Origin of the sequence: Sphingomonas radicis (assembly GCF_051400635.1) — a bacterium.
GTDB lineage: Bacteria > Pseudomonadota > Alphaproteobacteria > Sphingomonadales > Sphingomonadaceae > Sphingomonas.
In genome coordinates this window covers 729,243-784,697 of record NZ_JBLFFG010000001.1, presented here as the reverse complement: position 1 = coordinate 784,697, position 55,455 = coordinate 729,243, and the positions used below count along the sequence as shown (strand labels likewise).

General features: G+C 68.6%; 53 protein-coding genes (1 of these 53 cut by a window edge). 27 read left to right on the top strand and 26 right to left on the bottom strand.

Translation table 11 applies throughout. The annotated features are described in order from the left end of the window. The first annotated feature begins 57 nt into the window (after positions 1-57). The 7 genes from pyrE to ACMGDH_RS03575 all read left to right on the top strand — a co-directional run bounded on the left by pyrE (position 58) and on the right by ACMGDH_RS03575 (position 6,670). Positions 58-639, top strand: coding sequence for an orotate phosphoribosyltransferase (gene pyrE, locus ACMGDH_RS03605; RefSeq protein WP_436826545.1), 582 nt, complete (start codon positions 58-60; stop codon positions 637-639). After that, positions 636-1,364, top strand: coding sequence for a pyridoxine 5'-phosphate synthase (locus ACMGDH_RS03600; RefSeq protein ID WP_436826544.1), 729 nt, complete (start codon positions 636-638; stop codon positions 1,362-1,364). The genes pyrE and ACMGDH_RS03600 overlap by 4 nt, the downstream gene beginning before the upstream one ends. Before the next feature lie 148 nt (positions 1,365-1,512). Further along, the gene (gene acpS / locus ACMGDH_RS03595) at positions 1,513-1,926 is read left to right on the top strand and encodes a holo-ACP synthase (RefSeq protein WP_436826543.1); all 414 of its coding nucleotides are present in this window, start codon (positions 1,513-1,515) and stop codon (positions 1,924-1,926) included. After that, the gene (gene lepB, locus ACMGDH_RS03590) at positions 1,926-2,807 is read left to right on the top strand and encodes a signal peptidase I (protein ID WP_436826542.1); all 882 of its coding nucleotides are present in this window, start codon (positions 1,926-1,928) and stop codon (positions 2,805-2,807) included. The genes acpS and lepB overlap by 1 nt, the downstream gene beginning before the upstream one ends. Beyond that, on the top strand, positions 2,804-3,979 hold the full coding sequence (locus tag ACMGDH_RS03585) for an AI-2E family transporter (RefSeq protein WP_436826541.1): 1,176 nt from the start codon (positions 2,804-2,806) through the stop codon (positions 3,977-3,979). The genes lepB and ACMGDH_RS03585 overlap by 4 nt, the downstream gene beginning before the upstream one ends. 22 nt (positions 3,980-4,001) lie before the next feature. Beyond that, positions 4,002-4,625, top strand: coding sequence for a maleylacetoacetate isomerase (maiA, locus tag ACMGDH_RS03580; RefSeq protein ID WP_436826540.1), 624 nt, complete (start codon positions 4,002-4,004; stop codon positions 4,623-4,625). Then, a complete protein-coding gene (locus ACMGDH_RS03575) occupies positions 4,622-6,670 on the top strand; it encodes a TonB-dependent receptor (protein ID WP_436826539.1) in 2,049 nt (682 codons plus the stop codon). Before maiA ends, ACMGDH_RS03575 begins: the two co-directional genes overlap by 4 nt. On the opposite strand, the gene ACMGDH_RS03570 is transcribed toward ACMGDH_RS03575, so the two are convergent. Then, positions 6,655-7,749 (bottom strand): glycosyltransferase, encoded by a 1,095-nt coding sequence (locus tag ACMGDH_RS03570; protein WP_436826538.1) that lies wholly within the window; start codon positions 7,747-7,749, stop codon positions 6,655-6,657. The genes ACMGDH_RS03575 and ACMGDH_RS03570 overlap by 16 nt on opposite strands. A gap of 187 nt (positions 7,750-7,936) precedes the next feature. On the opposite strand from ACMGDH_RS03570, the gene ACMGDH_RS03565 reads away from it, so the two are divergent. From ACMGDH_RS03565 to ACMGDH_RS03555, 3 genes are all read left to right on the top strand, one after another. Further along, positions 7,937-8,869: a hypothetical protein gene (locus tag ACMGDH_RS03565; RefSeq protein WP_436826537.1), complete on the top strand. Its 933-nt coding sequence runs from the start codon at positions 7,937-7,939 to the stop codon at positions 8,867-8,869. Then, positions 8,866-9,390, top strand: coding sequence for a DUF2141 domain-containing protein (locus ACMGDH_RS03560; protein ID WP_436826536.1), 525 nt, complete (start codon positions 8,866-8,868; stop codon positions 9,388-9,390). Before ACMGDH_RS03565 ends, ACMGDH_RS03560 begins: the two co-directional genes overlap by 4 nt. 280 nt (positions 9,391-9,670) lie before the next feature. Continuing rightward, complete coding sequence (locus ACMGDH_RS03555) at positions 9,671-10,849, top strand: glycosyltransferase (protein ID WP_436826535.1); 1,179 nt, start codon at positions 9,671-9,673, stop codon at positions 10,847-10,849. Here the strand turns inward: ACMGDH_RS03555 and ACMGDH_RS03550 are convergent. Further along, complete coding sequence (locus tag ACMGDH_RS03550) at positions 10,807-12,333, bottom strand: ArnT family glycosyltransferase (protein ID WP_436826534.1); 1,527 nt, start codon at positions 12,331-12,333, stop codon at positions 10,807-10,809. The two genes, ACMGDH_RS03555 and ACMGDH_RS03550, sit on opposite strands and share 43 nt — an antisense overlap. A gap of 136 nt (positions 12,334-12,469) precedes the next feature. Between ACMGDH_RS03550 and ACMGDH_RS03545 the strand changes: the two genes are divergently transcribed. Then, entirely contained in the window at positions 12,470-14,089 is a 1,620-nt protein-coding gene (locus ACMGDH_RS03545) for an alkaline phosphatase D family protein (protein WP_436826533.1), read from the top strand. A gap of 278 nt (positions 14,090-14,367) precedes the next feature. Here the strand turns inward: ACMGDH_RS03545 and ACMGDH_RS03540 are convergent, their stop codons facing one another. Next, the gene (locus ACMGDH_RS03540; protein WP_436826532.1) at positions 14,368-14,850 is read right to left on the bottom strand and encodes a methylated-DNA--[protein]-cysteine S-methyltransferase; all 483 of its coding nucleotides are present in this window, start codon (positions 14,848-14,850) and stop codon (positions 14,368-14,370) included. 82 nt (positions 14,851-14,932) lie between these two features. Then, positions 14,933-17,521 carry an aminopeptidase N gene (gene pepN, locus ACMGDH_RS03535; RefSeq protein WP_436826531.1) on the bottom strand — a complete coding sequence of 863 codons (2,589 nt, stop codon included), beginning with the start codon at positions 17,519-17,521 and terminating at the stop codon, positions 14,933-14,935. Positions 17,522-17,646: 125 nt separating this feature from the next. Between pepN and ACMGDH_RS03530 the strand changes: the two genes are divergently transcribed. The 4 genes from ACMGDH_RS03530 to ACMGDH_RS03515 all read left to right on the top strand — a co-directional run bounded on the left by ACMGDH_RS03530 (position 17,647) and on the right by ACMGDH_RS03515 (position 23,545). Then, positions 17,647-19,338, top strand: coding sequence for a M28 family metallopeptidase (locus tag ACMGDH_RS03530; protein WP_436826530.1), 1,692 nt, complete (start codon positions 17,647-17,649; stop codon positions 19,336-19,338). Beyond that, positions 19,338-20,945, top strand: coding sequence for a M28 family metallopeptidase (locus ACMGDH_RS03525; RefSeq protein ID WP_436826529.1), 1,608 nt, complete (start codon positions 19,338-19,340; stop codon positions 20,943-20,945). The genes ACMGDH_RS03530 and ACMGDH_RS03525 overlap by 1 nt, the downstream gene beginning before the upstream one ends. A 22-nt stretch (positions 20,946-20,967) precedes the next feature. Beyond that, positions 20,968-22,581 (top strand): M28 family peptidase, encoded by a 1,614-nt coding sequence (locus ACMGDH_RS03520; RefSeq protein WP_436826528.1) that lies wholly within the window; start codon positions 20,968-20,970, stop codon positions 22,579-22,581. 142 nt (positions 22,582-22,723) lie between these two features. After that, positions 22,724-23,545 carry a Rossmann-fold NAD(P)-binding domain-containing protein gene (locus tag ACMGDH_RS03515; protein ID WP_436826527.1) on the top strand — a complete coding sequence of 274 codons (822 nt, stop codon included), beginning with the start codon at positions 22,724-22,726 and terminating at the stop codon, positions 23,543-23,545. Here ACMGDH_RS03515 and ACMGDH_RS03510 read toward each other — a convergent pair. The 4 genes from ACMGDH_RS03510 to ACMGDH_RS03495 all read right to left on the bottom strand — a co-directional run bounded on the left by ACMGDH_RS03510 (position 23,455) and on the right by ACMGDH_RS03495 (position 28,451). Then, positions 23,455-24,369 (bottom strand): DMT family transporter, encoded by a 915-nt coding sequence (locus ACMGDH_RS03510; protein ID WP_436826526.1) that lies wholly within the window; start codon positions 24,367-24,369, stop codon positions 23,455-23,457. The two genes, ACMGDH_RS03515 and ACMGDH_RS03510, sit on opposite strands and share 91 nt — an antisense overlap. Positions 24,370-24,410: 41 nt before the next feature. Next, positions 24,411-25,412 (bottom strand): threonine aldolase family protein, encoded by a 1,002-nt coding sequence (locus ACMGDH_RS03505; protein WP_436826525.1) that lies wholly within the window; start codon positions 25,410-25,412, stop codon positions 24,411-24,413. A 116-nt stretch (positions 25,413-25,528) separates the two neighbouring features. Further along, positions 25,529-27,604: a transglycosylase domain-containing protein gene (locus tag ACMGDH_RS03500; RefSeq protein ID WP_436826524.1), complete on the bottom strand. Its 2,076-nt coding sequence runs from the start codon at positions 27,602-27,604 to the stop codon at positions 25,529-25,531. A 280-nt stretch (positions 27,605-27,884) separates the two neighbouring features. Next, the gene (locus ACMGDH_RS03495) at positions 27,885-28,451 is read right to left on the bottom strand and encodes an HNH endonuclease (RefSeq protein ID WP_436826523.1); all 567 of its coding nucleotides are present in this window, start codon (positions 28,449-28,451) and stop codon (positions 27,885-27,887) included. Positions 28,452-28,549: 98 nt separating this feature from the next. Here ACMGDH_RS03495 and ACMGDH_RS03490 point away from each other — a divergent pair, with 98 nt between their 5' ends. The 6 genes from ACMGDH_RS03490 to ACMGDH_RS03465 all read left to right on the top strand — a co-directional run bounded on the left by ACMGDH_RS03490 (position 28,550) and on the right by ACMGDH_RS03465 (position 33,763). Next, positions 28,550-29,518, top strand: a complete 969-nt coding sequence (locus ACMGDH_RS03490; protein WP_436826522.1) for a glutamyl-Q tRNA(Asp) synthetase — start codon at positions 28,550-28,552, stop codon at positions 29,516-29,518. A gap of 10 nt (positions 29,519-29,528) precedes the next feature. After that, positions 29,529-29,759: a twin transmembrane helix small protein gene (locus ACMGDH_RS03485; protein WP_436826521.1), complete on the top strand. Its 231-nt coding sequence runs from the start codon at positions 29,529-29,531 to the stop codon at positions 29,757-29,759. 58 nt (positions 29,760-29,817) lie between these two features. Further along, the gene (locus ACMGDH_RS03480; RefSeq protein ID WP_436826520.1) at positions 29,818-30,363 is read left to right on the top strand and encodes a cob(I)yrinic acid a,c-diamide adenosyltransferase; all 546 of its coding nucleotides are present in this window, start codon (positions 29,818-29,820) and stop codon (positions 30,361-30,363) included. Positions 30,364-30,413: 50 nt separating this feature from the next. Next, complete coding sequence (egtB, locus tag ACMGDH_RS03475) at positions 30,414-31,739, top strand: ergothioneine biosynthesis protein EgtB (RefSeq protein ID WP_436826519.1); 1,326 nt, start codon at positions 30,414-30,416, stop codon at positions 31,737-31,739. 118 nt (positions 31,740-31,857) lie between these two features. After that, positions 31,858-32,835 carry an L-histidine N(alpha)-methyltransferase gene (gene egtD / locus ACMGDH_RS03470; RefSeq protein WP_436826518.1) on the top strand — a complete coding sequence of 326 codons (978 nt, stop codon included), beginning with the start codon at positions 31,858-31,860 and terminating at the stop codon, positions 32,833-32,835. Positions 32,836-32,893: 58 nt separating this feature from the next. Then, a complete protein-coding gene (locus ACMGDH_RS03465) occupies positions 32,894-33,763 on the top strand; it encodes a 3-hydroxyacyl-CoA dehydrogenase NAD-binding domain-containing protein (protein ID WP_436826517.1) in 870 nt (289 codons plus the stop codon). Here ACMGDH_RS03465 and ACMGDH_RS03460 read toward each other — a convergent pair. Both ACMGDH_RS03460 and ACMGDH_RS03455 read right to left on the bottom strand, forming a co-directional pair. Next, positions 33,730-34,488, bottom strand: coding sequence for a class I SAM-dependent methyltransferase (locus ACMGDH_RS03460; RefSeq protein WP_436826516.1), 759 nt, complete (start codon positions 34,486-34,488; stop codon positions 33,730-33,732). The genes ACMGDH_RS03465 and ACMGDH_RS03460 overlap by 34 nt on opposite strands. Further along, entirely contained in the window at positions 34,488-34,916 is a 429-nt protein-coding gene (locus tag ACMGDH_RS03455) for a GtrA family protein (RefSeq protein WP_436826515.1), read from the bottom strand. Before ACMGDH_RS03455 ends, ACMGDH_RS03460 begins: the two co-directional genes overlap by 1 nt. Before the next feature lie 127 nt (positions 34,917-35,043). Here ACMGDH_RS03455 and ACMGDH_RS03450 point away from each other — a divergent pair, with 127 nt between their 5' ends. After that, positions 35,044-36,834 carry a DUF2339 domain-containing protein gene (locus ACMGDH_RS03450; protein WP_436827215.1) on the top strand — a complete coding sequence of 597 codons (1,791 nt, stop codon included), beginning with the start codon at positions 35,044-35,046 and terminating at the stop codon, positions 36,832-36,834. Here the strand turns inward: ACMGDH_RS03450 and ACMGDH_RS03445 are convergent. The 6 genes from ACMGDH_RS03445 to ACMGDH_RS03420 all read right to left on the bottom strand — a co-directional run bounded on the left by ACMGDH_RS03445 (position 36,791) and on the right by ACMGDH_RS03420 (position 40,682). Continuing rightward, positions 36,791-37,432, bottom strand: a complete 642-nt coding sequence (locus ACMGDH_RS03445) for a MarC family protein (RefSeq protein ID WP_436826514.1) — start codon at positions 37,430-37,432, stop codon at positions 36,791-36,793. The two genes, ACMGDH_RS03450 and ACMGDH_RS03445, sit on opposite strands and share 44 nt — an antisense overlap. A 79-nt stretch (positions 37,433-37,511) precedes the next feature. Continuing rightward, positions 37,512-38,387 (bottom strand): bifunctional methylenetetrahydrofolate dehydrogenase/methenyltetrahydrofolate cyclohydrolase FolD, encoded by an 876-nt coding sequence (folD, locus tag ACMGDH_RS03440; RefSeq protein ID WP_436826513.1) that lies wholly within the window; start codon positions 38,385-38,387, stop codon positions 37,512-37,514. After that, positions 38,384-38,656, bottom strand: a complete 273-nt coding sequence (locus ACMGDH_RS03435; RefSeq protein ID WP_436827214.1) for a DUF167 domain-containing protein — start codon at positions 38,654-38,656, stop codon at positions 38,384-38,386. Before ACMGDH_RS03435 ends, folD begins: the two co-directional genes overlap by 4 nt. A 38-nt stretch (positions 38,657-38,694) precedes the next feature. Further along, positions 38,695-38,997 carry a YggT family protein gene (locus tag ACMGDH_RS03430; RefSeq protein WP_436826512.1) on the bottom strand — a complete coding sequence of 101 codons (303 nt, stop codon included), beginning with the start codon at positions 38,995-38,997 and terminating at the stop codon, positions 38,695-38,697. A 46-nt stretch (positions 38,998-39,043) separates the two neighbouring features. Further along, positions 39,044-39,943, bottom strand: a complete 900-nt coding sequence (gene argB, locus ACMGDH_RS03425) for an acetylglutamate kinase (RefSeq protein ID WP_436826511.1) — start codon at positions 39,941-39,943, stop codon at positions 39,044-39,046. Between the two features lie 61 nt (positions 39,944-40,004). Continuing rightward, a complete protein-coding gene (locus tag ACMGDH_RS03420; protein ID WP_436826510.1) occupies positions 40,005-40,682 on the bottom strand; it encodes a queuosine precursor transporter in 678 nt (225 codons plus the stop codon). A 142-nt stretch (positions 40,683-40,824) separates the two neighbouring features. Between ACMGDH_RS03420 and ACMGDH_RS03415 the strand changes: the two genes are divergently transcribed. After that, entirely contained in the window at positions 40,825-42,123 is a 1,299-nt protein-coding gene (locus tag ACMGDH_RS03415) for a NupC/NupG family nucleoside CNT transporter (RefSeq protein ID WP_436826509.1), read from the top strand. A 56-nt stretch (positions 42,124-42,179) separates the two neighbouring features. Here the strand turns inward: ACMGDH_RS03415 and ACMGDH_RS03410 are convergent, their stop codons facing one another. Next, positions 42,180-43,208, bottom strand: a complete 1,029-nt coding sequence (locus ACMGDH_RS03410) for a glycosyltransferase family 2 protein (RefSeq protein ID WP_436826508.1) — start codon at positions 43,206-43,208, stop codon at positions 42,180-42,182. A gap of 142 nt (positions 43,209-43,350) precedes the next feature. Next, positions 43,351-44,811: a helicase HerA domain-containing protein gene (locus ACMGDH_RS03405; protein ID WP_436826507.1), complete on the bottom strand. Its 1,461-nt coding sequence runs from the start codon at positions 44,809-44,811 to the stop codon at positions 43,351-43,353. A gap of 113 nt (positions 44,812-44,924) precedes the next feature. Between ACMGDH_RS03405 and recQ the strand changes: the two genes are divergently transcribed. Next, a complete protein-coding gene (recQ, locus tag ACMGDH_RS03400; protein ID WP_436826506.1) occupies positions 44,925-46,703 on the top strand; it encodes a DNA helicase RecQ in 1,779 nt (592 codons plus the stop codon). A 16-nt stretch (positions 46,704-46,719) separates the two neighbouring features. Here the strand turns inward: recQ and ACMGDH_RS03395 are convergent, their stop codons facing one another. From ACMGDH_RS03395 to ung, 3 genes are all read right to left on the bottom strand, one after another. Then, a complete protein-coding gene (locus tag ACMGDH_RS03395) occupies positions 46,720-46,998 on the bottom strand; it encodes a hypothetical protein (RefSeq protein ID WP_436826505.1) in 279 nt (92 codons plus the stop codon). 84 nt (positions 46,999-47,082) lie between these two features. Then, entirely contained in the window at positions 47,083-48,543 is a 1,461-nt protein-coding gene (locus ACMGDH_RS03390) for a S41 family peptidase (protein WP_436826504.1), read from the bottom strand. A gap of 29 nt (positions 48,544-48,572) precedes the next feature. Beyond that, entirely contained in the window at positions 48,573-49,310 is a 738-nt protein-coding gene (gene ung, locus ACMGDH_RS03385) for a uracil-DNA glycosylase (RefSeq protein ID WP_436826503.1), read from the bottom strand. An 87-nt stretch (positions 49,311-49,397) separates the two neighbouring features. Between ung and ACMGDH_RS03380 the strand changes: the two genes are divergently transcribed. Both ACMGDH_RS03380 and ACMGDH_RS03375 read left to right on the top strand, forming a co-directional pair. Next, complete coding sequence (locus ACMGDH_RS03380) at positions 49,398-49,748, top strand: GFA family protein (protein WP_436826502.1); 351 nt, start codon at positions 49,398-49,400, stop codon at positions 49,746-49,748. Next, positions 49,745-50,770, top strand: a complete 1,026-nt coding sequence (locus tag ACMGDH_RS03375; RefSeq protein ID WP_436826501.1) for an ATP-dependent DNA ligase — start codon at positions 49,745-49,747, stop codon at positions 50,768-50,770. Before ACMGDH_RS03380 ends, ACMGDH_RS03375 begins: the two co-directional genes overlap by 4 nt. 4 nt (positions 50,771-50,774) lie before the next feature. Here the strand turns inward: ACMGDH_RS03375 and ACMGDH_RS03370 are convergent, their stop codons facing one another. Both ACMGDH_RS03370 and htpX read right to left on the bottom strand, forming a co-directional pair. After that, the gene (locus ACMGDH_RS03370; protein ID WP_436826500.1) at positions 50,775-52,055 is read right to left on the bottom strand and encodes an RsmB/NOP family class I SAM-dependent RNA methyltransferase; all 1,281 of its coding nucleotides are present in this window, start codon (positions 52,053-52,055) and stop codon (positions 50,775-50,777) included. A 40-nt stretch (positions 52,056-52,095) separates the two neighbouring features. Beyond that, positions 52,096-53,046, bottom strand: a complete 951-nt coding sequence (gene htpX / locus ACMGDH_RS03365) for a zinc metalloprotease HtpX (RefSeq protein WP_436826499.1) — start codon at positions 53,044-53,046, stop codon at positions 52,096-52,098. Between the two features lie 56 nt (positions 53,047-53,102). Between htpX and ACMGDH_RS03360 the strand changes: the two genes are divergently transcribed. Continuing rightward, a complete protein-coding gene (locus ACMGDH_RS03360) occupies positions 53,103-53,261 on the top strand; it encodes a DUF1674 domain-containing protein (RefSeq protein WP_436826498.1) in 159 nt (52 codons plus the stop codon). On the opposite strand, the gene ACMGDH_RS03355 is transcribed toward ACMGDH_RS03360, so the two are convergent. The 3 genes in view from ACMGDH_RS03355 to tsaD are tightly spaced (at most 1 nt apart) and all read right to left on the bottom strand, a layout consistent with a single transcriptional unit that may run on beyond the window. Beyond that, on the bottom strand, positions 53,258-53,788 hold the full coding sequence (locus ACMGDH_RS03355) for a DUF1697 domain-containing protein (RefSeq protein WP_436826497.1): 531 nt from the start codon (positions 53,786-53,788) through the stop codon (positions 53,258-53,260). The genes ACMGDH_RS03360 and ACMGDH_RS03355 overlap by 4 nt on opposite strands. A gap of 1 nt (position 53,789) precedes the next feature. Further along, positions 53,790-54,776 carry an NAD(P)H-dependent glycerol-3-phosphate dehydrogenase gene (locus tag ACMGDH_RS03350; protein WP_436826496.1) on the bottom strand — a complete coding sequence of 329 codons (987 nt, stop codon included), beginning with the start codon at positions 54,774-54,776 and terminating at the stop codon, positions 53,790-53,792. Beyond that, a protein-coding gene (gene tsaD, locus ACMGDH_RS03345; protein ID WP_436827213.1) for a tRNA (adenosine(37)-N6)-threonylcarbamoyltransferase complex transferase subunit TsaD crosses the window boundary here: on the bottom strand, positions 54,773-55,455 show its 3' portion. 343 nt of this gene lie beyond the right edge of the window; only the last 683 of its 1,026 coding nucleotides appear in the window; its start codon lies off the right edge, out of view; the stop codon is at positions 54,773-54,775. The genes ACMGDH_RS03350 and tsaD overlap by 4 nt, the downstream gene beginning before the upstream one ends.

Sequence of the window (55,455 nt, the reverse complement as noted above, 5' to 3'; positions counted from 1 at the left end):
GGCGGATCGGCACCGCGCTTAAGAGCGGTTTCCGCCTCATCACACAGGAGCGAAGCGTTGACCGGCGACGAGATTCTGGACGAGTTCCGCGACGCGGGCGCGCTGCTCGAGGGGCATTTCATCCTCTCGTCCGGGCTTCGCTCGCCGCTGTTCCTCCAGAAGATGCGGATCTTCGAGGATCCAGCGCGCACTGCGCGCGTCTGCGGCGCGCTGGGCGCGCTGATCCGCGAGCGCTTCGGGCCGATCGACATCGTCGTCTCGCCGGCGATCGGTGGAATCATCCCCGGCTATGAGACGGCGCGCGCGCTGGGCTGCAAGGCGATGTTCGTCGAGCGCGAGGATGGCGAGTTCCAGCTGCGCCGCAGCTTCGAAATTCCGGCAGGCGCGCGCGTGGTGATGGTGGAGGACATCGTCACCACCGGGCTCTCCTCGCGCGAGTGCATCGCCGCGATCCGCAAGCACCCGGGCGAACTCGTCGGCGCTGCTTGCATCGTCGATCGTTCGAATGGCACTGCCGATGTCGGCGTGCCGCTGATCTCGCTGCTCCAGATGGACATCCCCGCCTATCGCGCCGACCAGCTCCCGCCCGAGCTGGCGGCGATCCCGGCGATCAAGCCGGGGAGCCGGACGCTCGCATGAGCGGAAAGCTCCGCCTGGGGGTGAACATCGACCATGTCGCCACGGTGCGCAACGCGCGCGGATCGGGCTATCCCGACCCGGTGCGCGCCGCGCTGCTCGCGGCAGAAGCTGGGGCCGACGGTATCACCGCGCATCTGCGCGAGGACCGGCGCCACATCACCGACGACGACATCGCCCGGCTTGTCGCCGAGCTGACCGTGCCGCTCAACCTCGAGATGGCGGCGACCGAGGAGATGCTGGCGATCGCGCTCCGCCATCGTCCGCACGCCGTGTGCATCGTCCCCGAGAAGCGCGAGGAGCGCACCACCGAGGGCGGGCTCGACGCTGCGGGGCAGCACAACCATCTCGCGCCGATCGTCGCCCGGCTGCGCGACGCCGGCAGCCGCGTGTCGCTGTTCATCGAGCCCGACGAGCGCCAGATCGACGCCGCGCTGCGGCTGGGAGCGCCGGTGGTGGAAATCCACACCGGCCGCTATTGCGAACTGACCGAGGACGCCCGCGCCGAGGAACTCAAGCGCATCGCCGACGCGGCCGCGCTCGCCGCCAAGGCCGGGCTCGAGCCGCACGCCGGGCATGGGCTGACCTTCGACAATGTCGTGGCCGTAGCAGCGATTCCGCAGATCGCGGAGCTCAACATCGGCCATTTCCTGATCGGCGAGGCAATCTTCGACGGGCTCGCCCCGGTGGTGCAGCGCATGCGCGCGCTGATGGACGAGGCGCGGTGAGGGTGTTTCCCCGATCCTCCCCGGAACGGGGAGGGGGACCGCCGCCGAAGGCGGTGGTGGAGGGGGCTCTCCACCTAGCGACTCCGCCGCGGCGCTCCCCCTCCACCATGCTTCGCATGGTCCCCCTCCCCGTTCCGGGGAGGATCGCATGATCCTCGGCCTGGGCTCGGACCTGTGCAACATCGAGCGGATCCAGGCCTCGCTCGACCGTTTCGGCGCGCGGTTCGAAGCGCGCGCCTTCACCGACCTCGAGCTCGCCAAGGCGGCCCGGCGCCCGCACAATTATGCCGCGACGCTAGCGAAGCGCTTCGCCGCCAAGGAGGCTTTTTCCAAGGCGGTCGGAACCGGCTTCAAGCAGGGCGTGTTCCTGAAGGACATCGGTGTCGTCAACGCACCCTCGGGCGCGCCCACGCTGGCACTGACCGGCGGCGCCAGGGCGCGGCTTGACGCCATCACCCCGCCCGGCCACGTCGCCAAGGTGCATCTGACGTTGACCGACGATCATCCCTGGGCCTTCGCCATGGTGATGATCGAGGCAGTGGCGGTCGGGAAGGACGATTGATGGCGGCCGCGGACGAACTGGCGTTGAGGCAAGGTGGTATCGAGCAGGAGCAGGGCAAGGCCAAGCGCCAGGGCACCGACTGGTGGGGCGAGGCGCGCGGCCTGCTGTGGCTGGTGCTCGCGGTGCTGGGCTTCCACAGCTTCGTCGCCAAGCCCTTCTACATCCCCTCCGAATCGATGATGCCCGGGCTGCTGGTGGGCGACCGGCTGGTCGTCTCCAAATATCCCTATGGCTATTCCTTCGTCACGCCGACCTTCCACGTACTGCCGTTCATCCCGGGCCGGCTGTTCGGCCGGATGCCCGAGCGCGGCGACGTGGTGATCGTGACCCCGCCGGGATCGCGCACCGACTATATTAAGCGAGTGATCGCGCTGCCGGGCGACCGGATCGCGGTGCAGGATGGCATCGTCTATCTGAACGGCACTGCGGTGCCCCGGCGCGGCGCAGGCGAGCGGATGATCCCGGTCGATGCCAATACGCGCTGCGACCCGATCCAGTATCCGCGCCGGCTCTACCGCGCGCCCGACGGCCGCGCCTATTGCCGCCTGCCTGTCTTCCGCGAGATGCTGCCGAACGGCCGCTCCTACGACACGGTAGACAGCGGCTGGAGCCCGGGCGATGACTATCCTGAGATCAAGGTGCCCGAAGGCAAGGTATTCCTGATGGGCGACAATCGCGACAACAGCGCCGACAGCCGCTATCCGGTGGCGGCGGGCAACGGGCTCGGCGGACCGGTGCCGTGGGAGAATATCGGCGGGCGCGCCGAATTCATCACCTTTTCGCTCGACGGCAGCGCCACCTGGAACCCGCTGAGCTGGGCGCGGTCGTTCCGCGCCGGGCGCGCCGGCACTTCGCTTCACCCCGAACGGGAGGCCCGATGAGCGCGAACTCGCCCGAATCCGAAGGCATTCACGTCGTCCACGAGCCCGGCCCCAACGAGCTGCGCGACCCGATGGTGCGCGCCGAGCTCAAGCGCGCATCGGTCTGGTTCGGGCTGGCGATCGGCGTTGCCCTGATCGTGCTGCTGATCCAGCCGCTGCTGATCATCTTCGGCGCGCTGGTCTTCGCATCGATGCTCGACGGCGGCGTGCGGCTGCTGGGCCGCGTGCTGCCGCTGCCGCGCGGAATCCGGCTGCTGCTGGTGGTGCTGCTGGTGATCGCCTTCATCGGCGGGACTTTCTACCTCGCCGGCGTCCAGATCGCGATCCAGGTCGAGCAGCTTCGCGCCACACTGACGGTCCAGGGCGATCGCGTGATGAACTGGCTCGCCAGCCTTGGGCTGATGCCGGGCCGTGCCGACCTGGCCGGCATCGCCCAGCAGGCGCTGGGATCGATCGGGCGACTCACCTCCGCGGTAGGATCGGTGCTGGGCGCGGGCGCGAGCCTGCTGATGGTCATGTCGATTGGCCTGTTCATCGCGATCGAGCCGCGGATCTACGAGCGCGGGCTGCAATGGATGGTGCCTGTCGAGACGCGCGACCAGTTCTCGGTCACGATCGGGCGGATGGCGCGGACGCTGCGCGTGCTGCTCGCCGGGCGGCTGCTCGGCATGGTCTTCGAAGGCGTGCTCACCTGGATCCTGCTTTCGATCGCCGGGGTGCCGATGGCGCTGCTGCTCGGGATCATCACCGGCATCCTCGCCTTCATTCCCAATATCGGCGCGTTCGTCAGCGGCGTGCTGATGGTCGCGGTGGGGTTCAGCGCGGGCGTGAACCAGGGTCTGTGGGCGATCGCGATCTATTTCGGGGTGCAGACCTTCGACGGCTATGTCCTGATCCCGATCGTTGCGAAGCGCACCGTCGACCTGCCGCCCGCACTCACGCTTTCGGCCCAGATCCTCGCGAGCACCCTGTTCGGCGTGATGGGGCTGGCGCTCGCCGATCCGATGGTGGCGATGATCAAGGTCGCGCTGGAGAGCGAGGCCGAGCGCGCCGCCCGCGCCGGCGCCGGGGCGAACCAGCGCCGCAGCGTCAGCTGGCGCCTGGGGCATCGCCAGGCGCTCGGCCCCGGCGCGCCCGCGGCCGGGGAACCCTTGCCGCCGCCGCAGCTTTAGCCCGCACCGGGAGGGTTCTTCGATGTTGCTCTACGACTACTTCCGCTCGTCCGCTGCCTATCGCGTGCGGATCGCGCTCAATCTCAAGGGACTCGCCTATGAGCGGCGCGACGTGATGCTGCTCGAGGACCAGCAGCGCACGCCCGAGCATCTCGCGCGCAATCCGCAGGGCTTCGTCCCGGCGCTCGAAGTCGACGGCAAGGTGCTGACGCAGAGTCTGGCGATCATCGACTGGCTCGACGCGCGCTACCCCCAACCAAGGCTGATCCCCGCCGATCCCGACGCGCGCGCTGCGGCGCTCGCCCAGGCGCTGGTGGTCGCCGCTGACATCCACCCGCTCAACAATTTGCGGGTGATGCGCTGGCTCAAGAACGAGCTGGGCGCCGAGGACGCCAAGCGCGACGAATGGTCGCGCCACTGGATCGCCGAGGGGTTCGCGGCGCTCGAGGCGATGGCCGGGGACAGCCCGTTCCTGGGCGGCGACGCACCCGGCATCGCCGACGTGTTCCTGGTGCCGCAGATGTTCAACGCCCGGCGCTTCGGCGTGCCGCTCGATGCTTTCCCGAAGCTGGTGCGCGCCGATGCAGCGGCGCAGGAGATCGAAGCCTTCGCGGCGGCGCATCCGGACCGGGTAGCGCCCAAGTGAGACTGGCCGGACTGGCGGCCGGACTGCTGCTCGCGGGGCCGGCGCTCGCACAGGAACAGCGCGAGATCGTCGTCACCGGGCGCGGGCTCGACGCCCCTCCGGGCGACGCCGCCTATGACGTGGTGACGATCGAGCGCGACCGGCTGACCAATACCGCCAGCGGAAGGCTGGAGGATGTGCTGCGCGACGCAGCGGGCCTCGCCCAGTTTCGCCGTTCGGATTCGCGCTCGTCGCATCCGACGGCGCAGGGGATCACGCTGCGCGGAATCGGCGGCAATGCCTCCAGCCGGGCGCTGCTGCTGCTCGACGGCGTGCCCCAGGCCGATCCGTTCGGCGGCTGGGTCGCCTTCCCCGCCTATCTGCCCGACCGGCTGGCCTCGGCGCGGATCACGCGCGGCGGGGGGAGCGGCTATTGGGGCGCGGGCGCGCTCGCCGGCACGGTGGAGCTAACCAGTGGGGGACCCGAGGAGCTGGGCGCGCTCGGTTTGCGTGCGGCCTATGGCAGCCGCGATTCGATCGATACCGCCGCAACCGCTGCGGCACGGCTCGGTAGCGGCTTCGTGACCTTTGCTGGCCAATATGCGCGCGGCGACGGCTTCACCCCTGTCGTCGAGGAAGACCGCGGCCCAGCCGACCGGCCCGCGCCATACGAGCAGATGAGCCTTGCCCTGCGGGGGGTGGCGGATGTCGGCAGCGGGACCGAGCTTCAGGCGAACCTGTCGGGCTTCCGCGACCGGCGCGACCGCGGCGTCGACTATACGCCGGTGAAGAGCGACGGCGCCGACGCGAGCCTCCGGCTCGTCGGGCGCGGACGCTGGGACTGGTCGGCGCTCGCCTATGTTCAGACGCGCGCCTTCGCGAGCGGCTTCGCCAGCGTCGATGATACGCGCACGACCGCCTCTCCCACGCTCGACCAGTATAACGTGCCTTCGACCGGCATCGGCGCGCGCTTCGAGCTCCAGCCGCCGCTGGGTGACGTCATGACGCTGCGCATCGGCGGCGACGTCCGGCGCGTCTCGGGGCGGACGCAGGAGCTTTACAGCTATGCGAACGGCGCCCCCACTCGCCGACGCGTCGCGGGCGGGGCGAGCACAACCTTCGGCGGCTTCGCGGACCTCAGCGCCGAGACCGGCGCGCTGACGCTGAACGCGAGCGGAAGACTCGACCGGTGGGAGATCGGCTCGGGCAGGCTCGAGGAGCGCCCGCTGGCCGGCGGCGCTGCGCTCACCGACACGCGCTTCGCCGACCGGAACGGATGGGAGGCGACCGGAAGGCTCGGTGCGGCGCTCGCACTCGGACCGGTATCGCTGCGCGCTGCCGGCTATCGCGGCTGGCGGCTGCCCACGCTCAACGAGCTCTACCGTCCCTTCCGCGTCGGCCCCGACGCCACCGCGGCCAATGCCGATCTCGCGCCCGAGCGGCTGACCGGGGCCGAGCTGGGGCTCGACTGGCGCCCCGCCGAGCCGCTTACGCTGCGCCTTACTGGCTATTGGAACCGGCTCGAAGACGCGATCGCCAATGTGACGGTCGCCAACGGCCCCGGCACCTTCCCCGGCGTCGGCTTCGTCTCGGCGGCGGGCGTCTATCGCCGCCGCGAGAACATCGACGCAGTCGAGGCGCGCGGCGTCGAGTTCGATGCACGTTTCGAACGCGGCCCCTTCGCGCTTTCGGCTTCCTATGCCTTCATCGACGCCCGCGTCGAGGCGAGCGGCATCGCCGCGCCGCTCGACGGGTTGCGGCCGGCCCAGACCGCGCAGCACCAGGCCTCCGCCACCGCGGCATGGCACCGCGGCGATGCCGGGCTGTCGCTCACCGCGCGCTATTTGGGTTCCCAGTTCGAGGACGACCAGAACAGCCGCCCCCTCGACGATGCCGTGACTTTCGATGCCGTCGCCGCCGCGCCGCTCGGCGCAGGGCTGGTGGCCGAACTGCGCGCCGAAAATCTGGCGGACGCACGCGTCGAGGCGGGGATCAGCGGACCCGGCGTGGTCGAGCGCGCGACGCCGCGGACGCTCTGGCTGGGGCTGCGTTACCGGCTGCGCTGAGCGACCAGCCGGTCGAACAGCGCGAGATATTCGGCGATCGGATCGCCGCTCGCCGCGACAGGCTCCGGACGCGCTCGGCCCGGTGCGAGCCAGTGATCGAGCGCGGCTACCAGCCCCGCTTGGTCGTCGCGCGTCACCACTGTGCCATGACCCGCCTCTGCGACGATCTCGCGCACCGCGACGCTCGATTCGGTCGAGACCACCGGAGTCCCGACCGAAAGCGCCTCGCGCAGCACGCCGGGCACGCCCTCGTAATCCGAAGTGAGCACCGCCACCGCCGCGCCTGCGATCGCCGGCAACGGATCGCCGGCATGGCCCGGCATATGGACGCGCTCCGAAAGGCCCAGCGCATGCACCTGCGCTTCGAGCGCCGCGCGCTCGCTCCCCTCGCCCAGGATCAGCAGCGATACCTCACGATCGGCGAGCAGCGGGAGCGCGGCGACCGCCCGGTCCCAGCGCTTCTGCGGCTCGAGCCGCCCGACCCCGACGATGTAGCGCCCGACAGGCAGCTGTACCGGCGAGGCCTCGGGTCGCGGCACCGCGGGCGGATTGGCGATCACGCTCACGCGATCCGCGGGCATCCCCGTCTCGGCCATGGCCTCCGCCGCCATCGCCGGAGTCATGGCAACGAGCTGATCGACGAAGCGCGGGTGCATCCGCAGCCAGCGCCGATAGCCCCAGGCCGCAACCGGGCCGAGCTCGGGCCGCACCAGCGCGTTCGAAACCTTGGCGACCAGCGGCGGGCAGGCGCGCCCTAACCGCAGCCGAGTGAAGGCAGCCACGCCGCTATAATGGTTGCCGGGACAGAACAGGAGGTCGGGCGCCAGCGTGCGGACCTGCTCTGGCAGCGCGAGCATCGCGCGGTAGTGTGGATCGTGCAGGTCGATCCGCTCGATGCCCGGAGGCAGCTCCGCCGCCAGCGGCCCCTCCGCCGAACCCAGCACCAGCGACACGCGCCGCCCCTCGCGCAGCCACCCTGCGGCGAGTCGCAGGAGCGCGCGTTCCACCCCGCCGCCGCGCAGAGTCTGGGCATAGGCGAGGATGTGTTCGGCGGTTCGGGGCTGTTTGCGTTGCAACATGGAACCTTGCGGTTTGCCATGCTAAAGCCCAAATCGCCCCCGGAATAAACCGCAATCTGCTGTCACCCGCGTCTCTCCGCACAGCGGCCGGACAACGGGAAACCGGCAAAGACGCGGAAGCGGTAGTGATTGCGTCTTGTCGGCAGCGGAAAACGAACCAGTGAACGAACGAGCTGTGGAGGCTTCGGTGAACACCAGCGTTGTCGAAGCCGCGCCCTTGGCCGGTGCGCCCGACCTCGCCGGGCTGGAGCCCGTCGAAAAGATCAAGCGGCGCTGGCCGATGCTGCTCGGCGGCGCGCTGACGCTGCTGATGATCGGCGCGCTCGCGCACGAGCTGTTCGGATCGGGGCTGGGCGCGCTTTCGAAGAGCGTACCGACCAATCCGCTCTTCTATCTCGCATTCGCCCTCTATTATCTGGGGCCGCCGACCTTCGACTATGTGATCTTCCGCCGGCTTTGGCAGATTCCGCTGTCGGGCATGGCCGCGCTCCACAAGAAGCGCATCTCGAACGAAGTGCTGCTCGGCTATTCGGGCGAGGCCTATTTCTACGCCTGGGCACGCCAGCGCACCAAGATGGTCGCCGCCCCCTTCGGCGCAGTGAAGGACGTGATGATCCTCTCCGCTATCGCGGGCAATGGCATCACCTTCCTGGGCATCTCGCTTGCGCTGCCGTTCGGGATCAACCTGCTCACCGCGGTCCAGCAGAAGCTGGTGCTCGGCTCGCTGGGGCTGATCATCCTCACTTCGCTTCCTTTCCTGATCTTCTCGCGTCGCGTCTTCTCGCTGCCGCGGCCGACGCTCTGGTGGATCTTCGGCATCCACTGCACCCGCCTGGTGCTCGGCTCCTTCTTCATCGCGCTCGCCTGGCATGCGGCGATGCCGCAGATCTCGCTGGTGGTGTGGCTGTTCCTCGCCGCCGCCCGCCTGCTCGCCTGGCGCCTGCCGCTCGTGCCCAACAAGGAGCTGGTCTTCGCCACCTTCGCGATCATGCTGATCGGCCAGGGCGAGGCGCTTTCGGACCTGATGGCGCTGATCGCCGCGATGAGCCTGCTCGTCCATGTCGCACTGATCGCCGGCTTCAGCCTCCATTCGCTGCTCACGAGGAACAAGACGCAATGATCCGCAAGCTCGTTTCGGCCACCGCGGCAATCGGTGCGGGGGCGCTCGCCTTTGCGGCCCTTCCCGCTTCCGCCGCCGATCCGATCGATGGTTCGTGCGCCCTCCCCGGCGGCCCGCGCGTCTACGTCCATGTCGAGGGTCTCAAGGATCGCACCGGACGGCTCAAGGTCGAGCTCTATCCCGCAACCGAGGACGATTTCCTGAAGGACGATCGCGATCTGGTGCGCGAGGGCAAGCCCTTCCGCCGCGTCTGGGCGCCGATGCCCGCCTCGGGCCCGGTGACGATCTGCATCCGCGCGCCGAGCGCCGGCCAATGGGCGCTGCTCTTCACGCACGACCGCGACGGCAAGAACAAGTTCAACTTCTGGCAGGACGGCGCCGGCTTCCCGAGCAACCAGCGGCTCGGCCGCAGCCGCCCCAAGCTCCGCCAGGCGCTGCTCAACGTTGCGCCCAGCGGCGGCTCCGTCACCATCCACTCGCAATATCTGCGCGGGCTGGGCGGCTTCGGTCCGATGGACTAGGGCCCGTGCTCAATACCCGCAATGACCGAGATCGCCCGAAGAAGTGGGCAGGCAAGGAGCGACGCGCTGCGCGGACCGGTGCGTCCGTGCAAGCGGCGCGACGCAGTCCTGCGCGCTTCTCCGGGCGACCGCGAAGCGGCGGGCGGCTTTTGGCGCAGGGCAGCGTCGCTCGTCGGTCACGATGGCACCGCATCGCTCCCTCCTCATTCCTCGCTCTGCGCCAAAATCCGCTCCGTCTCGGCCGTTGCGGGTACTGAGCACGGGCCCTAAGCTTCACGCCATGCGCGTGGTCGACGTCAACGAATTCTATTCGCCCACCGGCGGCGGGGTACGCACGTATCTTGATCGCAAGATGGGCATCATGGCCGACATGGGCCATGAGCTGATCGTCGTCGCCCCCGCGCTCGAAAGCGCGATCGAGGACCGGCCCGGCGGCGGGCGCATCTATTGGCTCAAGGCGCCGCCGCTGATCCTCGACCGCAACTACTGCATCTTCGTGCGCGACGAGCCGATCTGGGAGCTGCTCGACGATCTCCAGCCGGACGTAGTCGAGACGAGCTCGCCCTGGCGCCCGGCATGGACGGTGGCGCAGTGGAAGGGTGACGCGCTCAAGGTCTTCTTCGCGCACGGCGACAGTATCGGCGCCTATCCGCAGCGATGGCTCGACAGCGTGGCGACTCCGATCCAGGTCGAGCAGGCCTTCGCCTGGTACACGCGCTACATGGACCGGTTCCTGGCGCATTACGACGCCTTCGTCACCAACGGTCCCGCGCTCGCCAAGCGTTTCCGCCGGCGGGGGCTACACGTCCATGCCTCGGTGCCGCTGGGGATCGAGCGACGCTGGTTCTCGCCCGACCTACGCGACGAGAAGCTGCGCGTGGCGCTGCTCGAGCAATGCGGGCTCCCCGCCGAAGCGCATCTGCTGCTCGGGCTGGGCCGGCACCACAAGGAGAAGCGCTGGCCGCTGGTGATCGACGCGGTCGAATCGGCGGCAACCGACATCCCGGTCGGGCTGGTGCTGATCGGTGACGGTCCCGAGCGCCGGCATCTCGAGCAGCGGATCGCTGACAGTCCGCACATCCGCATCTTCCGCCCGGTTTATGATCGGGTGCGCCTATCGCGGATCATGGCGAGCTGCGACGCGCTGATCCACGGGTCCGACGCCGAGCCGTTCGGGCTGGTGGCGTCGGAGGCGCTCGCTTCGGGCCTGCCGCTGATCGGCCCCGACGAAGGCGGTTTCGCCGAGATCGCCGACCCGCTCTTCGCAGAGATCTATGCCGCGCGCGACGCGCATTCGGCGGCCGACGCGATCCGCCGCATGTTCGCGCGCGAACCAGCGATTCTGCGCGCCGCCGCGCGCCACGCCGCCGGGCTGGTCCGCAGCGACGAGGATCACGCCGCGGAGCTGATGGCAGTCTATTCCGACCTGCTCGACAAGCGCGCCCGCGCCGCCGCCTGAAGCGGGGGCCGGAGCAGCAGCAGCCTGAGCGGGCCGTCGCCGATCTTCAACCGCCGTGCGGTGCGCGGCGCAGCGGCACGCTCGATCTGGGCATCGAGCCGCGCCTCGCCGCCCGACCAGGGCGCCTCGCCGCCGAGCAGCACCACCGAAGGGAGTTCGTCGGCGCCCAGCCGCTCGCCCGAGATCAGGTGGAAGCGCTGCTCGTCGGCTTCGGAGATCAGCCCGCGGCTGCGGAAGTAGAAAGGTCCAGCCGCGAAGCGCTTGTCGGGAAGTCGCCCGGCAGCCGGGAGCAGCTGGGGTGCGATCGAAGCGACGGGCCCTTGCGCGCCGACCGCATCGAGCGCGCTATCGATCGCCCGGCCCTGCGCGACCACGCGCACCATCGGGATTCCCTCCAGCGTCGCGCGGCCGAAGGCTATCACCGTCGGCGCGAGTCCGGCGAGCGCGAAGACCGCAAAGCCGATCTTCTGCCACTGCGGCAGCGTCTCGCCCCGGCACGCACGCGCGAGCCGCACGAACAGCGGCGGCAGCATCGGCAGCAGATACTGGCGCCAGGTCGGCTCGGGCAGCACCGCCGAGAGCAGCCCCACGACGATCAGCAGGTCGAGCAGCCAGTCGAGCTTCTCGCGCTCGCCGCCGGTGCGGCGCAGCCGCGCGACCACCAGCACCAGCGCCGGAAGCGCCGCGCCGAGCGCGAGGAACTTGGTCAGGTCGATCAGCCGGAAGGCGAGGGTCAGCTTGTAGGCGCGCCCGCCGCTCGCATAATATTGCTCGGGCGCGTCGGCCGGAAAGGTGAAGGCACCGAACCAGAAGGCTTCGGGCGCGAGGCTCGCGAACCACAGGACGAATACGGTGGGCACTGCCGCGCCTGCCGCCACCCACAGCGGCCGGTGCTCGCGATCGAGCAGCGTCCACGCGCCATAGGCGGCCGCGGGCAGCACATAGCTCGCCTTGGCCGCAGCCGCGGCAGCGAGCAGCAGCCCCACGCAGAAAGCCGCGGCGGGCGTGCGCGGCCGCCCCTCGCCCGCGACGATCAGCCACAGCGCACCGGCCAGCAGCGCTACCGGCAGCGCGTCGTTGCGCGCGATGCCGGTGCCGAACAGCAGGATATCGGTGGTGGCGAACAGCCCGGCGGCGATCAGCGCGCCCCGCAGCGACACCCCGCCCGCGCGCGCCGCGCCGAAGACGAAGAACACCGCAAGCGCGCCCAGCAGCGCATTGACGAGCCGCAGTCCCGGGTAGGCCAGGGCACCCAGCGCCTTGGCCATCCAGCCGAACAGCAAGGGCTGGAGCGGGGTTTGCAGATAGGCATAGTCGCGGTAGGGCAGCAGCCCCTCGCCCGAGAGCACTGCGGCGGCGACATATTGGCTCTCGTCATGATCGATCGGCCGCGCCATCGCGAACAGCGCGAGCAGCAGGAAAAGAGCAGCGAAGGCCGCGAAACGGCCGAGTGCCGCGCTTGGGAGCGAAATCGAATTGGTCATGGCACGCGAAATGGCAAGGCGAATGGCGGTCCCGGGTCCAGTCGTCATCGCCCCTATGCCCGATTCGCGCGGACTGTCACAGTAATTCCATCTCGACCGGGCAGGAGCCACGACGGACCGGGTTGGAGGGACTTGCATGACGCTCACGATCGACCGCCGTTCATTGCTGCTCACGGGCAGCTTGGGACTGGGCGCGCTTGCCATTCCCGGCTTCGCGATCGCGCAGACGGCGGCGCGCGGCTTCACCCATTCGGTCGCCTCGGGCGAGCCCGCGCAGGATTCGATGCTGCTGTGGACTCGCTATGTGCCGTCCGACGGCGGCGCCGCGCGGCTGCGCGCCGAGCTTTCGGAGACGCAGGACTTCGCCCGCATCGCGGCAGGCGGCGAGATCGTCACCGGCCCCTGGCGCGATCATACCGCCAAGATCACCGTCGCCGGGCTCCGTCCCGGCACGCGCTATTTCTACCGCTTCGTGGCAGCGGACGGCAGCTTCTCGCCGATCGGCCGCACCCAGACCCTGCCCGAGGGCGACGCGGCGCGCTTCGGCATCGCAGTCTTCTCCTGCTCGAACCTGCCGTTCGGCTATTTCAACGCCTATGCCCATGCGGCAGCACGCGACGACATCGACCTGTGGGTCCATCTCGGCGACTATATCTACGAATATCACAAGGGCGGTTACGCACCTAAGACCGGCGCGGTCGACGGCCGCTGGCCCCAGCCCCAGGGCGAGATCTTCCACCTCGCCGACTATCGCCTGCGCTACGCCAGCTATCGCAGCGATCCCGACCTCCAGACGCTCCACGCGATGAAGCCGATGCTCGTCCAGTGGGACGATCACGAATCGGCGAACAACAGCTGGGAAGGCGGCGCGCAGAACCACCAGGCGAACGAAGGCGACTGGAACGCGCGCCGCGCCGCGGCGATCCAGGTGTTCCGCGAGTGGATGCCCATCTCCGACGAGCCCTGGGCGAGCTACGACATCGGCACGCTCGCGACGCTGTTCCGCACCGAGAGCCGCTTGCTCGGCCGCACCCAAGGCCCCGACATTGCGCCGCTGTTCAAGGAAGCCGATCCGGCGCGCGCGCTGGCCGCTTTCCGCGACGGCCCCTGGCAGGATCCCGCAGCCACGATGCTCGGCACCACGCAGGAGAATTGGCTGTCGCACGGCCTCGCGCGTTCGGTCCGCGCGGGCCAGCGTTGGCAGGTCGTCGGCTTCGGCACGATCATGGGCACGATGCGCGCGCCCGCCGAGGCGCTGAGATGGCTCAAGCCCGATGCGACGGCGAGCGAGCGCCAATATGTCGGCGCGGCAGTGATGGCCGCCAAGGCAGGGCTCCCGACCGACCTCGACAATTGGGGCGGCTATCCCGCTGCCCGCGCGCGCTTCCTCCAGTCCGCGCAGGCAGCCGGCGCCAATCTGCTCGTCTTGTGCGGCGACAGCCACAACGCCTGGGCCTTCGATCTTGCGCAGGACGGCAAGCCCGCAGGCGTCGAGTTCGCCGGCCAGAGCGTCACTTCGCCCGGCTATGAGAATGCCGTTTCGATCGATCCCAAGCAGGTCGCAGCGGCGCTGGTCGCTGCCAGCCCCGAGCTCAAATGGTGCGACACCAGCCACCGCGGCTATATGGCGCTCACGCTCACGCCCGATCGCGCGAGCAACGACTGGGTGTTCGTCGACACCATCCTGCAGCGCTCGGCCAAGGCGCGCGCAGGCCACACCGCCACGGTGGAGCGCGGGCGCAACGTGATGGGCTGATGCGAGAGTCGTTTTCAGCTTTGCTGGATCGGCACCTGTTCAGCGCTGCTGAGACCAACTCTAGGGCGCACCGACATTTAGGTAGAAGCGCGTCAGATCAGCCCACACTACCCGTCACCCCGGACTTGTTCCGGGGTCCACTTCGCCGCACTGGATGCCATAGAGCCTCTTGTCCGGCCCTTTGTCTCCCGGTGGACCCCGGCACAAGGCCGGGTGACGGTGTACTTCGGGGAAATGAGGCCAAAAATCTAAATGTCGGTTTGGCCTAGCCGCTCAGTTCAGAGCGCGCCCTCCAAGCCGAGCAGATAAGCCTTAGCCTCCAGCCCACCGGCGAACCCGGTCAGCTTGCCGTTCGATCCCACCACGCGGTGGCAGGGCGCGATGATCGAGATCGGGTTGCGGCCGTTCGCCGCGCCTACTGCGCGCGAAGCCTCCGGCCGGCCGAGCTCGGCGGCGACCGCGCCATAGGAGCGCGTCTCGCCGAAGGGGATCGCCAGCAGCCTTGCCCAGACGCGCTTCTGGAAATCGGTGCCGCGGAAATCGAGCGGGACATCGAAGTGCCTGCGATTTCCCGCGAAATATTCGCGCAGCTGCTCCTCGGCCCGCACCAGCACCGGGTGCTCCGCATCCTCCGTCGTCGCGCCGAGCCGCACGCGCGCGGGATCGTCGTTCTCCCACAGGATCGCGACGAGACCGGCGTCGCTCGCCACGAGCTTGAGCGCGCCGACCGGCGAGGCGATGATCTTGTACGACAGGGTCATGGTCCGCTCCTCTTCAGGGGTCCATGCCGATATGGCCCATTGCGCGGGACGCGGCTTCCCGGCGCTTCCGTTCAAAGCGGACTCAGTCCAGCGACTTCGACGCCTGCTCGAACATGTCCTTGCTGAGCCCCGGCGTCGCGACGATCCGCTCGAGCTCGGCGCGCATCTTGCCCGCGCGCTCGGCATCGAAGCGCTTCCAGCGGCCGAGCGGCGGCACCAGCCGTGCCGCGGTCTGCGGGTTGAGCTTGTCGAGCGCGATCAGCTGGTCGGCGACGAAGCGGTAGCCGCGCCCCGACGCTTCGTGGAAGGCACGCTGGTTGACGGCGAACGCGCCGAGCAGCGCGCGCGCGCGATTGGGATTGGCGAGCGTGAAATCGGGATGCGCCGCCAGCCGCTCGACCACTTCGGCAGTATCGTCGCGCGTCGAGAGCGCCTGCGTCTGGAACCATTTGTCGAGCACCAGCCCGTTGCCGGCATAGCGCTGGTAAAAGGCGTCGAGCGCCCGCTCGCGCAGCGGCGAGTCGCCGTTGGCGAGCGTGGTGAGCGCGCCTTGCCGATCGGTCATGTTGTCCGCGCCCTCGAATTGGCCGAACGCCAGATCGGCGGCATCGCCGGCGTCGTTCGCCGCGATATAGCCCAGCGCGACGTTTTTGAGCCGCCGCGCGCCCTTGGCGGCGGGCGAATATTCGAAGCGGTTGGCGCGGACCGCCTCATAGGCGCTGCGCCACGCATCGCCGAGCTCGCGCCCGAGATCGGCCCGGAGCGCCTCGCGGGCGCGGAAGATCGCTTCCGGGTCGACCAGCGCCATCTGGTCGCCGACGAAGCTGTCCGACGGGAGCAGCACCGCCTCGGCGATGAAGGCATGGTCGAGCTTTGGATCGGTGAGCGTGCCGCGAACCGCATCGATCACCGGCCCGTGATCGGCGCTGCCGGTCGCGACTGCCGCCACCAGCGTGTCGAGCATCAGCTGCTGCATCGCCTCGTAGCGTGCGAAAGGATCGTCGTCGTGACCCGAGAGGAAGGCGAGGTCGGCCGCGGTGCGGTTGGTCTCGACGATCACCGGCGCGGAGAAGCCGCGGTTGATCGAGAGCACCGGCTGCTCGGTGAGGTTCTCGAAGACGATCTCGGCCGCCGGATCCTTGAGCAGGACGAGCTGCTCGTCGCACATCGCTCGCCCGGTGAAACTGCCGAACAGCTTGAGCCGGAGCGGGAGCACCATCGGCTCCTTGACCGGCTGGCCGGGCGTCGGCGGCACGGACTGCTCAAGCTTGAGCCGTGCCCTGCCGCCCTCGCGCGTGAGCGTCGCCGACACACGCGGCGTGCCCGCCTGGCTGTACCAGCGGCGGAACTGCGTCAGGTCCACCTCGCCCGCTTCCTCCATGCACTGGACGAAGTCCTCGCAGGTGGCGGCGGTGCCGTCGAACCGCTGGAAATAGAGGTCGGTCGCGGCGCGGAACTTCTCGGGTCCCAGGATGGTGTGCATCATCCGGATCAGCTCGGCGCCCTTGTTGTAGATTGTCGCCGTGTAGAAGTTCGAGATCTCGATATATTCGTCCGGGCGCACCGGATGCGCGAGCGGGCCGGCATCCTCGGGGAACTGGCTGGCGCGCAAGCCCCGCACGTCCTCGATCCGCTTGACCGCGGCGCTGCCCTGGTCGGCCGAGAAGCTCTGGTCGCGGAAAACCGTGAAGCCTTCCTTGAGGCTCAGCTGGAACCAGTCGCGGCACGTGACGCGGTTGCCCGACCAGTTGTGGAAATATTCGTGCGCTACCACCGCTGCGATCGCGTCATAGTCATAGTCGGTCGCAGTGTCGGGATCGGCGAGGATGTAGCGGCTGTTGAAGACGTTCAGCCCCTTGTTCTCCATAGCGCCGAAATTGAAGTCGTCGACCGCGACGATGTTGAACACGTCGAGGTCGTACTCGCGGCCATAGACCTTCTCGTCCCACGCCATCGAGAGCTTCAAGGCGTGGAGCGCATGATCGGTCTTCGGCAGGTCGGGCGAGCGCACCCAGATGCCGAGCTGCACGTCGCGGCCGCTCATCGTGGTGAAGGTCCCGCGGTTTGCGACGAGGTCGCCCGCCACCAGCGCGAACAGATAGCTCGGCTTGGGGAAGGGATCGTGCCATTCGGCCCAGTGCCTGCCATCCTCTGCATCGCCGTGGCCGACCGGATCGCCGTTCGCGAGCAGCACCGGGAAGCGTGCCTTGTCCGCGGTCATCCGCACCCGGTATTTCGAAAGCACGTCGGGGCGATCAGGGAAGAAGGTGATGCGGCGGAAGCCCTCGGCCTCGCACTGGGTGCAGAGCATCCCGCCCGAGGCATAGAGCCCCTGCAGCTGGGTGTTGCGCTCTGGGGCGATCACGACTTCGGTCTCGATCGTGTGCGCGTCGCCGCTCAGGGGAATGAGCAGGTCCGGCCCGTCCATGCTCCAGCCTGCCGCTTCGGCGCCGTCGACGCGCACCGCGACCGGCGTCAGCCCGTCGCCCAGCAGCCGCAGCGGCGCCTGAGCATCGCCGTTCCGCTCGACCTTGAGCGTCGCGCGCACCCTCGTCTCCGCAGGGTCCAGGTCGAAGTCGAGCGCAATCTCTGGGACGTGCCATTCGGGAGCGCGATATTCGTCGCGGCGCGTGATCCGGGGCGCCTGGGGTGCGGTCTGAGCGTCTGCCATCATGACTCGCGATATAGGACGACGGCGCAGGGCCGCCATCAGATTCTGCCGCGCAAGATTCTTGCATTGCCTGCCAGTCGCGAAATGCTACCGATACATTATCTCCCGACCATGAGGGTTCCTTGATGCTTCGTTCCTCCGCGCCGTACATCCTCGCCCTGCTCGCCTCGACGGCGGCAAGCGCCCAGGAAACGCCCGCTCCCACCCCGACGCCCGCGCTCACGCCCGCCCAGAAGAATGCCGTCGTCAATGCCGAGCTCCCCGAGGATCAGGCGGCGTTCAAGAGCCATGTGATGTTCCTCGCTTCGGATCAGCTGCGCGGGCGCGACGCCGGCTCCCCCGAGTACGACATCGCCGCCCAGTACGTCGCCTCGCAATTCTACGCGCAGGGCCTGCGCCCCGCGGGCGACGACGGCTCGTATCTGCAGAAGGTGCCGCTGATCAGCTACAAGCCCGCCGACAAGGGCAGCATGGCGATCGCGCGCAAGGGTGCCGCTCCGGTCGCGCTGGTCTTCGGCGAGGATTACGTCCCTGCCGGCAACCCCTCCAGGACCGAATACAGTGTCACCGCGCCGGTGGTCTTCGTCGGCTACGGCATCGCCGGGCTCGGCCGCGACGACTACAAGGGCGTCGACGTGAAGGGCAAGATCGTCGCCTTCTTCGGCGGCGCGCCGAGCAGCTTCCCGAGCGAGGAGCGCGCGCACTTCTCCAGCCCCGCCACCAAGGCCGGAATCGCGATGGAGAAGGGCGCCGTCGGCTACATCACGCTCGAAAGCCCGCGCGCCGGCCGCGGCAACTATCCCTTCGCGACGATCGCGGCCAACTATGATCGCCCGCGCGTCACCTGGGGCCGCGCCGACGGCACCGGCCACATCCCCACTCCCACCGCCCCCGGGCTCGGCATGCTCAGCCAGGCCGGCGCCGCCAAGCTGTTCCAGGGCGCCAAGACCGCCTGGGCGGATGTGGCCAAGCGCGCGCAGGAGGATGGCGCGGTGTTCAAGCCGGTCCAGCTCCCCGGCACGCTCACCGTCGGCCTCAAGACCGCCAACACGCCGATTACCAGCTACAATGTGGCGGGTATCCTCCCGGGCAGCGATCCCGAGCTCGGCCAGGAAGTCGTGGTCCTCTCCGCCCACCTCGACCATGTCGGCGTCGGCAAGGCCAATGCGCAGGGCGACACGATCTACAACGGCGCGATGGACAATGCCGTCGGCATCGCCTCGCTGATCGAGGAGGCCAAGCGCTTCAAGGCTTCGGGCAAGAAGCCGCGCCGCTCGATCCTGTTCCTCGCGGTCACTGCTGAGGAGAAGGGCCTCGTCGGCGCCGACTATTTCGCCCACAACCCGACGGTGCCCAAGGCGAACATGGTCGCCGACGTCAACCTCGACATGCCGATCATCACCTACAAGTTCGAGGACGTGACGCCGTTCGGCGCCGCGCATTCGACGCTGGGCGAGATCGTCCAGAAGGCCGCGGCGGAGATCGGCGTGGGCGTCGGCGGCGATCCGCGCCCCGACGAAGCCTTCTTCGTCCGCTCGGACCATTACCGCTTCGTCCAGCAGGGCATCCCCTCGGTCTTCCTCTGGCCGGGCGAGAAGGGCCCGGGCAAGGCGGCGACCGACGCGTTCCTGGCCAACAACTATCACCAGCCCTCGGACGAAGTCGCGCAGACCGCGCCAATCGACTGGGAGTCGGGCGTGCGCTTCGTCGACGTCAACTATCGCATCGCGCGGGCGATCGCCGACGCCGATCAGCGCCCGATGTGGAAGAAGGGCGACTTCTTCGGCACCACCTTCGGCGGACCGATGGAGAAGTGATGCGCTGCTTCCTCTACGCGCTCCCGCTGCTCGCCGCGGTTCCGGCCGCGGCGCAGACGCTCCCGCCGGCCGAAGCCGCGCTCAAGGCGCATGTGCAGTTCCTCGCGTCGGACGCGATGCGCGGCCGCGACACCGGCTCGCCCGAGCTTGCGGTCGCCGAGCAATATGTCGCCGCGCAGATGCTCGCGGCGGGCCTGAAGCCCGGCGGGGTGAACGGCAGCTGGCTCCAGAGCGTGCCGCTCGTCTCGTTCAAGAGCGCCGACAAGGGCAGCCTGGTGCTCAAGCGCGGTGCCGCTGCCACTCCGCTCGAATGGGGCAAGGACTATCTCGCACGCGCCAGCGCGAGCGCGCCGTCGGTCTCGCTTGCCGCGCCGGTGGTCTTCGCCGGCTATGGCGTGGTCGATCGCACGAGCGGGCATGACGACTATAAGGGGCTCGACGTCCGCGGAAAGATCGTCGCGGTGCTGCGCGACGCGCCGCATTCGCTCAACAGCGAAGTCCGCGCACACCTGAGCCAGCCCGACGAGCAGGCGCGCATCGCCGCCGAGCACGGTGCGGTGGGCGTGATCCTGATCGAAGGCAACACTCGCCACGCGATCTTCCCGTTCGAAGCGAGCATCGATTACTGGAACACGCCCGGCATGACCTGGGCCGGTGCCGACGGCAAGGCGCACTCGGAGGGGCCGAGCGCGCCCGCCTTCGCCTATCTCAGCATGGCGGGCGCGGCGAAGCTCTTCGCCGGATCGAAGATCGCCTGGGCCGATGTCCTCGCCGCCGATAAGGCAGGCACGAAGCTCCCCACCGGCGACCTCGGCGTCACGGCCGAAGGCGCTGCGAAGACCGAGATCAAGACGCTGACGGCCAGCAACGTCGTCGGCGTTCTCGAAGGCAGCGATCCCGCGCTCAAGGGCCAGTATGTCGTCCTCTCCGCGCACCTCGACCATGTCGGCGTCGGCAAGCCCGATGCCGCGGGGGACACGATCTTCAACGGTGCGATGGACAATGCGGTGGGCACCGCCGCGATGCTCGAAGTCGCGCGTGCGCTCCAGGAATCCGGCAAGCGCCCGCGCCGCTCGATCCTTTTCGTCGCAGTGACCGCCGAGGAGAAGGGGCTGGTCGGCTCGGACTATTTCGCCGCTAACCCCACCGTGCCCAAAGGCAGCATCGTCGCCAACGTCAACCTCGATATGCCGATCCTCACCTACCAGTTCGAGGATCTGGTCGCCTATGGCGCCGATCGCAGCAGCATCGGCAAGGTAGTGGCCGATGTCGCCGCGGCCGAGGGCGTCAAGCTCTCGCCCGATCCCGCGCCCGAGCAGGCGAGCTTCGTGCGCACCGACCACTACAGCTTCGTGCGCGCCGGCGTGCCCTCGGTTTCGCTCGAGCCGGGGCCCGCGGGCCCGGGCAAGGCAGCGGCCGACCTGTTCATCGAGAAACACTATCACCAGCCTTCGGACGAGGTCGGGCTGATCGACTTCGTCCAGGGCGTGCGGTTCGTGCGGATCAACGCCGCGATCGCCCGCGCGATCGCCGACGCGGATGCACGGCCGCTGTGGAACAAGGGGGATTTCTTCGGCACGCTTTATCGCGGACCGATGGCGAAATAGGCTTGGAGGCCTCCATTCCCGAATGACGATGCGCCCGCTGGCCCTGCTTGCCCTGCTGCTGCTTGCGCTTCCCGCGCGGGCGCAGCAGCTCCCGCCCGAACAGACGGCGCTGAAGGCGCATGTCCAGTTCCTCGCGTCGGACGCGCTGCGGGGGCGTGAGGCAGGCACGCGCGATTATGATCGCGCAGCCGAATATGTCGCCGCGCAGATGCTGGCGGCGGGCCTCACTCCGGCGGGCGAGAAGGGCAGCTGGTTTCAGCCGGTCAAGCTCACGCACTACCGCCCTTCGGAAAAGGCGCGCTGGACGCTCACGCGCGGCGGTGCTGCGATCCCGCTCCAGTTCGGGATCGATTTCGTCAACGGCGCAGTCCCCGCCACCCCCGATTTCACCGCCGAGGGCGGAATCGTCTTCGCAGGCTATGGCGTGGTCTATCCCGAGGCGCAGATCGACGATTATCGCGGGCTCGACGTGCGCGGGAAGATCGTCGCGATCCTGGGCGGGCTGCCCTCGGGCATCCCCAACGATGTCGCCGCGCACCTCTCGGACGACGAGCAGAAGGCCCGCTTCGCCGAGGCGCGCGGCGCCCGGGCCGTGATCGTGCTCGAATCCGCCGCCGCCCGCGCGGACATGCCGTTCGAGACGATCGTGCCCTTCTGGAACTATGCGCGCTCGGGATGGGCAGGTCCGGACGGCCGCGCCAACATGATCTCGCCGGGCGCGCCGGTGGTCGGCTATGTCGGCCCGGCCGGCGCGGAGAAGCTGTTCGCCGGATCGGCGATCCGCTGGCGCGACGTGCTCGCCGCCGAGCGCCAGGCCAAGCCGCTCCCGCGGGGACCGCTGACCGGCACGCTCCGCGTCGCCAGCAAGACCAGCGTGACGATGCGCGATACGCGCAACGTGATCGGGATGATCGAGGGCAGCGATCCCGCGCTCAAGAACCAGTATCTCGTCCTCTCCGCACATCTCGACCATGTCGGCGTCGGCGAGGCGGTGAACGGCGACGCGATCTACAACGGCGCGATGGACAATGCCGTGGGGGTAGGAATGATCCTGGAGATCGCCCGCGCCTTCCGGAAGTCCGGCACGCGCCCGCGCCGCTCGATCCTGTTCGTCGCGCTCACTGCCGAGGAGAAGGGGCTGATCGGATCGGACTATTTCGCCCGCCACCCCACCGTCCCGCGCGAGGGGCTGATGGCCGATCTCAACATCGACATGCCGATCTTCACCTACGCGCTTCAGGACCTGGTGATCCTGGGCGGCGAACGCTCGACGCTCGGCCCCGCCCTCGCCGCCGCCGCCGCGACCGAGGGGCTGAAGACCGTGCCCGATCCCGAGCCCGAGGAGATGTTCTTCGTCCGCTCGGACCATTACAGCTTCGTCCAGTCGGGCATTCCGGCAGTCTCGATCGACACCGGACCGGGCGGAACCGGCGCGGTGGACCAGCGCGCATTCCTCGACCAGCATTACCACAAGCCTTCGGACGACCTGTCCCTGCCCTTCGACTGGGCCTCCGCCGCCAAATACCTGCGCGTCACCTACACCGCCGCGCGCGCGATCGCCGATGCCCAGGAGCGCCCGCGCTGGAACAAGGGCGATTTCTTCGGCACCCAGTTCAAGGGCTATGGGGCTGAGTAACCTCGAACCTCCCCGGCACGGGGAGGGGAACCATGCGAAGCATGGTGGAGGGGGAGCGCCACAAGCGATTCCGGTGTGGAGGCCCCCCTCCACCACACCGCTTCGCGGCGCGGTCCCCCTCCCCGTTCCGGGGAGGATCTAGATGCGCCTCTTCATCTTCGGCCTGGGCTACACCGCCTCGCGTATCGCCACCCGGCTTGAAGGGCGAGGTTGGCGCGTAGTGGGCGCCACCCGCGCCGATTTCGCCGATCGCGAACGCACCGCCTTCGAGATCGCGCACGCCACCCATATCCTCTCCTCGGTCCCCCCGGGCGAGGACGACCCGGTCCTCGCCGCCTATGGCGCGGAGATCGCGGCAAGCGGCGCCGCACTCGCCTATCTCTCCTCGACCGGAGTCTATGGCGATACCGGCGGCGCCTGGGTCGACGAGAGCGCGCCGGTGGGGCTCGGCCGCCGCAGCACCCGTGCCGCGGCCGACGCCGCCTGGCTGGCAATGGGTGCGCGCGTGTTCCGCCTGCCGGGCATCTACGGCCCCGGCCGCTCGTCGCTCGATCGGGTGCGGACAGGCAGCGCACAGCGGATCGACGTGCCCGGCCAGGTATTCAGCCGAATTCATGTCGACGACATTGTCGAGGGCGTGGTGGCAGGGCTCGGCGCGCCACCCGGCGCCTACAACCTCGCCGACGATCTGCCCGCGCCGCAGTCCGACGTGATCGCCTATGCCTGCGCGCTGCTCGGCCTTCCCGTCCCGCCGCTGGTGCCGATCGGCGCTGCACGCCTCAGCCCGCAGGCGCGCGCCTTCTATTCGGAGAACCGCCGCGTCGCGAACTTGAAGGCGAAGCGCGTGCTAGGCTGGCGGCCGCGCTACCCCGATTACCGGTTGGGCCTGCGCGCCCTCAGCGCGATCACCAGCCCCACCAGCACCAGCACGCCGCCCGCGCCCGCTAGCCACGACCAGCGATAACCCTCGAACAGAGTCGAGAGCAACATCGCAATCACCGGGATCAGCACGCTCGTATAGGCCGCCTTGGCGGGCCCGATCGCGCGGATCAGCTGGTAATAGATGGTGAAGGTCAGTGCCGATCCGAGCACGCCCAGATAGAGCGTCCCTGCGATATAGCCCCAGCGCGCCTCGAACACCGGCGGGCCCACGGTGGCCAGCGCGAAGGCCGCGTCCGCGGTCGCGCCGATCAGCATCGCCCAGGCGAGCACCGTCGCCATCGGATAGGCCCTCGCAGTGTCGGTCGCCTGCATCACATTGGCGACCGATGCCGAGAGCACGCCCGCCAGCGCGATTCCGATCCCGAGCAGCGCCTGATGCGGCCCCACCGGGCTCAGCCGCGCCTCGTGGACGAACAGCAGCGCGATGCCGGCCATCGCCACTGCCGATCCGATCAGCAGCGCGCGCCCCATCCGCTGACCCAGGAATATCCGCGCGAGCAGCGCATTGGGCACCAGCAGCAGCGCATAGACGATCGCCACCACGCCCGAGGTGATGTGCTGCTCGGCGCGATAGACGAAGTTGAAGTTGAGCACGAACTGCGCGAGCCCCAGCGCCGCCGCGAACACCCAGCCGCGCAGGTCGAGCAGCAGCCGGTCGCGCCGGATCGCCGCCCAGGCGAGGATCACCAGCCCCGCCACCCAGAAACGATAGGCGACCGACCAGCTCGGCGGCACCACCGCGAGCTGATCGCGGATCACCAGCCAGGTCGATCCCCAGATCAGCGTCACCACTGCGAAGGGAATGAGCACGTCGAGCCGTGCCGAGCGCGGAGGGATGCGCTCCATCGGTGCCGGATCCTTCGGCGGCGCGATGGGAGTGATCCGCCTCACAGCCGTGCGATCGCCTCGGCCAGCGGACGGATCGCGTCTTCGGACTGGTGCCATGACGTCACCAGCCGCACCTCGCCCGGCGCCCAGTCGTAGAAGTCGAAACCCAGCGCGCGCAGTGCCGCCGCCTCTTGCGGACTCGCGCGCAGGAACACTTCGTTGGCTTCGACCGGATAGACCAGCCGCGCGCCCGCCGCCTCGCCGAGCAGCCGCGCCCCCGCATTCGCCGCGTGCGCATTGGCGAGCCACAGGTCATCCTCGAGCATCGCCAGTATCTGCGCGGCGAGGTAGCGCCCCTTGGAGAGCAGCAGCCCGGCGCGCTTGCGGCGGTAGAGCGTCGCGTCCACAAGTTCGGGCTTGAAGAACACCAGCGCCTCGGCGCTCATCCCGCCGTTCTTGACGAAGCCGAAGCTCAGCACGTCGACACCCGCGCGCCACGTCACCTCGCCGGGATGGCAGCCGAGATGCGCCACGGCATTGGCGAAGCGTGCGCCGTCCATGTGCAGCCCCAGCCCGCGGCGCTTCGCCAGCGCACCGATCGCCGCGACTTCGTCGGGGGTGTAGACCAGCCCATATTCGGTCGCGTTGGTGATCGAGATCGCGTGCGGCTGGACCTGATGGACATCGTCGCGGATTCCCGCGAGCACCACATCGAGCGCCGCGGGCGTCAGCTTGGCCCCCGGCCCCTCGACCAGCACCAGTTTGGCGCCGTGGGTGTAGAATTCCGGCGCGCCGCATTCGTCGTTCTGGATGTGCGCGTCGCGGTGGCAGACCACGCTGCCGTGCGGGGGGCACAGCGCCGCCAGCGCCAGCGCATTGGCCGAAGTGCCCGAGGGCACCCACAGCGCCCGCACCGCGGTTCCGAACAGATCGGAAAAGGCGCTGTCGAGCCGCTTCGACCAGCCGTCGCCGTCATAGGCAGTGTCGAGCACATTGGCGTCGACCATCGCCTCGAGCACCTGCGGGCAAACGGGAGCGGCGTTGTCGGAGAAGAAGCGCATACCCGCGCATTGCGAGCCCGCGCCGCCAAGGTCAACCGAGCAACCGGCGACCCGACCGGCATTCACCCTGACCTGCTCTCCTCCCTTGCAAGGGAGAAGAATGGATGGGGCCTCCCTTACTCGCCTGGCGGCGGGGGAAGGCCCTCGTCCTCCATCGGCACCGGCACCGGGGTTTCGTCTTCAGGGAAACCCTCGCGCGGGCGGATCACGTCGGTGTCGATCTCCGAGCCGTCGATGAACATCTCGACGCCGTTGAGCACTTCGTCGAGCGTCATCGCATTATCCTCCGGCTCCTCCACCGGCGGGGGCGGCGGCAGCTTGAGGTCGAGCGCGCGGACCATGAAGTCGCGCCAGATGCGCGCCGGAATGCCGCTCCCCGAAAGCCCCGGATTGGGCGAATTGTCGTCGTTGCCCAGCCACACGCCGACCACCAGATCGCCCGCATAGCCGACGAACAGCGCGTCGCGGCTGTCCTGGGTCGTGCCGGACTTGCCGAACGCCGGCACCGGCAGCCGCGCGCTGCGCCCGGTGCCGCCTTCGATCACCGAAGCGAGCATCGAGCGCATGTCGTCGAGCTCGCGTGCGCCGAAGCGCGTCGCCCCGCCCAGCCGCAGCGCGAGCCAGTCGTCCGCCGCCTCCTCGTCGCTCAGCCCCTTGGGACGCACCGGATAGCTGCCGTTGGCGACCGCAGCGTAAGCGGCGGTGAGCTCGAGCAGCGACACGCCCGAAGTGCCGAGCGCGATCGAAGCCTCGTTGGCGATCGGCGTCGAGATGCCCAGGTCGCGCGCGGCGCGGATCACGCGCCCCACGCCGATCTCCGCCGTCAGCCGCGCCGCGACGACGTTGCTCGATTTGGCGAAGGCCTGGCGCAGCGTGATCTTGCCAGCGTAGCGCCCGTCGCTGTTCGCCGGTGTCCATTCGCCGATCGTCACCGGCGAATCGTCGACGATCGTATCGGGGCTCATCCCCGATCGCAGCGCCGCGAGATAGACGAACAGCTTGAAGGTCGATCCCGGCTGGCGCCTCGCCTGGGTGGCGCGGTTGAACGGGCTCTGGCGATAGTTCCTGCCGCCCACCATCGCCACCACGCGCCCGTCGGGCCGCATCGCCACCAGCGCGACTTGCGACTGGCGCAGCCCTGCCGCTGCCACTGCGCGTTCGGCAGCGCGCTGGATGCCGCTGTCGAGCGTGGTGCGCACCGTCTGCTCGGTCGAGACTCCACCCGCCCGGTCGCGCGCCTGCGGGAGCACCCAGTCGGCGAAATAGGTGCCGTTGGGCAGTTCCTTGCTCTTGGCCACCTTGAGCACCGCCGGCCGCACGCCATCGCCCTCGGCCTCGCTTAGCAACCCCGCGTCGACCATCGCCCCCACCACCAGCTTCTGCCGCTCGCGCGCACCTTTCAGGTTGCCCGTCGGTGCGAGCCGGCTCGGCGCCTGCACCAGCCCGGCGAGCAGCGTCGCCTGGCTGATCGTCAGATCCTCGGGATCGGTGCTGAAATAGTGCCGCGCAGCCGCGCGCAGCCCATAGACATTGTCGCCGAAATAGACGTTCGACAAATAGCGCGAGAGGATCTCCTCCTTCGACAGCCACGCCTCGAGCCAGAAGGCGATCAGCACCTCCCGCATCTTCCGCGTGATCGTCCGGTCCTGAGTCAGGAAGGCGTTCTTGGCGAGCTGCTGGGTGATCGTGCTCCCGCCCTGCGATCCGCCGTCCGACGTCGCATTGTGGATCATCGCGCGCAAAATGCCGCGCGGATCGACGCCCAGATGGCCGTAGAAGCGCCGGTCCTCGATCGCGACGAACGCATCGCGGACATGATCGGGCAGCTTCGCCGCGTCGACCGGGTCGGCGATCACCGCGCCGCGCCGCGCGATCGGCGTGCCGTCGGATGCGAGCAAGGTGATCGAGGGCGGCGCCGGCGGCTGGAGCGATTTGGAGAGCGGCGCAGTGAGCGCCAGCCACGCGACCGCGAGCACGAACAGTATAATCAGCGCGCCGATCCCGCGCGTCACCCAGCGCCAGTAATTCCGCGCCCGCGGCGGCGGACCTGCATCGCCGCCTGCGAGCTCGGGCTCTTCAGGTTCCTGCGGCGGAGGCGGCGGAGGCGGACTTCGCCGGAAGAAGCCGCGCGAGCGTTCGGGCTCCGCCAGATGGCCCGCGCCCCGCACTTCGATCGCCGGTTCGGGAGTCATTTCGCGCCACTGCGCAGCGACGCGCGCGTCTCCCGCGTTCAACTTGGGCGCGGGCTCGAACCCGGCCTGCCTGCGGAGGGGAAAGCGACCGTCGCTGGGGCCGGGTTCGCGGGACATCTGCTGCAACTCTAACGCGTTGAAGGGGCTCGGGGAAGCGTGCCCCCTTACACGCCGTGCCGTCGTTCGGACCCGATTAGCCCAAAGACTGTGTTAGTGCAATAATACAGATGAACTCCGAGCCTGTCCGGGATGCGCCCTGCGGCATTCCCAAACAAACCTCTCAAGCTTCCAGCTCCACGTCCCAATAGAGCCAGTCGCGCCAGGTGTCGTGGAGGTGGTTGGGCGGAAAGCGCCGGCCATGCTCCTGGAGCTGCCAGCTCGTCGGGCGGATCGGCTGGATGTGGAGCGGCATCGCGGCCTGCTTCGGGGTGCGCCCGCCCTTGCGGAGGTTGCACGGCGCGCAGGCAGTCGCGACATTCTCCCACGTGGTGCGCCCGCCTTGGGCGCGGGGAATGACATGATCGAAGGTGAGGTCGCGCGGGCTTCCGCAATATTGGCAGGCAAACTTGTCGCGGAGGAAGAGATTGAAGCGCGTGAAGGCGGGGAATTGCGAGGGTCTTACATATTGTTTGAGCGCGATCACCGAAGGAAGCTTCAGTGTCGCGCTGGGACTTCGCACTTCCCGCTCGTAATAGGAGACCACGTCCACGCGGTCGAGGAAGAGCGCCTTGATCGCGGTCTGCCACGGCCACACGCTCAGGGGATAATAGCTGAGCGGCGTGTAATCGGCGTTCAGCACCAGCGCCGGGCAGCCGTCCGGATGTCGGATCAGATCGGGATGGTACATACGCGCCCTCGCCCTCTCTTTGCTGCCCCGCCTCTCGCCGAGAAGCGTGACATGGGCATGACAGCACAGGCCGCGACTCGTGGTCAAGGGCCGGTTTCGTGAATGTGACCACCCGATTCGCGCCGAGCCCCACCGGCCGCCTCCACCTCGGCCATGCCTGGTCGGCGATTGCAGCGCATGATTTCGCGCGCGCGCACGACGGCCGTTTCCTGCTGCGCATCGAGGATATCGACGGCACCCGCAGCCGCCCCGAGCATGTCGATGCGATTTTCCGCGATCTCGAGTGGCTCGGGCTCGGATGGGACGGCGAAGTGGTGTTCCAGTCGCAGCGGCTGGCGCTCTACGAACAGGCGCTCGATCGGCTGCGTGAGCAGGGCCTGCTCTACCCCTGCTTCTGCACCCGCGCCGATATCGCCGCCAGCCTGAGCGCCCCGCACGGGCCCGAAGGGGCGGTCTACCCGGGGACCTGCCGGGGGCTCGATGCGCCCGACCTGACGAAGCCCCACAGCTGGCGTCTTGATGTGGCGAAGGCGCTCGCAAATCTCCCTCTCCCCGCCGGGGAGAGGGAAGGGGCCCGCGCCGAAGGCGTGGGAAGGGAGAGGGGCACTCCGCCCGCCACTGCCCCTCTCCCTTCCGCCGCTACGCGGCTCCCTCCCTCTCCCCGAGGGGGAGAGGGATTATACTGGCACGACGCCTTCGCCGGCCAAATCCGAGCGGACCCGCTCCCCCACGGCGACGTGATCCTCGCGCGCAAGGACGCCCCCGCCTCCTATCACCTCGCCGTCACCGTCGACGATGCCGCCCAGGGCGTCACGCACGTAATCCGCGGCATGGACCTGTTCGCCGCCACCCATGTCCACCGCCTGCTCCAGGCGCTGCTCGGCCTGCCCACCCCCGAATACCGTCACCACCCGCTGCTCCTCGGCCCCGACGGGCAGCGCCTCGCCAAGCGCCACGGCGCCCCCACGATCGAAGCGCTGCGGCGCGCCGGCGAAGACGGCCCGGCCCTTGCCGAAGCGCTGCGCGCCGGCCGGCTCCCGGTTGGCTTCGCCGCGGCAAAGGAGTAGGCGTCCCCCCATGAACCTCTTCCTCGTCCTGCTCCTCGTGGCCGCGATGATCGCCACGGTCGTCGCGCTGGTCCGCGGCGTGGTGATCTTCCTGCGCACCACAGAGGCCGATCTGAAGGGCGAGGGCCCCAGCACCCCCAGCCTGCGCTCGAACAAGATGATGCAGCAGCGCATCTTGTGGCAGGCAGTAGCGATCGGCATCATCATGGTGATGCTCCTCTTCGCCTCGGCGAAGGGATGAGGCTTCCGGCCCTCCCCCGTCTGTCTCCCCTCCCTGCAAGCAGGGAGGGGAGACAGACATGGTAAAGCTCAACAAGATCTACACTCGCACCGGCGACGACGGCACCACCGGCCTCGTCGACGGCTCGCGCGTCTCCAAGGCCGACGCATTGATGGCCGCGATCGGCGATGTCGACGAGGCGAACAGCGCGATCGGCGTCGCCCGCGCGGCACTCGGCGACGGCCCGCTCGAGCCGATCCTGGCGCGCATCCAGAACGATCTGTTCGATCTCGGCGCCGATCTGGCGACACCGACAGGAATCGAAGGCGCGCTTCGCATCGTTCCCGATCAGATCGCCTGGCTGGAAGCGCAGATCGACTCGCTCAATGCCGGCCTCGCCCCGCTCACCAGCTTCATCCTTCCCGCAGGCGAGTCCGGCACTGCCGCGCTCCACCTCGCCCGCGCCGTCACGCGCCGCGCCGAGCGTGCCGCAGTCGCCGCACAGGCCGACGCGCTGCCGCTTGCCTATCTCAACCGGCTGTCCGATCTCCTCTTCGTCGCCGCACGCGCCGCCAGTCGGGACGGCCCCGGCGAAGTGCTGTGGGTGCCCGGGGCATCGCGCTGAATTGATCGGCTCCGGTTGACGCGCACGACTTGCGCGGCTAGGAGAACATAATGCGAACGAAAACGGGTTCCCGTCCGGCTCCGTCCGCGCTTGCGTCGCAGCTCGCGCGCACGCGCGCGCTCAGTGAGGCGCTCGTCCGTCCGCTTTCGGATGCCGATGCGACGATCCAGTCGATGGACGATGCGTCACCCGCCAAATGGCACCTGGCGCACACGACATGGTTCTTCGAAACCTTCGTGCTGCGCGATCATGTTCCCGGCTACCGGCTGTTCGACGATCGCTGGCCGTTCCTGTTCAACAGCTATTACGAAGCCGAGGGGCAGCGCCACGCGCGTCCGCGCCGCGGCATGCTGTCGCGGCCGGGCCTCGACGAAATTCTCGCCTATCGCGCGCATGTGACCGCCGCACTGATCGACGCGCTGCCCGATCTTCCCGATGCGGCGCAGGCGCTGGTGGTGCTCGGCTGCAACCACGAGCAGCAGCATCAGGAATTGCTGCTCACCGACATCCTCCATCATTTCTCGGTCAATCCGCTCGAGCCCGCGATGTGGCCGGGTGCCCCCAAGGTGCCGGTCGCGATGCCCGGCCCGATCGGCTGGATCGAGGGTGCGGCGGGGGTGGTCGAGATCGGCCATCAGCTTGAGTCAACCGCAGTCGAAGAACTGCGAATCGAGTCAAGCAAGTCAACCAGTCGCTCAACCGATCGGTTGAACTTCGCCTTTGATTGCGAAGGCCCGCGCCACCAGGCGCTGCTCGCGCGCCACGCGATCGCCGATCGTACCGTCACGAACGGCGAGTGGGCGACCTTCATCACGAACGGCGGTTATCGCGATCCCCGGCTGTGGCTGGCGGACGGCTGGGCATGGGTGCAGGCCGAGGGGATCGAAGCCCCGCTCTACTGGCGGCAGGAGGACGGCGTCTGGACGCGTTTCGGGCTCGACGGCCGCCGCCCGATCGATCCCGCTGCTCCGGTCACCCATGTCAGCTTCTACGAGGCCGACGCCTATGCCAGCTGGGCCGGCGCGCGGCTCCCCACCGAGTTCGAATGGGAAGCCGCGGCCGCGGGACACGATCCCCATTCGGGCAACCAGCTCGACGCGGCAGGCCCGGTCGAGCCGCGGCCCGCGTCTTCGGGTCCGGCCTTCTTCGGCGATGTCTGGGAATGGACCGGCAGCGCCTATCGCCCCTATCCGGGCTTCCGCGCTGCCGAGGGCGCGGTCGGCGAATACAACGGCAAGTTCATGAGCGGCCAGTTCGTGCTGCGCGGCGGCAGCTGCGCGACTCCACGCGGCCATCTGCGCGCGAGCTACCGCAACTTCTTCTATCCGCACCAGCGCTGGCAGTTCACCGGCGTACGCCTGGCAAAGGATCTGTGATGTCCATTTATCGTCATTCCCGCGAAAGCGGGGGCCCATCTCCCGCCGCCTCAGCAAGCGGACCCGTTCGGAGATGGTTTCCCGCTTTCGCGGGAATGACGTTTGAAGGTGCCGGGCGATGCTGAAGCAGGAAGCCGAGGATGGCCAGTCGGGAATTGCCGACCCCAATTTCCGCGCCGACGTTCTGAATGGCCTCGCCGCACATCCGCGCGCGATCCCGGCGCGCTGGTTCTACGATCGCCGCGGCTCGGAGCTGTTCGAAGCGATCACCCGGCTTCCCGAATATTACCCGACCCGCACCGAGACCGCGCTGCTGATGCAGATCGGCCCACAGCTCGGCGCGCTCGCCGCGCCCGATGCCGCGGTGGTCGAGTTCGGCTCGGGTTCGTCGGCCAAGACCCCCATCCTGCTGCGCGCGATCGATCCCGCCGCTTATGTGCCGATCGACATCTCGGGTGCTTTCCTCCGTCACTCGGCGCGCGAATTGTCGCGCGGGTTTCCCAGACTCCCGGTGTACCCCGTCGAGGCCGATTTCCTTCGACCGGTGCCGCTTCCGCCCGAGGTCGCCGGACTGCCCAAGCTCGGCTTCTTCCCCGGCTCGACGATCGGCAACATGCAGGCCTTCCATGCAGTCGATCTGCTCCGCGCGATGCGCGAATGGCTCGGCGAAGGCGCGCGGCTGCTGATCGGGATGGACCGGATCAAGTCACCCGACATATTGATCCCGGCCTATGACGACGCCCAGGGCGTCACCGCCGCGTTCAACCTGAACCTGCTCGAACGGATCAACCGCGAGCTCGGCGGGACAATCCCTGTCGACGCCTTCCGCCACCGCGCGATCTGGAATGCCGATGCTGCCCGAATCGAAATGCACCTGGAGGCGACGCGCGGCGTGGATTTCGAGGTCGACGGCCGCGCCTTCTCGATGACCGCGGGCGAGACGATCCACACCGAGAACAGCCATAAATACGGCCCCAACAGCGGCCGGATGCTGCTCAGCGCCGGCGGCTGGACTCCAATCGAGGAATGGACCGACCCGCAGGGCTGGTTCGCGCTGACACTATGCGAAGCGCAGCCGATCCGCACCGCCCCCTGAGCCCCTATCCGATCGCCGGGCGAGGCGATAGGAGAGCGGCGACGACGGGAGAGACGGCATGAAGACAATCGGCGTGATCGGTGCAGGGCAGATGGGCGCGGGGATCGCACAGGTCTCGGCGCAGGCCGGCTATGCCGTGCTGCTCTCCGACATGGATCTCGTCCGCGCCGAAGCGGGCAAGGCCGGGATCGCCAGGCAGCTCGCCCGCGCGGTCGAGAAGGAGAAGGTCACCGCGGCCGATGCCGAGGCGGCGCTGGCCCGGCTCCAGCCCGTGTCAGACGTGTCGTCGATGGCGCCCTGCGATCTGGTGATCGAAGCCGCGACCGAGCGGGAGGCGATCAAGCGCCAGATCTTCGAGAATGTCGGCAAGGTGCTCGGGCCCGAGGCGATCCTCGCCAGCAACACTTCGTCGATCCCGATCACGCGCCTCGCCCAGGCAGCGCCCGATGCGAGCCGCTTCATGGGCGTCCATTTCTTCAATCCGGTGCCGGTGATGGGCCTCATCGAGCTGATCCGCGGCCTCGCCACGTCGGACGCCACCGTCGCCGCCGTCGAGGCGTTCGGCCAGTCGCTCGGCAAGCGCATCGTGCACGCCAACGACGCGCCCGGCTTCATCGTCAACCGTGTGCTCATGCCGATGCTCAACGAAGCCTGCTTCGCGCTCGGCGAGGGCGTCGCGACGATTTCGGACATCGACGCCGCCTGCCAGCTCGGGCTCAACCATCCGATGGGCCCGTTCACGCTCGCCGATTTCATCGGGCTCGACACCTGCCTCGAAATCACGCGCGTGCTGTTCGAAGGCACCGGCGATCCCAAGTTCCGCCCCGCGCCGCTGCTCGTGAAATATGTCGAGGCCGGCTGGTACGGCCGCAAGACCAAGCGCGGCTTCTACGACTATTCCGGGACCGAGCCCGTGCCGACGCGCTGAGAAGGCTCGGCCAGCACGATCAGCGACAGCCCCGGCGGCAGCGGCACCCGCCCCACCAGGTGCCGCTCGAGCTCGAAGATCTTCTCGAACGCCGTGTTGAGCGGCTTGGCCGGCGGCGAATCATCGCTGTCGTCCTTGCCCATCAGCTTGCCGGCGAAGCGCGCCGCCACCGCGACCGGGAACAGCAGCGAATTGAAATAGCCGAGCTTCCGCCACTCCAGCCCCGCCGCACGCAGCGCCGCGGCGAGCGTCGCCTTGGAATAGCGCCGCTTGTGATGGTTCACCACGTCGTGCGCGCTCCACATCCACTGGTGCGCGGGCACGGTGATCAGGATCTTGCCGCCAGGCTTCAAAGCCTTGGCGATCGCCTTCAAGGCACCGACGTCGTCCTCGACATGCTCGACCACATCGAGCACCGCGACGAGATCGTAGCTGCCGGCCTCGACTCCGACGAGCTCGGGAAGCGGCGAGGTGCCCACCGGCTTGCCCAGCCGCTCGCTCGCCTTGGCGCGCGCAGTCTCGTCGATCTCGATCGCGTCGACTTGGCCGAACTGCGCGAGCATCGGCAGATTGTGCCCGGTGCCGCAGCCGATCTCGAGGATGCGGGCATGCGCCGGCAGCGCGCCGAAGCGCATCAGATAGTCCGAAAGGATCTCGCGCCGGGCGCGGTACCACCAATGGGTGGTGTCGTGCGCAGCCATGCGCTCGTAGACGACGCGGTCCATTATTTGAAAACCCAGACACGGTTGAGCGCGAAGGTGGCGAGCGGCGTCACGAACAGGATCGGGATCAGCGGCCACCACCAATCGCCGTCGAGCATCGAATCCTCGGTGAGCACCCACACGAAAAGGCTGTTGAGCCCCAGGCTCACCAGGCTGACCACGAAGAAACGGCTGCCCGTCCTGGCGACATTGCCGCGTTCGCCGTGCCCGCGGAAGCTCCAGCGGCTGTGGAGGAAATAGCCGGTCACCATCGCGAAGAAATAGCCGGCGAGATTGGCGAGCGAAGGCGAGACGATCTCGTACTTGGCGAGCGGCGAATAGACGATGGCATAGACAGCGGTCGCGATCCCGCCGCTGATGCCGAAGCGCACCAGCTGGCCGATCAGCCCGTCCGTCACCATCGATTCCATTCGTTGCAGGAACGCCGTCACTGTAGCTTGCCCTCGCGCAAGGGGTCGCCCTAATGCGGAGCGCGAAGCGAGGGAAGCGATTTTGAAGCTCAAGCCGATCCGCGGTTTCCGCCTGGACCAGGAACTCGACCGGCATTGGCTGGCATGGATGCTGGTCTGCTGGGCGGCGATCGTCGCCTGGTATCTGGTTCAGCGCCAGGGCAACATCTATTGGCTCGTCCTCGGCGACACCGACGACAATATGCGGCTGATGCAGGTCCGCGCGCTGCTCGCCGGGCAGGGCTGGTACGATCTGCGCCAGTATCGCCTCGATCCGGCGCTCGGCGGGTTCGACATCCACTGGTCGCGCATCCCCGATCTGCCGATCGCCGGCCTGATCCTGCTGCTCAAGCCCTTCATCGGCACCGCGGCGGCGGAGAAATGGGCGTGCGGCATCGCCCCGCTGCTGCCCCTCACCCTTGCGATGACGGGCCTTACGCTCACCGTCCGCCGCCTCGTCGCGCCTTTTGCCTGGCCGCTCGCGATTCTGGTGCTCCTCGGCTGTGCCTCCACGCTCGGCATGTTCACCCCGATGCGCATCGACCACCACAACTGGCAACTCGCCTGCCTGGCGATGACCGTCGCCGGCCTCGCGGATCCAAAGCGCGCGCGGGGCGGCGCCACGGTGGGGGTTTCGAGCGCCGTCTCGCTCACCATCGGGCTCGAGATGCTGCCCTATTGCGCGATGGCAGGCGCGATCATAGCGCTGCGCTGGGTATGGGATGCGGGAGACGCGCGGCGGATGCGGGCCTATGGCCTCACGCTCGGCGGCGGGTCCGCGCTCGGCTTCGCGCTGTTCGCATCGAACGCCAACCAGGTCGCGCGGTGCGACGCGCTCACGCCGGTATGGCTCTCGGTGACGGTGGCCGCCGGCGCCCTGCTCTTCGGCCTTTCGCTTCTCGGCCCACGGCAGCGCTGGGCCAGGCTGTTGCTCGCCGGGCTTGCCGGCAGCGCGATCGTCGCCGGCTTCGTGCTGCTCTTCCCGCAATGCCTCGGCCGCCCCGAGCAGGTGTCGGACGAGCTCGCGCGTACCTGGCTCAACAACGTCCGCGAGGCGCGGCCGATCTACCGCCATCCGCTCAAGACCGGAATCCCGCTGGCGGTGCTCCCCGCGATCGGCTTAGTCGGCGCGATCATCGCTGCCTGGCGTGCGCGGCGGAGCCCCCAGGCGGTCGCCTGGGCAGCGATCGCGCTGTTCACTGCCTTCGCCGGCGCGATGCTGTTCTGGCAGGTGCGCGCCGGGCCCGCTGCGCAGATGCTGAGCGTGCCCGGTGCAGTGGCGCTGCTGTGGCTGGTGGTGCCGTGGTTTCTTTCGCGCCGCTCGCCGCTGGTCCGCGTGGTCGGGGCGGTCGTGGCCTTCCTGATCCTCTCGGGGCTCTTCGCCGGCTTTCTGATCCGCTATCTTCCCGGAGACAAGCCGGGGAGCTCAGGCCCCAACCATGTCGCGCAGGCCAATGCCGCCTGCGCGCGCATGAGTTCGCTGCTCCCGCTCAACGCCGTGCCGCGCGCGACGCTGTTCACGCATGTCGACATGGGGCCACGGCTGATAGCGATCACCCACCACGATGGCGTCGCGGGCCCCTATCACCGCAACGGCGCGGCCATCCTCGACGTGCACCACGCCTTCACCGGACCGGCGAGCGGCTTCCGCACGATCGCTGCGCGGCACGGCGCATCCTATCTGCTGATCTGCCCCAATATGGCCGAGACGACGGTCTATCGCGCGCGCAGCGCCAGGGGCTTCTATGCCCAGCTTCACCGCGGGCAGGTGCCGAAATGGCTGGAGCCGGTCGAACTGCCCAGGAACTCGCCGTTCCGGCTGTGGCGGATCCGCTACGATCTGCCCGACGCGCCGGTCAGTGCCCGCCCAGCGCCTGCCCGGCCACCAGTGAAGCCCTGATCCCGTCGATCACGAACTGCACGGCGAGGGCGCCGAGCAGCACGCCCAGCAGGCGCGATACCACCGCCTCGATCTTTGCCCCCACCAGCCGCATCAGCGGCCCCGCGGCGAGCAGCGCGGCGAGCGTGAGCAGCAGGATCGCGAACATCGCCGCGAGTACCACCAGCGTGCGCTCGGCGCCATGGCTCTGCGACATCAGCAGCATCACCGATGCGATCGAGCCCGGTCCGGCGATCATCGGCATCGCCATCGGGAAGATCGAGATATCGGTGACTTCATCGGCCTTGATCTTCTCCGCCCGGTCCTCCCGCCGCTCGGTGCGCTTCTCGAACACCATCTCGAGCGCGATCAGGAACAACATGATCCCGCCTGCGATGCGGAAGGCGTTGAGGCTGATCCCGAGCGCGCCGAGCAGCGCTTCGCCGAACAGCGCGAATCCGAGCAGGATCACCGCAGCGACCACCACCGCGCGCACCGCCATCGCGCGACGATGGACCGCACTCGCGCCGCTGGTCAGCCCCGCGAAGATCGGCGCGCAGCCAGGGGGATCGATCACCACGAAGAAAGTGACGAACGCGGAAATGAAGAGCTCGATCATCTGGACGCCGCGGGAAGACGTGGTCCGTTGATGACGTCAAAGCCGGGATCGACGATCGCAGCGCCCACCACCGCCGGGGTCACAGCGCGTCTTCGTCCAGTGCCACGACTTCGCGCCGATGCGCCGCCACCAGCGTATTGCGGAGCAGGCAGGCGATCGTCATCGGGCCGACCCCGCCGGGCACAGGGGTGACCGCCCCCGCGACCGACGCAGCACTATCGAAATCTACGTCGCCGACGAGACCATCCTCGGTGCGATTGATGCCCACGTCGATCACGGTCGCGCCGGGCTTGAGCCATTCACCCTTCACAAATCCCGGCCGTCCCACTGCCGCCACGACGATGTCGGCGTGGAGCAGATAGTGCGGCAGATTGCGTGTGCGCGAATGCGCGACAGTGACGGTGCAGTTCCTGGCGGTGAGCAGCGCAGCCATCGGCTTGCCGACGATGTTCGAGCGGCCGATCACCACGGCATCGAGCCCCGAAATATCACCCAGCCGGTCCTCGATCAGCATCAGGCAGCCCAGCGGGGTGCAAGGGACGAACCCCGACAATCCCGTTGCGAGCCGGCCGGCATTCACCGGGTGGAACCCATCGACATCCTTGTCCGGATCGATCCGAAGCAGCACTTCCTGCGCGTCGAGATGCGCGGGAAGCGGGAGCTGGACGAGAATGCCGTCAACCGCCGGATCGGCATTCAGCTGGTCCACCAGCCCAATCAGCGTCGCCTGATCGACATCGGCGGGCAGGCTGTGCTCGAAGCTCTCCATCCCGGCTTCGCGGGTCGCCTTGCCCTTGCTGCGGACATAGACCGCCGATGCGGGGTCCTCACCCACCAGCACCACCGCCAACCCGGGCGCACGCCCGGCCGCCGCGTGAAACGCGGGGACGCGCTCCGCCACTCGGGCCCTCAGCCCCGCCGCAAATAGTTTGCCGTCGATCAGTGCCGCACTCATGGCGCATTTCCATAGAGGCTGGCGGCGATCTCTGCCAGCGCCCTCGTTTCGCCCGTGATCCGCAGCCGCTTGATCCGCGCGGTCTCGCCCGCGATCAGCGTCACTGCCCGCTTCGCGACCCCGAACTGCTTCGCGACCAGTGCCAGCAACGCGTCGTTGGCCGCGCCTTCGACCGGCGGCGCAGTAAGCCGCGCGGCGAAATGTTCGGCGGTGCCGGGGAGCAGCGCTTCGCGCGACACGCGCGGCGTCACGCGCACCGCTATCTCGATCCCGTCGCTGCGCGCTGCCCAGGCGGCGCCGGATCGGCTCAGATCGAGCCGCCCATGGCAGCACGATAAAGCGCGGGCATCACCGCCTGCTGGATGATCAGCAGGATCACCAACACCACCATCGGCGAAAGGTCGAGCCCGCCGAAATCGGGCAGGATGCGCCGGATCGGCCGGTAGAGCGGCTCGGTGAGCGTCCGGAGCGCGCGCCAGATCGAACCGACGAACTCGTTGTAGGTGTTGATCACGTTGAACGCGATCAGCCAGGACAGGATCGCCTGGACGATGATGATCCACCAGAGCACGTTGAGCAGGATCTGGAGGATGTCGAGGATCAGGATCAAACCCGGTTCTCCGCTGAAGGGAATTTACGACTAGATAGCGTTGCAGTCAGGCATGGACCAGTGTGCCGGCCCCGCGCCGCGTGAAGATTTCGAGCAGCATCGCGTGCGGCACGCGTCCGTCGAGGATCACCGCCGCGTCCACGCCGGCCTGGACCGCCGCCACGCAGGTCTCGACCTTGGGGATCATCCCGCCCGAGATCGTGCCATCGGCCTGAAGCTCGGAAATGCGCGCGGGATCGAGATCGGTGAGCAGCTCGCCCGACTTGTCGAGCACCCCTGCGACATCGGTGAGCAGAAAGAAGCGCTTGGCGCCGCACGCCCCCGCGATCGCTCCCGCCATCGTATCCGCATTGATGTTGTAGGTGTGGCCGTCGGCGCCGAGCGCGATCGGCGCGACCACCGGAATGAAGCCCTGCGCGGACAAAGTCCTGAGCAGAGAGGGATCGACCGCGACCGGCTCGCCGACGAAGCCCAGGTCGACGTGGCGCTCGATGCCCTGGAGCGGGTCGGGCTCGCGGCCGTTCACCTTCTCGGCGGTCACCAGCCCCGAGTCCTTGCCCGAGATGCCCACGGCCTTGCCGCCCGCCTGGCCGATCCAGCCGACGATCTCCTTGTTGATCGAGCCCGCCAGGACCATTTCCGCGATCCGCGCGGTCTCCGCGTCGGTGACGCGCAGCCCGCCGACGAACTTGGATTCGACGCCCAGCCGCTTGAGCATCGCCCCGATCTGCGGACCGCCGCCGTGGACGACGATCGGGTTGATGCCCACTGCCTGGAGCAGCACCATGTCCTCGGCGAAGTCGCGCGCGAGCTCGGGATCGCCCATTGCGTGCCCGCCATACTTCACGACGAAGGTCGCGCCGGCATAGCGCTGCAGATAGGGCAGCGCCTCGACGAGCGTTTCGGCCTTGGCGAGCATCGCCGGATCGGGTGCGTTGTCGGTCATGCGCGCGCCTTTAGGGCAAAGTTTCGCCCAGTGCGAGCCCGGCACCTGGAGCGCCAACGTCCTAGAGCGGCCGCCGTCCGTCCAGCGTGCGGCCGAGCGCCACGAACAGATAGATGAGCACGGGCACCAGCACGGCGCTGAGCACCACCTTGGCGAGCATCTGCCCGACCAGCAGCGACCCGATCGGGAAATCGCCCGCAAAGGCCAGCGTGACGAAGATCAGCGTGTCCACGATCTGGCTCAGCACCCCCGCCACTCCGGCCCGCAGCCACAGCAGCTTGCCCTGGCCCGATTTCATTGCGCTGAAGATGGTCACGTTGAGCGTCTGCGAAACACCGTATGCGACGATCCCGGCGCCCCAGATCCTCCACGTGGTCCCCAGCACGAGCTGGATCGAATCGCGGTATTGCGGCTGCATCTCGGGCGAGGCCGGAAGCGACCAGACGAGATACGACAGCACCATCGAGACGATGAGCGGGACGAAGCCGAACTGCACCAGCCGATTGGCGGTGGGGCGTCCATGGAGCTCGGCGACCGCGCTCGACACCGCCACCAGCAGCAGGAAGGCGAAGATCCCCGCTTCCACTGCAAGCGGCCCCACGCCTGCCCAGGTGCCGATCGCCGAGACCGGCCCCAGCGACACCTGCTTGTTGCCGAGCACGCCGGCGATGCAGACCATGCCGCCGTAGAAGATCGAGAGGAAGAAGAGCGAGCGCGTGATCTGGGGGCGGATTTCCATCGGCGGACGCTAGCGGGAAACTTGGGGTCGAGAAAGGGGCCGCGCCTCCGTACGAAACCCGCGCTGGCGCGGCGCAGTGCAGCGTGTATGGTCCCGCTTTCGCCGGCTGAAGATCCGGCACTGGGGCGCGACTGAAATCCGGATGACTCACTTTCCGATCGGCATTTTCGGCATCTTGGCGATTCTCGGCATCGCCTTCCTGCTTTCCAGCAACAAGCGCGCGATCCGGCTGCGCGTGGTCGGTGCGGCCTTTGCGCTCCAGGCCGGAATCGCGCTGCTCGTGCTGCGCACCGGCTGGGGCCAGGCGGCGCTCCATGGCATGTCCAACGGCGTCTCCGCTTTGCTCGGCTATGCCGGCGCCGGCACCAGCTTCCTGTTCGGCCCACTGGCCAAGCCCGAGCTCGGCGGCCAGAGCTTCGCCATCGCCGCGCTGCCGGTGATCATCTTCTTCGCGGCGCTGGTTTCGATCCTCTACCACCTCGGGGTGATGCAGTTCGTTATCCGCTGGATCGGCGGCGGCATCGAGAAGGTGGTGGGCACGACCAAGGTCGAATCGCTGTGCGCGGCCGCGAATATCTTCGTCGGCCAGAGCGAATCGCCGCTCGTCATCCGCCCCTATCTCGCGCGTCTCACGCCTTCGCAGCTCTTCGCGGTGATGAGCGTGGGCATGGCCGGCGTCGCGGGCACGATCCTGGCGGCCTATGCCAGCCTGCTCGGCCCGGCCTCGCTCCCTTATCTGCTCGCCGCCTCGTTCATGGCCGCTCCGGGCGGGCTTCTGATGGCCAAGATCATCATGCCCGATGAGCTTGCACTCGCGGACGGCGCACTCCCGCTCGGCGACGATGCCGAGGAGGAAGCCATCAAGGTCGCCGAGCATGACCTGGAGGAAGAGCGCGCAGCCAATCTGATCATGGCCGCGGCTACCGGAGCCTCGACCGGCGTCAAGATCGCCGTCGCGGTCGGCGCGATGGTGCTTGCCTTCGTGGCGCTGGTCGCACTCGCCAACGGCCTGCTGGGCGGGTTGGGAAACTGGGTCGTCTATGCCAGCGGGAACGCCGCCTGGGCCCAGCCGTTCGCGGACCTCAGCTTCCAGAAGATCATCGGCACGCTCTTCGCGCCGGTGATGTACCTGCTCGGCATATCGTGGCACGACGCAGTGGCGGCCGGCGGGCTGTTCGGCACCAAGATGGTGCTCAACGAGTTCGTGGCGTTCATCGAGCTGGGGCAGATGACCGACCTTGCGCCGCGCACCGTTGCCATCATCACCTTCGCGCTGTGCGGCTTCGCCAATTTCAGCTCGATCGCGATCCAGATGGCGGCGACGGGAAGCCTCGCCCCCAACCAGCGGCCGATGATCGCCAAGCTGGGCATCCGCGCGCTGATCGCGGGCAGCCTCGCCAATCTGATGAGCGCCGCGCTCGCCGGGCTGCTGCTGCCCTGAGAAGCCGAGCCATAGCTCCAACGGGAAAGGAAGGAATTCCCGCCGAAGCTATCCGTTCAGTCTTCCACCGGTTCGTGCCGGATCGTCTGTGGTGAGACGCTGACTTCGCCCGAATCCTCGAAGCGATAGCCGAGCGACGCATGCCCCTTCACCGGCCCCGCCACATCGGCGACGATGTAGAGCGGGCGCCGCTTCGATTCGACGTAGAGCCGGCCGAGATACTCGCCGATCAGCCCAAGCACGAACATCTGCACCGCGCCGAGCACCACCACCACCAGCATCAACGAGGTCCAGCCGGGGATCGCGCGCCCAAACAGCCAGCCGACGAGGATGTAGAGCACGAGCAGCGCCGAAGCGCCGGTGAGCAGCAGCCCGACATGGCTCGCGAAGCGCAGCGGCGCAGTCGAGAAGCCGGTGATCGCGTCCAGCGCGAAGCGGATCATCTTGGCGAGCGGGTATTTGCTCTCGCCGGCGTGGCGCTCGTGCCGGTCGTAGACGAAGGGCACCTGCTTGAACCCCACCCACGCCACCATGCCGCGGATGAATCGCGCCTGCTCGGGCAGCGACAGGAAAGCGTCGAGCGCGCGCCGCGTCATCAGCCGGAAATCCCCGGTGTCGAGCGGGATCGGCGTATCGGTGATCCGATCGAGCATGCGATAGAAGAAGGCGGCGGTGATCTTCTTGAAGATCGTCTCGCCGTCGCGCTTGCGCCGCACCGCATAGACTACGTCCGCCCCCTGCGAGCGCATCGCCGCGCGCATGTCGGTCAGCAGTTCGGGCGGGTCCTGCAGGTCCGCGTCGATGATCAGGATTTCCTCGCCCGCGCACAGGTCGAGCCCCGCCGTGAGCGCAAGCTGGTGGCCGTGGTTACGCGACAGGTTGATCGCGATCAGATGCGGATCGCTCGCCGAGAGCTGCTGCATCACCTTCCAGCTCGCGTCGCGCGAACCGTCGTTGATCAGCACGATCTCGTAATCTTCCCCCACCGCCGCCTTCGCGGCAGCCGAGACGCGCGCATGGAGCAAGTCCAGGCACGCCTCTTCATTGTAGCAGGGGATGACGATCGAGAGCTTAGGCCGCTTCATAGGGCGGGCTGTCTAGAGTAGTTTTGAAACCGCTTGTATCCAGAAAATCCCGTCCGCCCTGAGCTTGTCGAAGGGCACCGTACCTCTGGTTCCGCACTGCGCGCCTTCGACAGGCTCAGGGCGAACGGAAAGCGAGTGAAACCTAGACGGCTTCGGAGGGCTGAGTGGTCCAGCCGAGCCGCGGGATGGTGATCGAGCGTTTGCCGGCAAGATCGACACGCGTCACGAACAGCTCGCGGCTCTCGATATAGCTCAGCAGCCGGCGAACGCGGCCGAGCGAGCTGGTGCCATAAGTGGCGGCGATTTCGGCGTCGCTGGGACAGGGTTCGCCTTCGCGCGCGGCGCGGGCGATCAACAGGAACGGGCCCAGCATATCGTCGGGAAGCGCGCGCGCTGCCTCCAGCGCCTGCGACCATTCCGCATCGGGATCGCCGTGAATGCCGGCGCGCGCTGCCGAGAGCCGCCGGACGAAGCCCGAAAGATCAAGCGGCGGTCGCGCCAACCCCACCATCCGGCACCGCACCAGGAAATCCTGATAGAGCACCGAAGGCGAGCGATAGGTCGATTCAGAATCCTCGACGATGTCGCGCAGGACGTCGGCAATCCGCGCTGCCGCTTCCTCAGGCTCGATTTCAGGCGCCGCCTCGGCGGGCTCCGGCACCGAGCGCGCGAGCGCTTCGATCAGCCGTTCGGAAGCGGTCTGGGTGGGTACCGGCGCTGCAGGCGGCGCCGGCGGAGTCCAGCTCGGCTCGGCGGGCGCGAGCAGCAGGCCCTTGAGATCCTCGGTCGGAGCCTCGGGGAGCGGCGTCAGCTTCGGGCTCGAGCTGCGCGCGCTGGTCTCGACTGCGCCGATCTGCACCGCGATCGGCCGCCGCGAGACTGCGGGGCCGAGCGCGAGGAAATGTCCGCGTTGCAAGTCGCGGATCGATTCCGCCTGGCGCCGCTCCATTCCCAGCAGATCGGCAGCGCGCGCCATGTCGATATCGAGGAAGGTCCGCCCCATCAGGAAGTTCGACGCTTCGGCCGCGACATTCTTTGCCAGCTTGGCGAGCCGCTGGGTGGCGATCACTCCCGCGAGCCCGCGCTTGCGCCCGCGGCACATCAGGTTGGTCATCGCCGAGAGCGACGCGCGCCGCACGTCCTCGGCCACTTCGCCGCCGCCCGCCGGCGCGAACAGCTGCGCCTCGTCGACCACGACGAGCGCCGGATACCAATGGTCGCGCGGCGCATCGAACAGGCCGTTGAGGAACGCCGCGGCGCATTTCATCTGCCCCTCGGCCTCGAGCCCTTCGAGACTCAGTACCACCGAGGCGCGGTGCTCACGGATGCGCGAGGCGAAGCGCGCCACGTCGCGCTCGCTATGCTCGGACGCCTCGATCGCGAGATGGCCGTAGCGGTCGCTCAGCGTCACGAAGTCGCCCTCGGGATCGATCACCACCTGCTGGACATGGCCCGCCGCCTGTTCGAGCAGCCGGCGCAGCAGGTGCGACTTTCCCGACCCCGAATTGCCCTGGACGAGCAGACGGGTGGCGAGCAACTCCTCGAGATCCATCGACACGGCTGCCCCGCCCGTGTCTTTCCCCATTTCAACCCGGACCGTCATTCGCCTCCGCTTTGGCGGATCGAGGGGCTTTGCCGCAAGGCTGTCGTGCGGCGATTGGCCGCAAGCCTGTGGATGAGCTTGCCGCGGCGCCCCCGGAAGGGGATAGGGGCGCGGTGACCGATCCGCTCGACATCCTCCACAAGACATTCGGATTCGCCGATTTCCGCGGCGTGCAGCGCCAGGTGGTCGATCGCGTGATGGCCGGAGCGAACACCCTCGCGGTGATGCCCACCGGCGCGGGCAAGTCTCTCTGCTATCAGGTGCCGGCCCAGGCGCTCGACGGCACCTGCGTCGTCGTCTCGCCGCTGATTGCGCTGATGCACGATCAGCTCCGCGCCGCTGAAGCGGTCGGCATCCGCGCCGCAACGCTCACCAGCGTCGACGAGAATCGCGAGGAGACGATCGCCCGCTTCCGCTCCGGTGCGCTCGACTTGCTCTACGTCGCCCCCGAGCGCGCCTCGAACGACAGCTTCCGCCGGCTGCTCGAAAGCACGCCGCTGGCGCTGTTCGCGATCGACGAAGCGCATTGCGTCTCCGAATGGGGCCATGATTTCCGCCCCGACTATCGTCTGCTGCGCCCGCTGCTCGATCATTTTTCGCATGTGCCGCGGCTCGCGCTCACCGCGACGGCCGACGCGCACACCCGCGCCGATATCCTCGAGCAGCTCGGCATCCCGCAGGACGGGCTGATCGTCGCGGGGTTCGACCGGCCCAATATCCGCTACGCGATCAGCCCGCGCGAGAACACCACGCGCCAGATCCTCGATCTGGTCTCCGAGCAGCCGGGCCCCGGCATCGTCTATGCCCAGACCCGCGCCGCGGTGGAGAAGCTCGCCGAGCGGCTCGCCGCCGAGACCGGCCGGCCGGTGCTGCCCTATCACGCCGGCCTCGATCCCGCGGTGCGCCGCCGCAACCAGGCGGCGTTCGTCGCGTCCGAAGAGATGGTGATGGTCGCTACCGTCGCCTTCGGCATGGGGATCGACAAGCCCGACGTCCGCTTCGTCGCCCATGCTGGCCTGCCGAAGTCGATCGAGGCCTACTATCAGGAGACCGGGCGCGCCGGGCGTGACGGCGACCCTTCCGTCGCGCACCTCTTCTGGGGCGCCGACGATTTCGCGCGCGCCCGCCAGCGGATCGGCGAAGTCGAGCCGCACCGCCAGGCAGGCGAGCGCACCCGCCTGACTGCGCTCGGCGCGCTCGTCGAAACGGCCGGATGCCGCCGCCGAATCCTGCTTCGCCACTTCGGCGAGGATGCGCCCGAGACCTGCGGCAATTGCGACAATTGCCTCACGCCGCCCGCCGCGATCGACGCGAGCGTCACGGCGCAGAAGTTCCTGTCCGCGGTGTTCCGCACCGGCATGACGTTCGGTGTCGGCTATATCGAATCGATCCTGCTGGGCCAGTCGAGCGAGCGCAGCCTGATGAACGGGCACGAGAAACTATCGGTTTTCGGGATCGTCAATGGCGAGGAGGCGGCGCTGCTCAAGCCGGTCGCGCGTGCGCTGCTGCTGCGCGACGCGCTGCGAGCAAATCCGCACGGCGGGCTCGAGTTCGGACCCGAAGCGCGCCCGATCCTCAAGGGCGAGGCCGCGCTCAAGCTGGTGCTTCCGCCCAAGCGCGAGCGCCGTGCACGCCGCGGTCGCGCGGGCGGCGAGAATCCGGTGGGCAATCCGCTGTTCGAGGCATTGCGCGCAAAGCGGCGCGAAATCGCGCAGGAGACTGGCCTCCCGCCCTATGTGATCTTCCATGATTCGGTGCTGCGCGACATGGCGCTCGGCCGCCCGGCCTCGCTTGCCGAACTAGGGCGGATCTCGGGCGTCGGCGCGCGCAAGCTCGAGGCCTATGGCGCCGATTTCCTTCAGGTGATCCGCGAGGCCCCGCCACAAGCGTGACGGGGCCTCGCGCGGGTTACATCGCGTTGCCGAGCTGGTTCTCGATCCGCGCGTCGTCATTGTCGTCGGCGCGGTCGGCCGCGGCCTCGGCAGCATCCTCGATATTGTCGGCCTGGCTTTCGAGCGCGTCGTGGAGCTGGTCGTTGCTCGTCGCATCGGCCTGCGCCTCTAGTGCGTCGGCCTGGTTTTCGCCCGCAGCCTCGATGTTCTCGGCAGCCTGATCGTCAGCATTGCCGCCGCATGCAGCGAGCGCCAGCAGTCCCGCCGCACAGGCGGCCCTCATCATGAACTTCATCGCATTCCCCTTTTTCGCGCGAACCGGCATGGTGGTGCCGGAGCCGCACCAATCGCCGGCGGCGCGAGAGGTTCCCGCGAAGCGTCAGAAGGCGCCGGGGACCTCGCGCTGGAAAGTCGACGGACGTTCGGGTGCAAGCAGCTCGCGCGGAGTTTCGCCGAGCCCCACCGCGTCGCGCAGCGCCACCGTCGGCGCTGCGCCGCTCACCGGCGTGCAGCTCCGCCCCGCCAGGAAGTCGAGCGCCGCCTTGGTCGAGGCTTCGCGCGGATCGCCCATCGGATAGTTGATGTCGTCGCCCGCACGACAGCTCGCCTCCACCGTGTTCGCGAGCCCGGTGTAATAGCCGCCCTGGTTGGCAGCGTTATGCACCGCGAGCGCCACCACCCGCAGCCGATCGTCGCAGGCAGCCTTGTCGAGCGCGATCTGCCCCACCGGCTTGCCGTAGGTGTTGGTCCCCACCAGCGCCGCATTGGCACGGAGGTAGGGAATGAAGGCATTGATCACGAGCTCGCTGGCCGATGCCGTGCCGCCCGTGCCGATGAAGGCGATGCGCGTCGGCGCAATCGATTCGGGCTGCGGGCTGAAATAGCGCGTCTCGTTGTTGGCAGCCTTCGAGGCGCGGAATACGGTGTGGCTGAACACGTCGGAGGTCGTGCGGTTGGCGCCAAGCAGGTCACCCATCAGTTCCGCGATCGAGATGAGCCCGCCGCCGTTGTAGCGGAAATCGACGATGATCTGGTTCACACCCTGCGCCTTGAACTGCGCGAAGGCAGCGCGCAGCGCCGGATCGGCGGTGTTGATGAAGGTGCGCAGGTTCACATAGCCCACCTTGCGGCCGCCATCGTCGATCACCTTGGCACCGTAGCGGCTCGAAACCGGCGTAAGCGCATAATCGGCCATCGAAACGGACACGTCGCGCGTGCCGGCCGCGTCGCGGATGCGGAACACGCGCGTGGTGCCCACTGCTTCGGTGCCGAGCGCATTGCTCACTGCGGCGAGACCGCCCGAAGCGATCAGCGAATCGACCGTGCGCAAGTTCGCCGCGCTGGTGCCGAGTGCCAGGATCTCGGTGCCCCGGTCCAGCCCAGCGGCAAGCGCCGGCGCGCCCTCGAAACTCTCCGTCACCCACACGCGTCTTGCGGCGCTGTCGCCGGTCAACCGGAATCCGTACCCCGCGCTGGACCCGGAGGAATAATAGGCATTCTCCTCGGCGATCGAGGTCAGATAAGTGAAATAGCGGTCCTTGCTCTGCGCACGCGCCGTGGCAGTCATCGCATCGATATAGGCATCGACACTGGCATAGGGTGCCGGATCGAGGCTGGCGGGCAGCGTCTCGGGGAAGAGATACCATTCGTTGAGCTGAGCGGCCGCCCAGTTCTGCCGGTCGCGTAGCGAGCAGCCCGCGGTCGTAGGAGGAGTCGGGGTCGGCGTCGTCGTTCCGCCACCTGCCGTCGGGGGAGCGTTGACCGATCCGCCACCGCCACCGCTGCACGCCGCCAGCATCGCAACCAGCGCCAGCGCAGTCCCGAAACGCATCCGCTTCATCCGTACCCCCCAATAACGAATTCAAACGCTTATCCGCGTTCCCCGCGCGGTGCCAGATTCACGTTCGATTCTGGCTGAGCCGGCAACGCCCAGTCGATCGGCTTCTGCCCATGCGCCTTCAAGAATTCGTTAGCCCTGGAAAAATGCCGGCACCCGAAGAAGCCGCTGTGCGCCGACAGCGGCGACGGGTGCGGCGCCTTGAGCACCAGATGCCGCCCGCCGCGCTCGATCGAATCGACGAACGCCGCCTTCTTCTGCGCGTGGCTGCCCCAGAGCATGAACACCACCGGCTCGGGGCGAGCGTTGACGAGCCGGATCACGGCGTCGGTGAACCGCTCCCACCCGCGGCCCTGGTGCGACGCCGCCATGCTCATCTGCACCGTGAGCACGGCGTTCAGCAGCAGCACGCCCTGCTCGGCCCAATGCTCCAGGAAGCCGTGGCACGCCGGCGGGATGCCGAGGTCGCTCTGCAGCTCCTTGTAGATGTTGACCAGGCTCGGCGGCACGCGCACGCCCGGGCGCACCGAGAAGCACAGGCCATGCGCCTGGCCCGGCCCATGATAGGGGTCCTGCCCCAGGATCACGACCTTCACCTGCTCGAGTGGCGTCAGGTCGAGCGCTCGGAACCATTCGCTTCCCGCCGGAAAGATGCGCTTCCCCGCGGCCTTCTCGGCAACCAGGAACGCCCTGAGCGTTTCCATGTACGGGCTGGCGAATTCCTCCTTCAGCGGATCGAGCCAGCTCGGATGCAGCTTGACGTTGCCCATGCCGCTGCTCTCCGAAACGCGCGTGCCCGTGTCAACGGGCAGGATCGGAAAGCCCGCGCGCGGGTTTCCCAAAGAGGGAGCAAAGCCATGTCGTTCACCGGAAGCTGCCACTGCGGCCGTATCGCCTATAGCGTCGACGAGGATCCGCCCGCCCAGGCGATCCAGTGCAACTGCTCGATCTGCCGGCGCAAGGCGCCACTCCACCATTTCACCACGCCCGACAAGTTCCGGCTCGAGGGTAGCCGCGACGACATCGCCACCTATCGCTTCAACCACCACGTCATCGCGCATCATTTCTGCAAGACGTGCGGCGTCGCGCCCTTCGCCGAGGGGACCACGCCCGACGGGCACGCGATGGTGGAGATCAACCTGCGCTGCGTCGACGGGATCGATCTCGACGCGCTCCAGATCCAGCCGTACGACGGCGCGAGCAGGTGATCGCTCCCGGGCTCGAACCGATGGAAGCCAAGCTCGTCGAGGCGCTGCCCGACGGGCCAGGCTGGCAGTTCGAGCCCAAATGGGACGGTTTCCGCTGCCTCGTCTTCAAGCAGGGCGGCGACGTCGCGCTCCAGTCCAAGTCGGGCAAACCGCTGGCACGCTATTTCCCGGAAATTGCCGCCCTGATCGGCGCGCTGCCGGTCGAGCGCCTGGTGCTCGACGGCGAGCTGCTCATCCCCGTCGGCGACGCGCTCTCGTTCGAGGCGCTCCAGATGCGTCTCCACCCCGCCGAGAGCCGCGTCCGCAAGCTCGCGGCCGAGACGCCCGCGCAGCTGATGCTGTTCGACTGCCTTTGGTCCCCCGATGCCGGTACGCTGGCCGGCAGACCGCTTGCAGAACGCCGCGCCGCGCTCGAGCGCTTTCATGCCGGCCACGGTTCGCCCGATCTGCGCCTCTCCCCCGCGACGGAGGACCCCGCCGCCGCGCAAGCCTGGCTCGACGCCGCCGGCGGTGCCCTCGATGGCGTCGTCGCCAAGCGACTCGACGAACCCTATCGGCCCGGCGAGCGCGCAATGCTCAAGGTCAAACGGCTGCGCACTGCAGACTGCGTCGTCGGAGGCTTCCGCTATGCCGCGAAGAAGCGCGAAGTCGGCTCGCTGCTGCTCGGCCTCTACGACCATGCCGGGCTGCTGCATCACGTGGGTTTCACGTCCGCCATTCCCGCCGCCGACCGGCCTGCGCTGACTAGGCAGCTCGAAGCGCTGATCGAACCGCCGGGCTTCACCGGAGACGCTCCGGGCGGCCCCAGCCGCTGGTCGACCGAGCGAACAGGCGAGTGGGAGCCGCTGCGCCCCGAACTGGTGGTCGAGGTCCGCTACGACCATGTCACTGGCCGTCGCTTCCGCCACGGAACCGGCTTCCTGCGCTGGCGCCCGGACAAGGCTCCGCGCCAGTGCACGATGGAGCAGCTCGAAGGCGAAGTGCGCCCTGCGCTGATCGAAGCGGCCCTGGAGAAGGGCTGACTGCTCAGCCGGCCCTGCCCAGCCGCGCAATGAAGAAGCCGTCGAGCCCGCCCTGCTCGGCGAGCACGCCGGGAAGGAGGCGGAGCGCTCCATCCTCGCGCGCGGTCACGCCTTCCGGCAGTTCCTCGGCACGGACGGGATCGATCGCATAGTCCCGATGCGCCGCAAGAAAGCGTTCGAGCTGCGCCTCGCCTTCCTCGGGCTCCAGCGAGCAAGTCGAGAAGACGAGCACCCCTCCCGGCTTCACCCATTCCGCCGCCCGGTCGAGCAGCCGCGACTGGAGCTCGGCCATCTCGGCGATCAGCGACGGGCGGACGCGGTGGAGCACATCGGGGTGGCGGCGAAAGATGCCAGTGGCGCTGCACGGCGCGTCGAGCAGCACCGCATCGGCTGGCGCATCCGGCCGCCATTGCAGCAGGTCCGCAGCGATCACCCGAGCCGAGAGCCCCGTCCGCTCCAGATTCTCGTGCAGCCGCGCGAGCCGGTTCTCGGACACGTCCACCGCAGTCACGTCCCAGCCTGCCGCGGCAAGCTGGAGCGTCTTGCCGCCCGGCGCGGCGCACAGGTCGAGCGCGTGCCCCGCACCGGCGCCGATCAGCCGCGCAGGAATCGAGGCGGCGAGGTCCTGCACCCACCAGTCGCCTTCGCCATAGCCTTCGATGCCGGGTACCGACGCCCGCTCGTCCAGACGCAGATGCCCCGGAAGCAGGCTGACGCCCGGAAGATCGGGTGCGCGGACAGGATCGCGCAGCGTCAGGTCGAGCGGCGGCGGCACTGCGATCGCGCGCTCGGCATCCTCGATCATCTGGTCGCCCCAGGTGGCGTGCCAGCGCAGCGCCACGGCGTCCGGCAGCGTGGGCGGCTCGGGGAGCGTGACACCCTGGCGCATCAGCGTGCCGAACACGCCATGCACCAGTTTGCGCGGCCCGCCGTCGACCAGCGGAAGCACCGTGGCGATCGCGGCATGGCCGGGCGTGCCGAGCGCGAGCGCCTGAACCAGCGCAATCCGCAGCGCGAAGCGCGCCTTTGCATCGCCCGGAAGCTCGCGCTGAGTGGCCGAATCGATCAGCGCATCGAGATCGGGCAGCCGCCGCAGCGCCTCGGCGGCGATTGCGTGCGCGAGCCCGCGATCGTTGGGCGCGAGCCCCTGCGCGGCATTGTCCAGCGCCTGTTCGAGCGCGAGCCCGCGGCGGAGCACCCCGTCGAGCAGTCGGAGCGCAGCGCGGCGCGCGGGGACGCCGGGCGCATCAGCCTCTGGACGGTGGGGTCGGGGGGGTCTGGACATATGGCTCCCCCTAGTCCCTCACGCGCGGCGAAGGAAAGGGTTAGCGGCGGCCGTACGGATCGAGTGCGCTCGCGCGGCGAGGCTTGCGCGTCACCGGCACGCTGGCGGCGCGGGGCGTGGCGGCAACCGCCGGTGCATTCACAGGCGCCCCGATGCCGCCCATCTCGGCCGCGATCGCCTCCAGCGCGGCAATCCGGTTGCCGGTGTCCGGGTGCGTCGAGAACATATTGTCGCGGCCGCCGCCGAGCCCCGGCACGATGTAGAGCTGCGACGCCGCCGGCACGCGCTCGGCTACCGGATTGGGAATGTGTGCAGCGCCCCGTGCCAGCTTGGCGAGCGCCGAGGCGAGTGCGCGCGGGTTGCCCGAGATCTCGGCGCCGGCGCGGTCGGCGCCATATTCGCGCGTGCGGCTGATCGCCATCTGGACGATCATCGCCGCAAAGGGCGCGACGAACACCGCGGCGATTCCGGCGAGCCCCGGCCCGCGCCCTTCCGAATCGCGGAAGAACAGCCCGAAGTTGGCGATCATCGAGATCGCGCCCGCGATCGTCGCGACCATCGTCATGATCAGCGTGTCACGATTGCGGACATGGCCCAGCTCGTGCGCCATCACCCCGGCCACTTCGTCGCGGGTCAGCATGTCGAGCAAGCCCGTCGTCGCAGCGACGGCGGCGTGCTGCGGATCGCGTCCGGTAGCGAAGGCGTTGGGGTGCGGCGAGTCGATCACGTATACCTTGGGCATCGGCAGCCCGGCGCGGCGGCTCAGCTCCTCGACGATCCCCACCAGCTCGGGCGCCGTGCGTGCCTCGACTTCACGCGCATGGTGCATCGACAGCACGATCTTGTCGGCGTTCCAGAAGGTGATCAGGTTCATCCCCGCCGCGACCACCAGCGCGATCAACGCCCCGCCGCTGCCGCCGAGCGTATAGCCCAGCGCCATGAACAGCGCGGTGAGCGCCGCGAGCAGCATGCCTGTCTTCAAACCGTTCACTTGAACCCACTCCTTGCCCACCCGATTTGGGAAGCGAACCGCCAGGAAACAATGCCATGGGCCAGCGCCCCGAACATGTGAAACCGCCCGAATATCTTTCGAAGAGCCCGCCCGTGCCGCAGCCCGAGCCGGGCAAGCAGACCGAAGACCCGCTGGGCAAGAATCCCACCCGCTACGGCGACTGGGAGCGCAAGGGCATCGCGGTCGACTTCTAGTCCGCCAGCGCGGCCTGGATCTTGAGCACCGTGTTCCAGTTGCGGGCAGTATTGCCCTGCGAGAGCCTGGCCTTCTGCATCGTCGGAGCCAGATTCGAGCGGCCCTGCCCCTCCGGAAAATCGGTGAACAGCTCACGGCCGACCGCCACCATCCGCTCGGGACCGTCATAGCTCGCGGCGATCCGGTCGATCGCCGCCTTGTCGACGGGTTCGCGGTGGAAGCTGACGACCAGAAAGCTCGGCCGTTCGCGCGCCTCTTCGGGAAAGGGGTTAGCCTTCACCAGCGCGTCGAGATCGGCGCGGTTGCGCACGAACACTTCTGACTTCAGCCCGGTCGCCTTCTCCAGGGCGAGGTGCAGATCGCGCTCGAGCGCCGCAGGCGCGGCATCGCCAGCCTCGAACACGACGTTCCCGGAGGCGAGGATCGTCTTCACCTCCGTGAAGCCCATGCCCTCCACCACGGCCTTGAGTTCCGCCGACTTGAGCTGGCGCTTGCCGAGATTGATTCCCCTGAAAGCGCCGCCCATTTCATTGCGCTTCCTCCCGCAGGGGCCGGCTGAGCAGCGCCTCGACCACCTCGCCGATCGCCGAGCCTTCGAGCAGCGCGTTGACCGCCGCAGTCACCGGCATGTCGACGCCGGTCGCGGCCGCGGCCTCACACAATACCGGAGCCGTGAACGCACCCTCGGCCACGGTCCTGCGGTCGGCCAGCAGTTCGGCGGCGCTGCGCCCCTGGCCCAGCCCGACGCCGAGCGAGAAATTGCGCGAATTGGTCGAGGTGCAGGTCAGCACCAGGTCGCCGAGTCCCGAAAGCCCGCCCAGCGTCTCCGCCTGCGCCCCGCGCGCGACTCCGAAGCGCGTCATCTCGGCAAAGCCGCGCGCGATCACCGCGGCACGCGCGTTGAGCCCGAGCCCTGCGCCCTCGACCACCCCGCAGGCGATCGCGAGCACGTTCTTCACCGCCCCGCCGATCTCCGCACCGGCGACATCGGTGGAGGCGTACGGGCGAAAGGCAGGCCGCGCGATCAGCTCGGCAAGCGCGCGCGCGGTCTCGACGTCAGAGGCGGCGAGCGTCACCGCCGTCGGCAGTCCCGCGGCGACCTCGTGTGCGAAGGTCGGGCCGGAGAGCACTGCGATGGGCGAACCGGGATGTACCTCATGCGCGACTTCGTGGAGCAGCTTGAGGCTGCCCGCTTCGATTCCCTTCGAGCAGAGAATCAGCGGCTGTCCCTCCGCAGGCAGCTGGCCGAGCACCGCGCGCATATGCTGCGCCGGCGTCACCACCAGCACCGCGGCAGTTCCCGCCAGAGCCGCCAGATCGCCAGTTGCGACGATAGCCTCCGAAAGCGGCCGCCCAGCGAGAAAGATGCTGTTCTCGTGGCGCGTGTTCACCGCCTCGACCACCTCGGGCTCGCGCGCCCACAGCCGGACTGACCGGCCGCCGCTCGCTATCACCTGCGCCAGCGCGGTTCCCCAGGCGCCGCCCCCCACTACGCCGATCGCCGCGTCGCTCATGCCTTCACTCCTGCCCCCCGGACCTTTTCCGCATCCGGATCGAGCGGCCAACGCGCGCGTGCCGGCGTGTCGAGCGGATCGGTGCGCCCCGCCGCGAACAGTTCCGCGCCCGCCCAGCCAATCATCGCGGCATTGTCGGTGCACAGCCACAGCGGCGGCGCCACGAAGCGCAACCCCTGCTCGGCCGCCAGCCCCTCCAGCGCAGCGCGGACCAGCGCGTTCGCCGCGACGCCGCCCGCCACCACCAGCGCGCGCGCCTCGACCTGGCCCAGCGCACGCCGGGTACGGTCGATCAGGCAATCGACCACTGCCTGCTGGAACGACGCGGCGATGTCCTCCGCGCTGAACTGGCCCACCACACGCGCCACGGCGCTCTTGAGCCCCGCGAACGAGAAATGCGGCTCGCCCGAACCCACCAGCGGGCGCGGCAGCGGCACCGCGCGTGGATTCCCCTTCGCCGCCGCCACTTCCACCGCCGGTCCGCCCGGAAAGCCGAGCCCCAGCAGCTTGGCCGTCTTGTCGAACGCCTCGCCAGCCGCGTCGTCGATCGTCGTCGCCAGCCGGCGATAGTCGCCGGCACCCTTCACCAGCAGCAGTTGGCAATGCCCGCCCGAGACGAGCAGCAGCAGATAGGGGAAGTCGAGATCGGGATCGGCGAGCCGCGGCGACAGCGCATGGC

Coding starts and splice junctions, on each gene's coding strand:
- ACMGDH_RS03600 (WP_436826544.1), top strand. CDS start 636: ATGAGCGGAAAGCTCCGCCTGGGGGTGAACATCGACCATGTCGCCACG.
- acpS (WP_436826543.1), top strand. CDS start 1,513: ATGATCCTCGGCCTGGGCTCGGACCTGTGCAACATCGAGCGGATCCAG.
- lepB (WP_436826542.1), top strand. CDS start 1,926: ATGGCGGCCGCGGACGAACTGGCGTTGAGGCAAGGTGGTATCGAGCAG.
- ACMGDH_RS03585 (WP_436826541.1), top strand. CDS start 2,804: ATGAGCGCGAACTCGCCCGAATCCGAAGGCATTCACGTCGTCCACGAG.
- maiA (WP_436826540.1), top strand. CDS start 4,002: ATGTTGCTCTACGACTACTTCCGCTCGTCCGCTGCCTATCGCGTGCGG.
- ACMGDH_RS03570 (WP_436826538.1), bottom strand. CDS start 7,749: ATGTTGCAACGCAAACAGCCCCGAACCGCCGAACACATCCTCGCCTAT.
- ACMGDH_RS03560 (WP_436826536.1), top strand. CDS start 8,866: ATGATCCGCAAGCTCGTTTCGGCCACCGCGGCAATCGGTGCGGGGGCG.
- ACMGDH_RS03555 (WP_436826535.1), top strand. CDS start 9,671: ATGCGCGTGGTCGACGTCAACGAATTCTATTCGCCCACCGGCGGCGGG.
- ACMGDH_RS03550 (WP_436826534.1), bottom strand. CDS start 12,333: ATGACCAATTCGATTTCGCTCCCAAGCGCGGCACTCGGCCGTTTCGCG.
- ACMGDH_RS03545 (WP_436826533.1), top strand. CDS start 12,470: ATGACGCTCACGATCGACCGCCGTTCATTGCTGCTCACGGGCAGCTTG.
- ACMGDH_RS03540 (WP_436826532.1), bottom strand. CDS start 14,850: ATGACCCTGTCGTACAAGATCATCGCCTCGCCGGTCGGCGCGCTCAAG.
- pepN (WP_436826531.1), bottom strand. CDS start 17,521: ATGGCAGACGCTCAGACCGCACCCCAGGCGCCCCGGATCACGCGCCGC.
- ACMGDH_RS03530 (WP_436826530.1), top strand. CDS start 17,647: ATGCTTCGTTCCTCCGCGCCGTACATCCTCGCCCTGCTCGCCTCGACG.
- ACMGDH_RS03525 (WP_436826529.1), top strand. CDS start 19,338: ATGCGCTGCTTCCTCTACGCGCTCCCGCTGCTCGCCGCGGTTCCGGCC.
- ACMGDH_RS03520 (WP_436826528.1), top strand. CDS start 20,968: ATGACGATGCGCCCGCTGGCCCTGCTTGCCCTGCTGCTGCTTGCGCTT.
- ACMGDH_RS03515 (WP_436826527.1), top strand. CDS start 22,724: ATGCGCCTCTTCATCTTCGGCCTGGGCTACACCGCCTCGCGTATCGCC.
- ACMGDH_RS03510 (WP_436826526.1), bottom strand. CDS start 24,369: ATGGAGCGCATCCCTCCGCGCTCGGCACGGCTCGACGTGCTCATTCCC.
- ACMGDH_RS03505 (WP_436826525.1), bottom strand. CDS start 25,412: ATGCGCTTCTTCTCCGACAACGCCGCTCCCGTTTGCCCGCAGGTGCTC.
- ACMGDH_RS03500 (WP_436826524.1), bottom strand. CDS start 27,604: ATGACTCCCGAACCGGCGATCGAAGTGCGGGGCGCGGGCCATCTGGCG.
- ACMGDH_RS03495 (WP_436826523.1), bottom strand. CDS start 28,451: ATGTACCATCCCGATCTGATCCGACATCCGGACGGCTGCCCGGCGCTG.
- ACMGDH_RS03485 (WP_436826521.1), top strand. CDS start 29,529: ATGAACCTCTTCCTCGTCCTGCTCCTCGTGGCCGCGATGATCGCCACG.
- ACMGDH_RS03480 (WP_436826520.1), top strand. CDS start 29,818: ATGGTAAAGCTCAACAAGATCTACACTCGCACCGGCGACGACGGCACC.
- egtB (WP_436826519.1), top strand. CDS start 30,414: ATGCGAACGAAAACGGGTTCCCGTCCGGCTCCGTCCGCGCTTGCGTCG.
- egtD (WP_436826518.1), top strand. CDS start 31,858: ATGCTGAAGCAGGAAGCCGAGGATGGCCAGTCGGGAATTGCCGACCCC.
- ACMGDH_RS03465 (WP_436826517.1), top strand. CDS start 32,894: ATGAAGACAATCGGCGTGATCGGTGCAGGGCAGATGGGCGCGGGGATC.
- ACMGDH_RS03460 (WP_436826516.1), bottom strand. CDS start 34,488: ATGGACCGCGTCGTCTACGAGCGCATGGCTGCGCACGACACCACCCAT.
- ACMGDH_RS03450 (WP_436827215.1), top strand. CDS start 35,044: ATGCTGGTCTGCTGGGCGGCGATCGTCGCCTGGTATCTGGTTCAGCGC.
- ACMGDH_RS03445 (WP_436826514.1), bottom strand. CDS start 37,432: ATGATCGAGCTCTTCATTTCCGCGTTCGTCACTTTCTTCGTGGTGATC.
- folD (WP_436826513.1), bottom strand. CDS start 38,387: ATGAGTGCGGCACTGATCGACGGCAAACTATTTGCGGCGGGGCTGAGG.
- argB (WP_436826511.1), bottom strand. CDS start 39,943: ATGACCGACAACGCACCCGATCCGGCGATGCTCGCCAAGGCCGAAACG.
- ACMGDH_RS03420 (WP_436826510.1), bottom strand. CDS start 40,682: ATGGAAATCCGCCCCCAGATCACGCGCTCGCTCTTCTTCCTCTCGATC.
- ACMGDH_RS03415 (WP_436826509.1), top strand. CDS start 40,825: ATGACTCACTTTCCGATCGGCATTTTCGGCATCTTGGCGATTCTCGGC.
- ACMGDH_RS03410 (WP_436826508.1), bottom strand. CDS start 43,208: ATGAAGCGGCCTAAGCTCTCGATCGTCATCCCCTGCTACAATGAAGAG.
- ACMGDH_RS03405 (WP_436826507.1), bottom strand. CDS start 44,811: ATGACGGTCCGGGTTGAAATGGGGAAAGACACGGGCGGGGCAGCCGTG.
- ACMGDH_RS03395 (WP_436826505.1), bottom strand. CDS start 46,998: ATGAAGTTCATGATGAGGGCCGCCTGTGCGGCGGGACTGCTGGCGCTC.
- ACMGDH_RS03390 (WP_436826504.1), bottom strand. CDS start 48,543: ATGAAGCGGATGCGTTTCGGGACTGCGCTGGCGCTGGTTGCGATGCTG.
- ung (WP_436826503.1), bottom strand. CDS start 49,310: ATGGGCAACGTCAAGCTGCATCCGAGCTGGCTCGATCCGCTGAAGGAG.
- ACMGDH_RS03380 (WP_436826502.1), top strand. CDS start 49,398: ATGTCGTTCACCGGAAGCTGCCACTGCGGCCGTATCGCCTATAGCGTC.
- ACMGDH_RS03370 (WP_436826500.1), bottom strand. CDS start 52,055: ATGTCCAGACCCCCCCGACCCCACCGTCCAGAGGCTGATGCGCCCGGC.
- ACMGDH_RS03360 (WP_436826498.1), top strand. CDS start 53,103: ATGGGCCAGCGCCCCGAACATGTGAAACCGCCCGAATATCTTTCGAAG.
- ACMGDH_RS03355 (WP_436826497.1), bottom strand. CDS start 53,788: ATGGGCGGCGCTTTCAGGGGAATCAATCTCGGCAAGCGCCAGCTCAAG.
- ACMGDH_RS03350 (WP_436826496.1), bottom strand. CDS start 54,776: ATGAGCGACGCGGCGATCGGCGTAGTGGGGGGCGGCGCCTGGGGAACC.